Source organism: Reichenbachiella sp. MALMAid0571 (assembly GCF_040151475.1).
GTDB lineage: Bacteria > Bacteroidota > Bacteroidia > Cytophagales > Cyclobacteriaceae > CAXBNB01.
The window spans coordinates 115,344-173,014 of sequence record NZ_JBDKWG010000147.1 but is presented as its reverse complement, the minus strand read 5'-3'; the positions used below and the strand labels follow the sequence as shown (position 1 = coordinate 173,014).

At 37.5% G+C, this 57,671-nt stretch carries 48 protein-coding genes and 1 riboswitch (2 of these 49 cut by a window edge); of the genes, 32 read left to right on the top strand and 16 right to left on the bottom strand.

All coding sequences use genetic code 11. From position 1 onward, the window contains the following. Both AAOP42_RS20005 and AAOP42_RS20000 read right to left on the bottom strand, forming a co-directional pair. Positions 1 to 904, bottom strand: the 5' portion of a protein-coding gene (locus AAOP42_RS20005; protein ID WP_349530359.1) for an AI-2E family transporter. It extends 194 nt beyond the left edge of the window; the window shows 904 of its 1,098 coding nt (coding positions 1-904); its start codon is at positions 902 to 904; the stop codon falls past the left edge of the window. Between the two features lie 66 nt (positions 905 to 970). Further along, complete coding sequence (locus tag AAOP42_RS20000; protein ID WP_349530358.1) at positions 971 to 1,348, bottom strand: DUF3276 family protein; 378 nt, start codon at positions 1,346 to 1,348, stop codon at positions 971 to 973. A gap of 254 nt (positions 1,349 to 1,602) precedes the next feature. Here AAOP42_RS20000 and AAOP42_RS19995 point away from each other — a divergent pair, with 254 nt between their 5' ends. The 7 genes from AAOP42_RS19995 (at position 1,603) to AAOP42_RS19965 (ending at position 12,862) form a co-directional block, all read left to right on the top strand. Next, entirely contained in the window at positions 1,603 to 2,508 is a 906-nt protein-coding gene (locus AAOP42_RS19995) for a DUF58 domain-containing protein (RefSeq protein WP_349530357.1), read from the top strand. A 136-nt stretch (positions 2,509 to 2,644) separates the two neighbouring features. Beyond that, positions 2,645 to 5,311, top strand: coding sequence for a glycosyltransferase (locus tag AAOP42_RS19990; protein WP_349530356.1), 2,667 nt, complete (start codon positions 2,645 to 2,647; stop codon positions 5,309 to 5,311). 5 nt (positions 5,312 to 5,316) lie between these two features. Further along, positions 5,317 to 6,930: an alpha-glucosidase gene (locus AAOP42_RS19985; protein WP_349530355.1), complete on the top strand. Its 1,614-nt coding sequence runs from the start codon at positions 5,317 to 5,319 to the stop codon at positions 6,928 to 6,930. Positions 6,931 to 7,157: 227 nt separating this feature from the next. Further along, complete coding sequence (locus AAOP42_RS19980; protein WP_349530354.1) at positions 7,158 to 8,894, top strand: carbohydrate-binding domain-containing protein; 1,737 nt, start codon at positions 7,158 to 7,160, stop codon at positions 8,892 to 8,894. Positions 8,895 to 9,168: 274 nt separating this feature from the next. Further along, entirely contained in the window at positions 9,169 to 10,167 is a 999-nt protein-coding gene (locus AAOP42_RS19975; RefSeq protein ID WP_349530353.1) for an NADP-dependent oxidoreductase, read from the top strand. 813 nt (positions 10,168 to 10,980) lie between these two features. Beyond that, positions 10,981 to 12,102 (top strand): sensor histidine kinase, encoded by a 1,122-nt coding sequence (locus AAOP42_RS19970; RefSeq protein WP_349530352.1) that lies wholly within the window; start codon positions 10,981 to 10,983, stop codon positions 12,100 to 12,102. Continuing rightward, positions 12,083 to 12,862: a LytR/AlgR family response regulator transcription factor gene (locus AAOP42_RS19965; protein ID WP_349530351.1), complete on the top strand. Its 780-nt coding sequence runs from the start codon at positions 12,083 to 12,085 to the stop codon at positions 12,860 to 12,862. Before AAOP42_RS19970 ends, AAOP42_RS19965 begins: the two co-directional genes overlap by 20 nt. Before the next feature lie 30 nt (positions 12,863 to 12,892). Here AAOP42_RS19965 and AAOP42_RS19960 read toward each other — a convergent pair whose 3' ends face one another. After that, the gene (locus AAOP42_RS19960; RefSeq protein ID WP_349530350.1) at positions 12,893 to 13,285 is read right to left on the bottom strand and encodes a DUF302 domain-containing protein; all 393 of its coding nucleotides are present in this window, start codon (positions 13,283 to 13,285) and stop codon (positions 12,893 to 12,895) included. Positions 13,286 to 13,608: 323 nt separating this feature from the next. On the opposite strand from AAOP42_RS19960, the gene AAOP42_RS19955 reads away from it, so the two are divergent. The 4 genes from AAOP42_RS19955 to AAOP42_RS19940 all read left to right on the top strand — a co-directional run bounded on the left by AAOP42_RS19955 (position 13,609) and on the right by AAOP42_RS19940 (position 15,195). Next, the gene (locus AAOP42_RS19955; protein ID WP_349530349.1) at positions 13,609 to 14,022 is read left to right on the top strand and encodes a hypothetical protein; all 414 of its coding nucleotides are present in this window, start codon (positions 13,609 to 13,611) and stop codon (positions 14,020 to 14,022) included. A gap of 42 nt (positions 14,023 to 14,064) precedes the next feature. Continuing rightward, positions 14,065 to 14,697 carry a porin family protein gene (locus tag AAOP42_RS19950; RefSeq protein WP_349530348.1) on the top strand — a complete coding sequence of 211 codons (633 nt, stop codon included), beginning with the start codon at positions 14,065 to 14,067 and terminating at the stop codon, positions 14,695 to 14,697. Positions 14,698 to 14,829: 132 nt separating this feature from the next. Continuing rightward, positions 14,830 to 14,979, top strand: coding sequence for a lmo0937 family membrane protein (locus AAOP42_RS19945; protein ID WP_349530347.1), 150 nt, complete (start codon positions 14,830 to 14,832; stop codon positions 14,977 to 14,979). A gap of 75 nt (positions 14,980 to 15,054) precedes the next feature. Then, on the top strand, positions 15,055 to 15,195 hold the full coding sequence (locus tag AAOP42_RS19940) for a CsbD family protein (protein ID WP_349530346.1): 141 nt from the start codon (positions 15,055 to 15,057) through the stop codon (positions 15,193 to 15,195). 38 nt (positions 15,196 to 15,233) lie between these two features. Here the strand turns inward: AAOP42_RS19940 and AAOP42_RS19935 are convergent, their stop codons facing one another. Next, on the bottom strand, positions 15,234 to 15,953 hold the full coding sequence (locus tag AAOP42_RS19935) for a phosphoadenylyl-sulfate reductase (RefSeq protein WP_349530345.1): 720 nt from the start codon (positions 15,951 to 15,953) through the stop codon (positions 15,234 to 15,236). Positions 15,954 to 16,145: 192 nt separating this feature from the next. Continuing rightward, positions 16,146 to 16,252, bottom strand: a riboswitch (SAM riboswitch). Positions 16,253 to 16,308: 56 nt separating this feature from the next. Next, the gene (locus AAOP42_RS19930; RefSeq protein WP_349530344.1) at positions 16,309 to 17,556 is read right to left on the bottom strand and encodes a DUF8457 domain-containing protein; all 1,248 of its coding nucleotides are present in this window, start codon (positions 17,554 to 17,556) and stop codon (positions 16,309 to 16,311) included. Positions 17,557 to 17,587: 31 nt separating this feature from the next. On the opposite strand from AAOP42_RS19930, the gene AAOP42_RS19925 reads away from it, so the two are divergent. The 7 genes from AAOP42_RS19925 to chrA all read left to right on the top strand — a co-directional run bounded on the left by AAOP42_RS19925 (position 17,588) and on the right by chrA (position 24,192). Next, entirely contained in the window at positions 17,588 to 17,911 is a 324-nt protein-coding gene (locus AAOP42_RS19925) for a 2Fe-2S iron-sulfur cluster-binding protein (RefSeq protein WP_349530343.1), read from the top strand. 2 nt (positions 17,912 to 17,913) lie between these two features. Continuing rightward, positions 17,914 to 18,510 (top strand): thymidine kinase, encoded by a 597-nt coding sequence (locus tag AAOP42_RS19920; RefSeq protein WP_349530342.1) that lies wholly within the window; start codon positions 17,914 to 17,916, stop codon positions 18,508 to 18,510. After that, positions 18,511 to 20,730: a type IX secretion system anionic LPS delivery protein PorZ gene (gene porZ, locus AAOP42_RS19915; RefSeq protein ID WP_349530341.1), complete on the top strand. Its 2,220-nt coding sequence runs from the start codon at positions 18,511 to 18,513 to the stop codon at positions 20,728 to 20,730. It abuts the gene before it with no gap. Next, positions 20,730 to 21,422 carry a DNA repair protein RecO gene (gene recO, locus AAOP42_RS19910; RefSeq protein ID WP_349530340.1) on the top strand — a complete coding sequence of 231 codons (693 nt, stop codon included), beginning with the start codon at positions 20,730 to 20,732 and terminating at the stop codon, positions 21,420 to 21,422. The genes porZ and recO overlap by 1 nt, the downstream gene beginning before the upstream one ends. A gap of 57 nt (positions 21,423 to 21,479) precedes the next feature. Beyond that, complete coding sequence (locus AAOP42_RS19905; RefSeq protein ID WP_349530339.1) at positions 21,480 to 21,935, top strand: DUF4399 domain-containing protein; 456 nt, start codon at positions 21,480 to 21,482, stop codon at positions 21,933 to 21,935. A 107-nt stretch (positions 21,936 to 22,042) separates the two neighbouring features. Next, positions 22,043 to 23,017: an isopenicillin N synthase family dioxygenase gene (locus tag AAOP42_RS19900; RefSeq protein WP_349530338.1), complete on the top strand. Its 975-nt coding sequence runs from the start codon at positions 22,043 to 22,045 to the stop codon at positions 23,015 to 23,017. Beyond that, positions 23,017 to 24,192 carry a chromate efflux transporter gene (gene chrA / locus AAOP42_RS19895; protein ID WP_349530337.1) on the top strand — a complete coding sequence of 392 codons (1,176 nt, stop codon included), beginning with the start codon at positions 23,017 to 23,019 and terminating at the stop codon, positions 24,190 to 24,192. Before AAOP42_RS19900 ends, chrA begins: the two co-directional genes overlap by 1 nt. Positions 24,193 to 24,210: 18 nt before the next feature. Here the strand turns inward: chrA and purD are convergent, their stop codons facing one another. Both purD and recQ read right to left on the bottom strand, forming a co-directional pair. Next, entirely contained in the window at positions 24,211 to 25,500 is a 1,290-nt protein-coding gene (gene purD, locus AAOP42_RS19890) for a phosphoribosylamine--glycine ligase (RefSeq protein ID WP_349530336.1), read from the bottom strand. Between the two features lie 114 nt (positions 25,501 to 25,614). Beyond that, positions 25,615 to 27,807: a DNA helicase RecQ gene (gene recQ / locus AAOP42_RS19885; protein WP_349530335.1), complete on the bottom strand. Its 2,193-nt coding sequence runs from the start codon at positions 27,805 to 27,807 to the stop codon at positions 25,615 to 25,617. A gap of 242 nt (positions 27,808 to 28,049) precedes the next feature. Between recQ and AAOP42_RS19880 the strand changes: the two genes are divergently transcribed. Beyond that, on the top strand, positions 28,050 to 29,129 hold the full coding sequence (locus tag AAOP42_RS19880) for a mannose-1-phosphate guanylyltransferase (protein ID WP_349530334.1): 1,080 nt from the start codon (positions 28,050 to 28,052) through the stop codon (positions 29,127 to 29,129). Positions 29,130 to 29,139: 10 nt separating this feature from the next. Here the strand turns inward: AAOP42_RS19880 and AAOP42_RS19875 are convergent, their stop codons facing one another. Further along, positions 29,140 to 29,994, bottom strand: a complete 855-nt coding sequence (locus tag AAOP42_RS19875) for a phosphatase PAP2 family protein (protein ID WP_349530333.1) — start codon at positions 29,992 to 29,994, stop codon at positions 29,140 to 29,142. After that, on the bottom strand, positions 29,978 to 31,147 hold the full coding sequence (locus AAOP42_RS19870) for an AIR synthase related protein (protein ID WP_349530332.1): 1,170 nt from the start codon (positions 31,145 to 31,147) through the stop codon (positions 29,978 to 29,980). Before AAOP42_RS19870 ends, AAOP42_RS19875 begins: the two co-directional genes overlap by 17 nt. Before the next feature lie 352 nt (positions 31,148 to 31,499). On the opposite strand from AAOP42_RS19870, the gene AAOP42_RS19865 reads away from it, so the two are divergent. Further along, entirely contained in the window at positions 31,500 to 31,943 is a 444-nt protein-coding gene (locus tag AAOP42_RS19865; protein ID WP_349530331.1) for a hypothetical protein, read from the top strand. Here AAOP42_RS19865 and AAOP42_RS19860 read toward each other — a convergent pair. Then, positions 31,940 to 33,130 carry a THUMP-like domain-containing protein gene (locus AAOP42_RS19860; protein ID WP_349530330.1) on the bottom strand — a complete coding sequence of 397 codons (1,191 nt, stop codon included), beginning with the start codon at positions 33,128 to 33,130 and terminating at the stop codon, positions 31,940 to 31,942. The two genes, AAOP42_RS19865 and AAOP42_RS19860, sit on opposite strands and share 4 nt — an antisense overlap. Continuing rightward, entirely contained in the window at positions 33,127 to 34,119 is a 993-nt protein-coding gene (locus tag AAOP42_RS19855; RefSeq protein ID WP_349530329.1) for an aspartate-semialdehyde dehydrogenase, read from the bottom strand. The genes AAOP42_RS19860 and AAOP42_RS19855 overlap by 4 nt, the downstream gene beginning before the upstream one ends. A gap of 127 nt (positions 34,120 to 34,246) precedes the next feature. Between AAOP42_RS19855 and AAOP42_RS19850 the strand changes: the two genes are divergently transcribed. Beyond that, positions 34,247 to 41,257, top strand: coding sequence for a lamin tail domain-containing protein (locus AAOP42_RS19850; RefSeq protein ID WP_349530328.1), 7,011 nt, complete (start codon positions 34,247 to 34,249; stop codon positions 41,255 to 41,257). Positions 41,258 to 41,471: 214 nt separating this feature from the next. Here AAOP42_RS19850 and AAOP42_RS19845 read toward each other — a convergent pair whose 3' ends face one another. From AAOP42_RS19845 to mazG, 4 genes are all read right to left on the bottom strand, one after another. Then, on the bottom strand, positions 41,472 to 43,712 hold the full coding sequence (locus tag AAOP42_RS19845) for a phage tail-like protein (protein WP_349530327.1): 2,241 nt from the start codon (positions 43,710 to 43,712) through the stop codon (positions 41,472 to 41,474). A gap of 549 nt (positions 43,713 to 44,261) precedes the next feature. Then, positions 44,262 to 44,942, bottom strand: coding sequence for a tRNA (5-methylaminomethyl-2-thiouridine)(34)-methyltransferase MnmC2 (gene mnmC2, locus AAOP42_RS19840; RefSeq protein WP_349530326.1), 681 nt, complete (start codon positions 44,940 to 44,942; stop codon positions 44,262 to 44,264). Further along, positions 44,935 to 45,429 (bottom strand): 2-C-methyl-D-erythritol 2,4-cyclodiphosphate synthase, encoded by a 495-nt coding sequence (ispF, locus tag AAOP42_RS19835; RefSeq protein ID WP_349530325.1) that lies wholly within the window; start codon positions 45,427 to 45,429, stop codon positions 44,935 to 44,937. Before ispF ends, mnmC2 begins: the two co-directional genes overlap by 8 nt. Positions 45,430 to 45,439: 10 nt before the next feature. After that, positions 45,440 to 46,246 carry a nucleoside triphosphate pyrophosphohydrolase gene (gene mazG, locus AAOP42_RS19830; protein WP_349530324.1) on the bottom strand — a complete coding sequence of 269 codons (807 nt, stop codon included), beginning with the start codon at positions 46,244 to 46,246 and terminating at the stop codon, positions 45,440 to 45,442. Positions 46,247 to 46,333: 87 nt separating this feature from the next. Between mazG and AAOP42_RS19825 the strand changes: the two genes are divergently transcribed. From AAOP42_RS19825 to AAOP42_RS19795, 8 genes are all read left to right on the top strand, one after another. Then, positions 46,334 to 46,564 (top strand): hypothetical protein, encoded by a 231-nt coding sequence (locus AAOP42_RS19825; protein ID WP_349530323.1) that lies wholly within the window; start codon positions 46,334 to 46,336, stop codon positions 46,562 to 46,564. Positions 46,565 to 46,684: 120 nt separating this feature from the next. After that, the gene (glmM, locus tag AAOP42_RS19820) at positions 46,685 to 48,076 is read left to right on the top strand and encodes a phosphoglucosamine mutase (protein WP_349530322.1); all 1,392 of its coding nucleotides are present in this window, start codon (positions 46,685 to 46,687) and stop codon (positions 48,074 to 48,076) included. Between the two features lie 328 nt (positions 48,077 to 48,404). Next, positions 48,405 to 50,537, top strand: coding sequence for a ferredoxin-like domain-containing protein (locus tag AAOP42_RS19815; RefSeq protein ID WP_349530321.1), 2,133 nt, complete (start codon positions 48,405 to 48,407; stop codon positions 50,535 to 50,537). Between the two features lie 67 nt (positions 50,538 to 50,604). Then, on the top strand, positions 50,605 to 51,207 hold the full coding sequence (locus AAOP42_RS19810) for a precorrin-2 dehydrogenase/sirohydrochlorin ferrochelatase family protein (RefSeq protein ID WP_349530320.1): 603 nt from the start codon (positions 50,605 to 50,607) through the stop codon (positions 51,205 to 51,207). Positions 51,208 to 51,251: 44 nt separating this feature from the next. Next, positions 51,252 to 51,491, top strand: a complete 240-nt coding sequence (locus AAOP42_RS19805) for a hypothetical protein (RefSeq protein WP_349530319.1) — start codon at positions 51,252 to 51,254, stop codon at positions 51,489 to 51,491. Continuing rightward, on the top strand, positions 51,476 to 51,769 hold the full coding sequence (locus AAOP42_RS23820) for a type II toxin-antitoxin system RelE/ParE family toxin (protein WP_502947679.1): 294 nt from the start codon (positions 51,476 to 51,478) through the stop codon (positions 51,767 to 51,769). The genes AAOP42_RS19805 and AAOP42_RS23820 overlap by 16 nt, the downstream gene beginning before the upstream one ends. Positions 51,770 to 51,793: 24 nt before the next feature. Then, positions 51,794 to 52,813: an agmatine deiminase family protein gene (locus AAOP42_RS19800; RefSeq protein ID WP_349530318.1), complete on the top strand. Its 1,020-nt coding sequence runs from the start codon at positions 51,794 to 51,796 to the stop codon at positions 52,811 to 52,813. After that, on the top strand, positions 52,810 to 53,700 hold the full coding sequence (locus AAOP42_RS19795; RefSeq protein ID WP_349530317.1) for a carbon-nitrogen hydrolase: 891 nt from the start codon (positions 52,810 to 52,812) through the stop codon (positions 53,698 to 53,700). The genes AAOP42_RS19800 and AAOP42_RS19795 overlap by 4 nt, the downstream gene beginning before the upstream one ends. Positions 53,701 to 53,722: 22 nt before the next feature. Here AAOP42_RS19795 and AAOP42_RS19790 read toward each other — a convergent pair whose 3' ends face one another. Next, positions 53,723 to 55,438: a M61 family metallopeptidase gene (locus AAOP42_RS19790; RefSeq protein WP_349530316.1), complete on the bottom strand. Its 1,716-nt coding sequence runs from the start codon at positions 55,436 to 55,438 to the stop codon at positions 53,723 to 53,725. Between the two features lie 207 nt (positions 55,439 to 55,645). On the opposite strand from AAOP42_RS19790, the gene rpmH reads away from it, so the two are divergent. The 3 genes from rpmH to AAOP42_RS19775 all read left to right on the top strand — a co-directional run. After that, complete coding sequence (gene rpmH, locus AAOP42_RS19785; RefSeq protein WP_349530315.1) at positions 55,646 to 55,804, top strand: 50S ribosomal protein L34; 159 nt, start codon at positions 55,646 to 55,648, stop codon at positions 55,802 to 55,804. Between the two features lie 136 nt (positions 55,805 to 55,940). After that, positions 55,941 to 56,345 carry a ribonuclease P protein component gene (gene rnpA, locus AAOP42_RS19780; RefSeq protein WP_349530314.1) on the top strand — a complete coding sequence of 135 codons (405 nt, stop codon included), beginning with the start codon at positions 55,941 to 55,943 and terminating at the stop codon, positions 56,343 to 56,345. Beyond that, a protein-coding gene (locus tag AAOP42_RS19775; protein ID WP_349530313.1) for a S41 family peptidase crosses the window boundary here: on the top strand, positions 56,342 to 57,671 show its 5' portion. Its footprint extends 314 nt past the window's final position; 1,330 of the gene's 1,644 nt are visible here — the first part of the coding sequence; the start codon lies at positions 56,342 to 56,344; its stop codon lies off the right edge, out of view. The genes rnpA and AAOP42_RS19775 overlap by 4 nt, the downstream gene beginning before the upstream one ends.

Below are 57,671 nucleotides of genomic sequence, written 5' to 3'. Positions count from 1 at the left end.
GAAAGATTACATTGTCCATAGCTTGAACTACAGCAAATACTGATATTATTTTTACAATCAATAATACTGCGGTGTTGTCGAATGAAAATTCACCAGACGTAGAGATTCCTACTACTATACCGAATATGGCACCCAAAAGTGGCCCCAAATAGGGTATGAGGTTGGCAACTGCAGCAAAAACAGCAATGGTGATGGCATAATTCACTCCTAAAATGGTAAGACCAAGTGCAGCAACTGAAAAAATGGCAAGCATTTGTAGTGTAAGTCCTATCAGGTAATTGGATAAAAGTTTTTCTATTTTAAAAACAGCAGAAATAAAAACTTCGAAATAAGCATTGGGTACCAGAGCAATCATTTGCCTGCTGAGCAGCCCATTTTCATACAACAAGAAAAATGAAATAAACGAGATGGCCAATATGCTTATAAAGAATGTTCCTGTGAAGCTGAGTAGATTGTCGAGAAGATCTTTGAAGTTAATGTTGCTAACAAATTCAATAATGGATGCTTTGATCTCTTCGTTGAAACTATCACCACCTTCTTTCAGAATGTTATTGCTAATCAGAAAATTTTCTATGGAGACAAAAGGAACCGATAGGTTTTCATATACCTCTTCGATGTTCAAATTAGAAATTACTTCGGTTTGTTTGATAACTAAAGGAACAAACAACAGGACAAACAGAGAAATAACGGCAGCTACAAGCCCGAATGAGAAGAATATGGCTATTACTCTGGGGACTTTTACTTTGAAAATGTATGTTCTGCTGATGAAATTGGTAAGCGGGCGAAGAATGGTAGCCAGTACGAGTGAAATGGAGGTATAAATGAATATATCTGAAAAAAGCCATGCTACAAGGATGAACACGGCTGTTATCAACACAATATAGAATAATGTCTTATTGATCATAAACTAAAATAAAAAAAGCCCTTGCGTTTCTTCAAGGACTCAAATTCTTACTTAATAAATCAGACCTTAGTCCCACTTCAACTCAGTATCGTCACCCGAAGAATCTGAAGTAGCATCTGTATCGGCAGTGTCTTTTTCCTCATACTCTTTTTCTCTATCAAACTCTGTGAAATCGACATCCGGTAACAACTCGTTTTTCACATGATCCACAGTGTGGTTCAAAGCTTCAACGAATTTGTTGAAATCTTCTTTGTACAAAAAGATTTTATGCTTTTCGTAGAAAAAACCTTCCTCACCATCTTTGTACCTTCTCTTACTTTCTGTAATAGTAAGGTAGTAGTCGTTTGAACGTGTAGCCTTAATGTCAAAAAAATAGGTTCTCTTTCCTGCCCTTACTCTTTCAGAGTATATTTCCTGTCTGTCATTATCCTTGTGCTCTTCCACTTTAGTCTCTTTTTTATGCGTTTGAAGTTAGGTATTGCGTTTACAATTTTAATAAAACATTTAAATATAGTATAATTTGGAATACAAAAGCAATTTGACCTTGTATTATCACTTTTTTCTTTGCTGTTGGCCTTGAAGCTTGGAGTTATATTTTTTCAAATAGAAAAACCAAAAGATCAATTCAATTGACAATCATTTATAAATTGCATTACTTATGTAAGTAGTTGAGGTAAACGGACAAAAAAACTTTCAAAATGGATTTTGATATAGACAAGCTAAAGGAGTTTTCAAACATCGAATTGTTGGCAAGGCAGCTTGTGGAAGGATTTATTACCGGGCTACACAAGTCACCTTATCATGGCTTTTCAGTCGAGTTTGCCGAACATCGTTTGTATAACTATGGTGAGAGCACGCGCCATATCGACTGGAAGGTATTTGCAAAAACCGACAGACTCTACACCAAGAGGTATGAAGAAGAAACAAACCTGCGTTGCTTTTTGGTTTTGGACAATTCCTCTTCCATGTATTATCCCCAGCCAGGATATGGTAAAATAAGGTTTTCTGTTTTGGCAGCAGCTGCATTGGCATTTTTGCTCCAGAAACAAAGAGATGCAGTAGGGTTATACACCTTTTCTGATGAGATAGAGGTGCAAACAGAAGTAAAATCAACTGCAACCCATGTACACAAATTGCTGGTAGAATTGCAGAAAATTTTTGAAGGTGAAAAAAGATCTAAAAAAACGAATGTGCCTTCAGTTCTTCATCAGATTGCAAAGAAAATACACAAGAGATCGCTTGTTATTATTTTCAGTGACATGTTTCAAAAAACTGAAAACCAAAATGAGATGTTTTCAGCCCTGCAGCACCTCAAACACAACAGGCATGAAGTATTGCTTTTTCATGTAAATGATAAAAACACGGAGCTTGATTTCGATTTTGAAGACAGGCCATACAAGTTCCATGATCTGGAAACTGGTGCTATTTTGAAGCTCACTCCTACTGAAATAAAGAAATCGTATCAAACCAAAATGCAGGCATATTATAAGGAGTTGAAACTTAAATGCTCACAATTGAAAATTGATTTTGTAGATGCAGATATCCATGATGATTTTGACAAAATCCTGAGTGCCTACCTTATCAAAAGGACTAAGATGAGGTGATTAGAACAGTCATTACAATCAACCCAATGTTAATTCACTCTTCTCATACCTGCGTAAGGGTCATTAAAACATAATATTAGCATTATTTTCATTTAACAATTTCCTCGCATTATTGCGATTAACAAACCTTGTTACAATGGATTATGCTTTTGACAAACCATTTCATTCGGAATTGGTCAAAGAACTCAATGCTTTTACTGCCAATCAGGCAACCCGATTTCCTCAAAAGGATATCCTCAAAATGGACATGCATTGCCACGATTACAACAGTGACGTTCCCGATGAACTTATAGGTAGAATATTAAAAGCTCCTGAAACATGGTTGCCTACCGAAAGGCTATTGAATACATTGAAAAAACGAGGCTGTGATGCATTCACCATCACCAATCACAACAATGCCCGATCCTGCTACGAGCAGCAGGACAAAGGATTGGACATACTTACTGCTTCTGAGTTCAGTTGTATGGTACCAGATTTCAAAGTAGGAATCCACGTACTTACTTATGGGTTTACTCCCGAGCAGGAAGTGAAGCTGAACAAGCTCCGATCCAATATTTACGATTTCCAGGAATATACCTGTGAGCACGATATTCCTACCATTTGGGCGCATCCGTTATACCATTATACCTCAGGGGTACCTCCTTATAGATTTTTTAAGAAAATGGCTTTACTCTTTGAGCGGTTCGAAGTGATCAACGGACAAAGAGACACCTGGCAAAATATGCTCACCAAATCCTGGATCGAAAGTCTGGATGAAGAGACTATAGACGACCTGATGGAAGAGACAGGGTTGGATTCCGGTAGGTATTGTCGAAATATCTACAAAAAATCAATGTCAGCAGGATCGGACAGCCACATGGGGATATTTTCCGGATTGACTGGCTCGTACTTATATGTACCCAATCTGGAAAACAAAAAAGGCAGCACTCCAGTTTCTCAGCTTGCATTGGAAGCAATTAGGAAGGGAAATATTGCACCTTACGGATCGCACAGCAGTTATGAAAAAATGACCATTGCGTTTTTGGATTATGTGTGCCAGATCGCCTTGTACCACAAGGATCCGGGAATGCTCAGAATCATGCTACATCGGGGAAAAACCAAAGACAAGCTTCAGGCAGTGCTTTTGTCCAATGCCTTTGCTGAACTGAGAAGGCACAAGACCACAATGAAGTTTGTGGATCTTTTTCACAATTGCTTTGCGGGTATTAAACCTCACTTTTCTAAAAGATGGCTTGTATCAAATGATTATAAGCCGGTGTTTGATGAAGCCATGAAAATAGCGGATACCACCAACGAAGATCCTGACAATTTGGTGGAATCTTATGAGAACTCTATTTTTTCTATCAGTAATCAATTGAATACTATCCTGTCCGAGAGATTGGCCAGGAAGATTGAAAAACTGACAACAGATTCTAACTGGAAAAATCTGACCCCAGAAACGTTGATGGATCAAATAGAAGTTCCCAGTGAAGTAAGGCGATTATGGGACAAATCATTGAGCCAGGGTTCAACCGAGGGTGTGCCACTTCCTGATTTAAGTAAATTTTTGGATGGGCTGTCTTTCCCATTTTTGGCCGCTAATTTCATATTGGCTGCTAACTTCACCAGTACCAAGGTGTTGTACAATACCAGGCCATTGCTGGAAGAATTTTCTCAAAAGATAAAAAAGTTTGAACACCCCACAAGAATGCTGTGGTTATCTGATACCTATGAGGACAGCAATGGCGTGGCAATGGTGTTACAATCGATTCACAAGGAAGTCAAAATAAGGAATTTACCAATAGATATTTTGGTGTGTAGCAACACCATCGAGCAAGACGAGCATTTGATTGTGAGAAAACCATTGTCAGAGTTCAATTTGCCATTTTATCAAAATCAACCCATGAGGATTCCCAACCTACTGGACATCCACAGAATATTTTTAGAAGGAGAATACGACAGGATAATGTGCTCTACTGAGGGGCCTATGGGATTGGTAGCCCTCTATTTAAAGCAAGCATACAATGTACCTTGTTTTCATTATTTGCATACGGATTGGATTACCTTTTCTAAGGAAGTACTTGATTTTGGACAGGATAACATAAGCAGGATGAGACGGTTTTTGAGAGCTTATTATAAAAAATTCGATAAGCTTTTTGTTTTGAATAAAGACCAACAAAAATGGTTGAAGAGCAAGCAAATGGGCTTTAAGTCATCTAAGGTATTTCGTACCGCACATTGGGTGGAGGATAAGTTTATTCCTGTAAAAACGGATAGTCAGGAGGTTTTTAATATCAAAAAAAATGTCCCGGTTCTGCTCTATGCTGGTAGGGTAAGCAAGGAAAAAGGAGTAATGGAGCTACCTGATATATTCACGAAAGTGAAATCTCAACTGCCGGATGTACAATTGGTAGTGGCTGGTAAGGGCCCTGCTGAAGAAGAATTGAGAAAAAAGATGCCGGAAGCTGTGTTTATGGGATGGGTGGATCATAACAAATTGCCGGAGTTGTATTCAGCTGCTGATTTGTTGATTTTACCTTCCAAATTTGACACATTCAGTGTGGTGGTACTGGAGGCATTGAGCTGTGGGTTGCCAGTAGTGGCTTATAATATCATGGGACCAAAAGACATCATAAAACATGAGGAAACGGGCTATTTGGTGAAAAACAAATCTGAAATTCCGGGAAAAGTAGTTGGTTATTTGAAAGACAAGGAGCTTCAGAAATCATTTAAAAAATCGGCGTTGAAAAGAGCCAATAGTTATAAATCTGATGCGATCCTCAAAGAGTTGCTCTATGAAGTGGGGCTTAAATCGGAGGTTTGAAATATATGGGAGAACACGAAAAGGAAAATTGGGCTTGGTGGAAGCATGGAGTGATTTACCACATATATGCCAAGAGTTTTTACGACAGCAATGGTGACGGTATCGGAGACATACAAGGGATCATCGAAAAATTGGATTATATAGCTTCTTTGGGAGTTGATGCAATATGGTTATCGCCTATATATAAGTCACCCATGCATGACAGTGGCTATGACGTTAGTGATTATAGGAATATAGATTCCGTTTTTGGTTCTATTGCAGACTTTAAGCAACTTATTTTCGAATGTCACGCACGTGATATCAGGGTAATCATGGATATGATTATGAATCATACCTCGATTGAACACCCGTGGTTTAAGGAATCCAGAAGTTCAAAAAGTAATCCTAAAAGAAACTGGTATATCTGGAAAGAAGGAAGAAAAGGAGGACTGCCAAATAACTGGAAGTCGGCTTTTGGAGGAAGTGGATGGGAATTGGATGAAAAAACGGGAGAGTATTATCTTCATTCGTTTTTGAAAGAACAGCCCGATTTAAATTGGAGAAGCAAGGGATTGAGAAAAGCTTTTTTCAAAGAGATTAAATATTGGCTCGATATGGGCGTGGATGGATTCAGGTTGGATGCCATCAATGTGATAGGAAAAGATAAGTACTTTCGAGACAATCCGGGATTTTTAGGGTTATTTAATCTTGGCAACAGACTACTCAATAGGAACTCTCCCCGTTCGCATAAGATAGTGAGAAAACTGCGCGAATTGATAGATACCTATGAAGATAAAATGATTGTGGGAGAGATTTTTGCTCCTCCTCCCGGAAACCCCAAAGTGGCTGCCAGTTATCTTGGAAATGGCAAAAACCAGCTACACATGGCGTTCGACTTCTCTTTAATTTTTAAAAGGTGGAATGCTGCCAGCTACTACGATGCGATAGAAAACTGGTACAATCAAATTCCAAAAAAAGGGTGGCCAAGTTTTGTACTATCTAACCACGACCTTTTTCGGAGTAAAAACAGACTGGGAGTGGGAGGTAATAATGAAGAGAAAGCCAAGATAATGGCGATCATCTTACTGACTTTGAAAGGAACTCCCTTTGTGTATTATGGAGAGGAGCTTGGCATGGAAAATATTAAATTGACAAAAGACCAGATCGTAGATCCTTTGGGAAAAAAATATTGGCCTTTGTTTGCGGGCCGGGATATGGCACGTTCTCCGATGCAGTGGACCGATGAACGTTATGCTGGTTTTTCTACTAAGGAACCATGGCTTCCTGTTCATAAAAACTTCAAAGAAGTCAACCTGAAAAACCTTGAGAATGATAAGAAATCGATCTTAAACCTGTTTAAAAATCTAATAGCCTTACGAAAAGAATATCCGTCGCTTAGTATGGGAGATTGGAAACCAATAATCAAAGGTGAAAATGGACTAATATCCTATTACAGGATTTTCAAAAACAGAAAAATTCAAATCATTCTGAATTTTACAGGCAAGAAAAAAATCTATAAAAATGGTACTGAAGTTTTTTGGAAAGTACTCCTGTCAACTAAAAGGAGTGAGTATATAGAATTAGATTCTAAAAATTTCGAGATTCTACCTTTCGAAGGAATCATACTCAAACTTCTATAATTTATTGTTTTCAAAATCTACTGTTTCCACTCGACAAGATACGTTCATTGCAAAAATCTGGTAGTTCGTTTAATACTTAATTGCAAGTTAAGGGTTTAGAGGTCGATAAGCATTCTATGCCAAAATGTTTAAGGGTTTCAAAAAAACTCACTCACTAAAATTTTATAAGTGTTATGAATGCAAAAAATCTAATTCAAGGGATTGGAATTTTGATTATATTCCTGCTAATGTCGTGTCAAAAAGATGATGACAAACTTAGTGTTGTAATCGAAGATGATGATCAGACAGAGACAACCTCAGATCCTGTATATACAGAATATTTTAATCAAAGTATATCAGAGGCCATGGAATCGAATAAAGATAACCACGAAGTTTCAGGAGATGAAAAATGGGAAGAAGAAGGTGCTATTACCATTCAGTTGAATGAAACCTCAATTACCACAACAGAAGGGTCAGTTGAGATAAATGGCACAACTGCCACTATTACAAAGGCAGGTATATACATCATTCAGGGAACCCTTTCAGATGGACAAATTATGGTCAATACCGAAGACGAAGAAACAGTTAAAATTGTACTAAACAATGTGTCTGTCACTAATACGTCCAATGCGCCATTTGGCGTTATGAGTGCTGAAAAGGTAGTTGTTTTTCTTCCTGAAAACACTCAAAACACTTTCTCAGATGCCACAACCTATGTTTATGAAGGAGATGAAGACGAACCCAATGCTACCTTTTTTAGTAAGGCTGATCTTTCAATCTACGGAACGGGTAACATAACAGTAAATGCTAACTACAATGATGGCATTTCAAGTAAAGACGGTTTGATCATTTCGAGTGGTAATTTTACCATCAACAGTGTTGATGATGGTATCCGGGGCAAAGATTACCTTATTATCAAGGGGGGTACTTTTAATGTACAATCAGATGGGGACGCTTTCAAATCAGATAATGATGATGACGAGGATCGTGGTTATATTTTAATAGAAAACGGTACATTTAATGTAGCTACAACTGCTGGGGATGGTTTTTCAGCAGAAACAGACTTGCTGATAGCGGATGGGGCTTTTGATTTGGTTACTGGTGGGGGGAGTGATTCTTTTGATGAAGAAGTATCGTCTAAAGCTTTGAAAGCAGGAATCAATAATGTGATAGAAGGAGGAACTTTTACAATTAATTCCGCAGATGACGCTTTACACTGTGATGGTAACCTGGTGATTGGAGGAGGTACATTTTCTATAGCGAGTGGAGATGATGGTATCCATGCTGATGAAGAGTTGACAATCAACGGCGGAGAAATTACAATTACTGAATCCTATGAGGGGTTAGAAAGTAATGTACTCACAATCAATGATGGTACAATACACTTGGTGTCCAGTGATGATGGAATCAATGGTGCTGGAGGAAATGATGGTTCGGGAATACGGCCAGGTCAGGGAAATTCATCTTCTTCAAGTAAGAGTAGTTTATATATTCAGGGTGGATATATAGTGGTAGAAGCCTCGGGTGATGGAGTAGATGTGAATGGATCTATTGAAATGACTGCAGGAATATTACTCGTTAATGGTCCGGCACAAGGAGCAAATGGCCCGTTGGATTACGATAACTCCTTTAAGATTTCCGGAGGGTTGCTCATTGCTGCCGGAACTTCTAATATGGCTCAAGCACCGAGTTCTACTTCAACTCAGAATAGCATCCTACTATATCTGGATAGTCAAAGTGCCAATACATTATTTGTTGTTCAAAATAGCGAAGGGGAAGCCTTGGTTACCTATAGTCCATCTGTAAGATATGAGTCTATTGTTTATTCTTCGTCCAAGCTGGTGAAGAGTAGCTCATACAAAGTATATATAGGTGGTTCTGCTACAGGGAGTGAAACCGATGGATTATACGAAGATGCCACATATAATAGTGGAACCTTGGTGAGTTCTTTTACATTATCTAGCACCATTACGCAGATCAACTGAAAAACCTGAGTTTGATAAAAAAAATAAAAAATTATTGGCTGAACCTAGAATAGCACTCGGGGTAAAGTTAGAAAGGCTTTTTTATAGTTAAATTTTATTGAAGTTGGATTTGAACGTAGAATATGTGCCGGAAAAAATGGTTTAGGCTTGTAGTACCGATTTTGTATGTAAGTATGGTGTTTATATTCATTGTAAAACTTTTTGAGCAGATGTGTTTATCGCATGTTTTTGATAAGGCGATTAAAGTTCATAAATTACTATCAAAGCTTGAACTATGAACAAACAACAAATTTTAACTAAAAGGCCTGTTGGACTTCCCGATGCTACTACATGGGATTTGCAAGAAAAGCCCATCCCTCAAATCAGTGATGGAGAAGTGCTCATTAAAATCCATTACATATCTCTGGATCCGGCCATGCGAGGATGGATGAACGATGTGAAATCTTATATAGAACCTGTACAGGTAGGCGATGTAATGCGTGCAGGTACAGTCGGGGAAGTGATAGAATCTAAGAATGACAAACTGCCAAAAGGAACTTTTTGTTCCGGATGGGGAGGGGTTCAGCAATACGTGGTGACTAATGGCAAGGGCTGGTATTCTGTTGATCCCAAATTGGCTCCATTACCAATGTATATAGGTACACTTGGTATGCCGGGAATGACCGCTTACTTTGGATTGCTGGAAGTAGGCCAGCCAAAAGCAGGAGAGACGGTAGTGGTTTCCGGAGCTGCGGGAGCAGTTGGGAGCATCGTAGGTCAGATTGCAAAAATAAAAGGCTGCAAGGTAATAGGCATAGCTGGTGGAAAAGACAAATGCGACTACCTGATCAATGAGTTGGGATTTGATGCAGCTATTGACTACAAAGAAGGAAACCTCAATACGGAATTAAAACAAAAATGCCCTAATGGTGTGGATGTTTATTTCGACAATGTGGGAGGCGTCATTCTGGATGCAGTGTTGACTAAAATCAATATGAAAGCCCGTATTGTAATTTGTGGAGCTATTTCCCAATATAACAATACCACCGCTATAAAAGGGCCATCCAATTATTTGTCGTTGCTAGTGAATCGCGCAAAAATGGAGGGAATGGTTGTACTTGATTATGCAAGTAAGTATGGAGAAGCAGCCGTAGAAATGGCCGGATGGTTGCAAACAGGTAAGCTCAAATCCAAAGAGCATGTAGTAGATGGCATAGAAAATTTTTACGATGCATTTCTGAAGTTGTTTTCAGGGGATAAATTAGGAAAGCTTGTGCTCAAAGTTTTAGATTAAGAGATATGCTATACAGTAATCGGTCGGATTATTAAGTTCACTTTCCAAATTCTACAGTTCACCGGAATTGGCTTTACGGTGAAGGTGTTTGAATCTACATTTACAATGTAATAAAGATTACAACCCCAGAAAAAGAAAGTGATTTGTATAGTTGAATAGTTTTAAAATCTGGTTGCTCCTGCAGCCAGATTTTTTTATTTTATGGCTATTGAGGTTTGAGTGTTTCGGTTGATATTTGATTTAAGTCAGTATTCTAAAGTTCACCTCCCGGATTCTACAGTTCACCGGAATCGACTTTACGGTGAGAGTATTTAAACCTACTTTTGCAACGTAATAAAGATTACAACCCAGAAAAAGAAATAGTGATTTGTATAGTTGAATAGTTTAAGATCTGGCTTCTCCGGTAGCCAGATTTTTTTATTTTATGGCTATTGAGGTTTGAGTGTTTCGGTTGATATTTGATTTAAGTCAGTATTCTAAAGTTCACCTCTCGTATTCTGCAGTTCACCGGAATCGACTTTACGGTGAGGGTGTTTGAGTCTATTTTTACAACGTAATAAAGATTACAACCCCAGAAAAAGAAATAGTGATTTGTATAGTTGAATAGTTTTAAAATCTGGCTTCTCCGGTAGCCAGATTTTTTTATTTCAACCCATAAATACCCATAAGAAGAATAAAATACAGGATTAATTTTCATTACAAGAGTATGGGACATGGTTGATATGAAAATCGTTTCGAACAATATTTGCCTTACTGCTTCCCAACCATTTTTAGATATATCTATCTTAGGTATCAACTTAATTATCCTTTAATTTGCCCAAATTACTTACATATCAATTGGCTAAAGGCGGTTACCATAATACCACAAGAGGACGAATAAGTCATTACCTCTATAGTTTTAATTGGTGGAGATGGTTGAGTATCGTTTTTTTAGGCGTGTTGACACGTTTTTTAGTTGATGCTTTTTTCGCTTTAATTTATGAAGACCACCATCTTGAGTGGAACAGCCTGGAATACCTAAAAGCCATTTCTGTGGCTTTTGTGATATTGGAAACCGTGAGATGGCTCAACAGAAGACTTGATGAAAAGTGGCCTTGGCAGTTAAATCCTGCCGTTAGATTTTTAATTCAACTGACTACCAATATCTTCTTCGTTTTGGTTATGGTGGTTGGTTCCAGGTTTCTGGTGGCTGCTTTATTCCACGAAAATTATCAATTGGTATTTCTTGAAGAGATGGTGGTATCTCTTACTATCATTATTATCACATTCATAGTGGTAGTTATCGAACTGGGGATATTCTTTCTCAATAGGTGGCGGAAATCTCTGATGGAAATAGAACGGTTTAAAAAGCAAAGCCTTCAAATTCGGTATGAAATGCTCAAGACTCAGGTAAACCCTCATTTTCTTTTCAATAGTCTAAATACCTTGTCTTCTCTGGTGTATTCGGATCAGAACACAGCGCATAATTTTATCCGAAAATTAGCAAAAGTATATCGCAATGTGTTGGAGTATAGGGGAAAGGGTCTGGTGTCTATCAATGAGGAACTTCATGCATTGAATTCATACATAGACCTTATTAAATTGAGGTTTGGTGATAAACTAGATTTGAAAATAGAAATAGATGAAAAATGGGGAGATTATATGGTGCCTCCCATTATTTTTCAAATGCTTATAGAAAATGCCATAAAACATAATGTTGCGTCTATGAAAAATCCATTGTCAATTTGGGTAAACGTGGAGGACGATTATATTGTGTTTAAGAACACATTGAAATTAAAATCTTCAAAAGGTTATTCTTCTAAGATTGGTTTGGACAATATTTGTAGTCATTACCAGTTGGTAACTGATAAGAGAGTTATCATAAACGAGACTCAGGAGTTTTTTATTGTGAAAATACCACTATTGGATCCACGCTATGACAGCATTAATTATTGAGGATGAAATTCATGCTCAAAAGGAGTTAAAACGACTATTAGAATCATCATCCCATGGAGTTGAGGTACTTGACTGTATTGATACCGTAGAAGATAGCATAGAGTGGTTGCAAAACAATCCCAAACCAGATTTGATATTTTTGGATGTTCAGCTTTCGGATGGCCTCAGTTTTGAAATATTCAAACAAGTAGAAGTAGAAAGTCCCATCATTTTCACCACAGCATTTGAGAACTATGCCCTGAAGGCTTTTAAAGTAAATAGTATAGATTATCTATTGAAGCCTATAGAAATTGACAAACTAGAGGCTAGTTTGGATAAATATTCGAAGTTGAGGAGCACCTTTTCCGGTTCAACAAACGTGGTGCTTAATTCAGAGCAGGTAGATCGGCTGTTTGAGATCACTACAGATGGTAAAAAGGAATATAAAAAACGATTTATGGTCAAAACCGGAGATCGTATTCGTCATATTTCCGTACAGGATACTGCATTCTTTTTGTCCGAGCATGATTACACCTATCTGGTAGCAAAAGAAAATAAAAAATTTATTATTGATTACTCTCTGGACGAACTTGCCAAAATTTTGGATCCCAATGAATTTTTTAGGATTTCCAGAAAATGTATCACTAATATTCATTCGGTGAAAATGGTAAATAAATACTTCAACAGCCGTCTTGAAGTAATACTACAGCCACCTACCGAAGATCAGATTCTGATCAGTCGTGTACGAGTCCCGGAGTTTATGAAGTGGCTGGAGAAGTAAACTAGTATTGGCAATAGGTATCAAGATATTTTAATTGAGGTTTGCTATCACCCTTATCAGTTTTTGTTGAACTTCTAAAGCTAATCCTCCCAAAGTTTCGTTTTGAACAGCTCCCATAGAAGCAATGGGATCAACTGCGGAAACTTCCACATCTCCATTTTCATGTTCTTCCACAATGATGTTGCAAGGAAGGAAAACACCTATTTTATCTTCACTTTGGAGTGCTTTATGAGCAAAATGAGGATTGCATGCACCCAGAATCTTGTACTTCTTAAAATCAACATCAATTTTCTTTTTCAATGTTTCTTTCACATCAATTTCCGTTAAGACTCCAAAACCTTCCTTTTTCAATTCGATCGTCACAAGCTCAATGGCTTTATCGAAATCCTTTCCTTTAAGTATTGTATTGAAATAATAGCTCATAATTTTTATGGTTAAATGTAGTGTCGTTTGGTTCAATTGGTATTGCATAAAAATAACAAATATTTACCGTATAACTATGTGAAAACATGGGGTATTGGTTTTATAATACTCCGCTCTACTCAGTATATTTCAATTCTTTAAATATCTGATTTATCAGGGAAGGTGTTTCTCTTTAATCGTCTAGTATAGAGAGTATTTTCTCAATTTGAGAAATACGAATTTCCAATATCGGCTTATATGCACTATAAACACACTTTTATTTTGCTGGCATGTTTATTCCTATTAGGTAAGTACAAATTAAGTTAAACCAAAAATATATAAACATGAAAGCGCATAATAGAAGTCTCAATATGATCACTAAAACCATCGGAGTAGTAGCTCTTATTTTCTTGTTTGCATGCTCAGGCAATCAATCCAATGATCTTAAACAGCAAAAAGAAGAAATAGTAAAGGAGCTTGAAAAACTGGAAACCAATATTGATGATGCCATCGATGATATTGAAGACAAATTAAACCTCAACGAAGGACCAATTGAAAGGAATCTTGAAAAAGTACAGGAAGACCTGAAACAGAAAAAGAAAGATGTGCAAGTTTCCTTGACCAAAGCTAAAAATGCTACTAAAGACAATTGGGAAAGCATTAAGAGTGATGTAAATGAAACCATGGATGACATTGAAGCTGAGTTTAACGATGTGAAACAAGAAATTGCAGAGGCATTGGATGGTTCTGATAAATAATTATCAGATAATCCAATATTGAACACATATAAACAGAAAATCATGAAAAAGTTACCAATATTAATAATCGCAATAGCCTGTATAGTATTTGATGCAAAGTCTCAAAGTATGGATCACCGTGAAAATCCACAGTTTGGGTTGAAAATAGGCTCTAATTATTCTAATGTATATGACTCACAAGGTGAAGAGTTTGAAGCAGATGGTAGATTTGGGTTGGCTACCGGAGTATTTATCACAATCCCTATTGGTAAATTTATAGGGCTTCAGCCGGAAGTTTTATATTCCCGAAAGGGATTTAAGGGAACAGGTACCATACAAGGCTTGTCTTATGATGTCACTCGTACCACGAATTACATTGATATTCCTTTGATGTTTTCGGTGAAACCATCTCCTGCCATTAGTCTGGTAGCTGGCCCACAATATTCCTTCCTTTTAAAACAAAAAGATGAATTTACCAATGTAGGAGGTAGTGTGGTGCAGGAGCAGGAATTTGAAAATGATAACATCCGCAAAAACACCATGGGTTTTATCGGAGGTGTAGATTTTAACCTAAATGATTTTGTAATTGGAACCAGAGTCGGGTGGGATATGATAAATAACCATGGAGATGGTACTTCAAGTACCCCACGTTACAAAAACGTATGGTATCAGCTGACTTTTGGGTTTAGGTTGTAATCAATTTTGTAAGCTTTTAGGAAACAGCAATAGAGACCTGTCAGGTTTACTTTCAGATATAAACCTGACAAGTCTGCAGGTTTCAGGTACTGATAAGTACAATAAATTTTTAACTCTTAAAACAAAAAAATCATGGGAAATATACTTTATATACTCGCAGTAGTATTGGTCATTTTCTGGCTGGTTGGCTTTTTGGGTTACAGTGCAGGAGGTCTTATTCACATTCTTCTTGTCATTGCCCTTCTTGCCATTATACTTAGAATAATCAGGGGAGTTGCTTAAGTTTTCAGAGGTAAGACGTTGCTCGGAGTTGGAGTAAATAGAAAATTATTGAAAATCAAAAAAACGAAACAAAACATGGAATTATTAGATCAAGGAAACTGGAATATATTGAAAGGAAAATTGAAAGAAAAGTATGGTGAGTTTACTGAAAATGAACTTGCTGTGGCAGAAGCGAAAAAGATTTCAGAATTGAAAGTGCTTGAAAACTCAAATTAGAGGTTATCCAATGAAGCACTTTCAATTCTTAGATTTACTTACAGGTGCAATCCACATTCTGTTTTCGGGCTGTTGTTCCACCTGCCGCTACGACCTTTTCCAGGTACGGTACAGTGCTCACAGCCTATAGAAAAATATCCCTTGGCTACTAGCGGATGAAAAGGAAGGTTGTGATCTTTTATATAAGCTTCTCTTTCTTCCTGAGTTACATCCAGTAAGGGATAAAACTTGATGATGCCATTTCTGTCTTCAAAAATATCCAGTGTAGAACGGTGATCGCTTTGCCATTCCATCAGTCCTGACACCCAGATTTTGTAGTTTTCTTTGATTTCGTTGAGAGGTTCAACTTTATTTATTGAGCAGCAGAAGTCCGGATCTTTTTTCCAGGTCTCTTCCTTTGTGGTAAAATCGTGTTTCCAATCTTCTGCTTTTATACTTTCTACATTCAGGCCATAGAGCTCTGTGAGCTTTTCTTTGTATTCCAATGTTTCTCTAAAATGATACCCCGTGTCAATAAAATAGATTTTTTGACTGGGGTTAGCCAAAGAAAAGACCTTGAGTAAAAAGGCAGAGGTAGCAGCAAAAGACGAAGTAAGCATGACATCTGCCTGATCAAAATCTTCATAAAGAGCAGTTACTCTTTCTTCGATGGTCAGCGAATGATATCTTTCATTCAATTGCCTGATCTGTTTTGCTCTGGTTTCAGCATTTTCCAAATCTATTGTCAGCTTTTGTGTTTCTGTTTTTTCAGCTTCCATATTCCTTCTCAATTACATTAAATATTGAACTTCTTACGAAGAATTTTCTTTTAGGGTCTATTTTTTTTTAATAATTGATAGATAATGTTGTTTTAGGTTTGTTCATCAATAGAATAAGGTCACCAAGAAATAAAAAAGCCCCTGTCGATAAGTCGAAAGAGGCATTTATATCGGTTTGACAAAATGTCCTTGGACTTATCTGTTCCCATTTTTGGGACAGGATTTAGCACCGTTTTTCCATAAAAGGAAAGGTTGCTAAGGCTTCAAAGGGCCATTCCCTCCACCTTTCTTGATAAGTTATCATATTAAAGAACGAGTCGCAAAGCTAGGATAAATTAGCTCTCATACCAAAAACTCACCTAAACCGCTTAAAGATCACTTTTAAAAGCTCTTTAACCTCATCAGAGTTCATGTCCCATTCGTATTTTTTAGAATAGTTCTGTACCAAAAGTTCCACTGATTCGTCAAATGAATTGCTTTTTTCTACTTCCTCCAGTGCTTTAGAATACTCACTGGAATCACCATTGAAAAGATCATTCAAAAACATGTAGCGTTGATTTACGCTAATGCTCTTCTGTATCTCAGAAATTTTCTCTGTTTCATGAACTTCCGCAATTGAAGATTTTGGTTTGTTGTTTTCAAATTTTTCGTTGATGGTATGCTTTTCCTCAGTAAATTTTTCGTTTACGGTGGTTGGTTTTTCAGCTATGATGGGGGCTGGAGCGGTTTTCACTTCTACTATTGGAGAAAACTCCTCATCCATGTTCTCTTCTTCTTCGACCTCTTCATGGTCGTCTTTTTCTATCAAAATTCCTCCATCATGATCGCTGGTGTCTTGATTTATTTCATCAAGCTCCTCCTCTTCTATTATTATTTCTCCAACCTCTTCGGTATCTTCTTCCTCTTCTACCTTAATCAAAATCTCTTCTTCAGCTATTGGTTCATCAATGATTTCTACAACTGGTTCTTCTTCTTTCACTTTTTCAAATACATCCAGAGGAAGTATGGAAGAAAACAAATCGGCTTCTCCGGAAATATCATCATTGTCTGGCGTTTGTTGGCTGACAACAAATTGTACCAGGGTTTTTATTTCATCATTAGTTATTACCTGATTGCCATCATTATCAAGCTTCTCTACTATTTTATTGTAGATATTTTTTCTTAGCTTAATATATTTAGACAGCCCTTTGAAACCCTGAATTCTGGTTACATTCGGCAGGTTAGAAAATTCTGTGATAAAAAACTCTGTCGGATTGTACATCAAAGTAATCGTATCCAAAACAGCTTTCTCCAATAGAGGCCTGAATGGTTCTTTCTTTATCAAAATATTTTTTGAAAGCGTATTGATAAGGCTTTTCAATCCATCTTTAACTTCGGGTTTTGAATAGTCGAAAAAAGGGCTTTGAAATTTTTTTGTTTCTTCCTGCCACTGAAGAAACAAGACCTTTAATATATAAAAATTGACTTGCTTTACAGGAGTAATGTCCAATATTTGCTGGCCGGTAATTGCGTTGCTTGTAGGGAAATGTTTCTCGAGGATTATTGAAGAAAATGATTTGCTATAACTTTCTGCTGCCTTTTGATTTAATTTGTTGCCAGTCATAATATTTGCTTGTTTTGTAAAGTTATAAAATATGCCGAAAATCGTCATAGAAAACCTCAATAAGAAGGAAATTTTAAGTGAAAACGATGAAAAATTGCTTCTTGATATCATTCATGAAAATAATGTAGATTGGATGTATGCCTGTGGAGGTAAAGGAAGGTGCACTACCTGCAAAGCAATATTTTTGGATGGTATAGAAAATGTATCTCCAATAACCACCTGCGAGGATAAATACATTGATTCCGGAAGACTCAAAGAAAATGAGCGGCTGGCTTGTCAATGCCATGTTTTGGGAGATGTAATCATCAAAGTAGATTCGTCCAACAAATTCATGCACATAAGCTATTCTGATTAACTATGTTTATAGAACCGCATATTGTCAAGTTTAAAGCAAAGAATGAACCGACAGGTTGGATAGAGGTAATATGTGGATCAATGTTTTCAGGAAAAACAGAGGAACTCATTCGGAGAATGAACAGGGCTTTAATAGCCAGACAAAAGGTTGAAATATTTAAACCGGCAGTAGATACACGCTACCACCAGACTGAAGTGGTGTCTCACAACGAAAACTCTATCAGGTCAACACCCGTGCAATTTGCCAATGATATATTGCTATTAGCAGGAAATAGCGATGTGGTAGGCATAGATGAAGCTCAATTTTTTGATCAGGAGATAGTAAGTGTAACAAGAAAACTTGCAAATAAAGGCAAAAGGGTAATTGTTGCCGGGTTGGATATGGATTTTAAGGGGGAGCCGTTTGGGGCTATGCCGGCATTGATGAGTATTGCAGAGTTTGTGACCAAAGTGCATGCCATTTGTATGAAATGTGGTGGTGTGGCTTCTTATTCCCACAGGCTTCTAAATTCGGATGAAAAAGTGATGTTGGGTGAGAGAGAAACTTATGAAGCCCGATGCAGAAATTGTTTTTATCAAGATTATCAAAAGGAAAAGTAGTTGAAAAACATTGCAATAACATTAATCATATTTTTAAGTGCGAAGATCACATTAGCACAAGAAAACATTCCAATCGGAACCTGGCGTGTGCATTTCAACTATGAGCGCACCCACCTTGTGGAATTAGTGGAGGACAAGGTCTATTGTGCCAATCAGTTTGGCCTTTTTTATTACGACCTTTCGGATAACAGTTTGAATAAGCTTTCCAAAATGGAAGGGCTGAGTGATATTAGTGTTTCTGCTATAGCCTATGACGATGAGTCAAAAACTTTTGCTATTGGGTATGAAAATGGCAATATTGATTTGCTACAGGACAATCAGATTTTGAATGTTAAAACGATAAAAAACAGAGACATAAGCGATAGTAAAAGTATCAATCACATTACGTTTAGAAATGGATTGGTTTACTTATCAACCAACTTTGGAATTATTGTACTCAATTCTGAATCAGGAGAAGTGGCAGAGGCTTATCAAAACCTTGATCAAGGCGAATCTACAAAGGTAAATAGCGTAGCTTTTCATGATGACAAAATTTATGCGGCTACTAATATTGGGATGCTGGAAGGACAAATTGCCTCCAATATTAATCTACAGGATTTTAACAATTGGGAGCGGTTTGAGGGTTCTTTAGTATCCGATGTGAAAATGTATTCTGTAACTATTCTTAACGATCAGGTAATGGCTACTGATGGAACCAAAATATTCTTTTTCGATGGAGATTCCTGGATTGATTCCGAGATCAATAATATAAATTCTGATATTATAAAATTACGAAGGAATGAATCCAATGTGATTGTGATAGCGGAAGGCGGTATCTATTCTTTAGATGACTCAGGAGATGCTGTTCCTATAGAGATAGAAAATGGAGATGTTCCAAAGGATGCTATTTTAACTTCTGAAGGCACACTCTGGTATGCTGATCATAGTCATGGCCTTTCCAGTTTGGAAAATGGTACAGTGACCAGATTTGTTCCAAATGGGATATTTGAGGGGATTGTCGGAAGAATTCAATTGGTAGGAGAGAAAGTGGTTGTTCTGCCACGGTTTATGTCGTCATTTTACCAGTCTCTAAACAACAATCTGGGTTATGCTGAATTTGAGAATGGTAGCTGGAAAGTTTTTACTAAATCTGATCTGTCGGGGTTGGAGGATATTTCAGCAGTTTCATCAGATTCGAAATTGGTAGCTTCGTTTGGTGATGGAATATTAAATCTGGAAAATCAATTGAAATATGATGAGACCAATAGTCCGTTGGTAATAAATAACTCATCGAACAATGATATTTTGGTTGCCGGGCTGGCGGTAGATAATCAAGGGAATAGATGGGTAGCAAATGCCAGCAATACTCCACTGCTTAAGTTAGATATTGAGGGCAATTGGGAGTCATTTTCTTTTGGTGTCAGTGCCTCAGAATATCCTGTTGATGTGAAAATAAGTAATCTTGGAAATGTCTGGATGCAGTTGAGCAACACTTTCACTGGAGGTATTTTGGCATACGACCCGGAATCAAAACAATCGAGATACATTACCTCTTCCAATGGCAATTTGCCATCCTCTAAGGTTACCGATATTGCATTTGCTAAAGATGATGAGATTTGGATTGGGACAGAGGGTGGATTGGCTGTTTTTCCTTTTTCTTTTGGCGTAATATCAGACAATTCTATAGAAATCAACCGGCCTATTTTTGGCACTAATTTCCTACTTGAAAATGAAAGTATTTCGGCCATAGAGATAGATGGAGGCAATAGAAAATGGATAGGAACGAATGATGGTTTATGGCTATTTGAGGAAAATGCGGATAAGCTTGTTTTTAATTTTAACACAGAAAATAGTCCCCTGCTTTCAAATAATATATTGGATTTGAAAATACATCCAACCACTGGTGAACTATTTATTTCGACTGACAAGGGGCTAATTTCCTATAGGAGTGATGCCTCGGAGGGAAAGCCCTTTCATCAGGATGTGAAAATATTTCCAAATCCAGTACTTCCGGGGTTTAATGGTCAGGTAGGGATTAGTGGGCTTGCGAGTAATGTTGTAGTTAAAATCACCAATGTTTCTGGTAGGCTGGTCAAAGAACTTCATGCTGCAGGAGGCTCTACGTCGTGGAATGTAGCTGACTACAATGGTGTGAGGGCAGAATCCGGAGTGTATTTGGTTTTCAGTTCTTCTTCTGATGGGAAAGAAACTTTTGTAGGGAAAATTGCTGTGATAAACTGATGCTACACAAGACACGTGGCATAGTAATAAACTACATCAAATACCGGGATACTTCTATTATCGTAAAAATATACACCGAAGAATTCGGGCTTCAACCTTATATCATCAATAGCATACGGAGCAAGGCATCAAAGAAAAGCCTGGCTCTTCTTCAGCCTCTTTCACTGCTGGAGTTAGTTGTTTACCGAAAAAAAAGCCAAAATGGAGGAATCAACAGGTTATCTGAATATCGATCCGCTTTTCCATTTAAGACCATTCCATTTGACATTAAAAAATCGGCTATAATCATTTTTGTTTCTGAATGGTTTTCTAAAATATTGAGTGAAGAAGAACAAGATCATGACGGACAGTTTTCGTTTTTCTTTGAATCTATCAAAGAACTGGATCGGTTGACGAGTAATTACCAGAGTTTTCATCTACAACTGATGATCAAAGCATCTTCTTATCTTGGGTTTAGCATCAGGTCTGCTCATAATTTACTCGATGAAGAAAACACTACGCATAAAGAATTAAGTTTTGCAGCCGGGCAGGGGATATTATTGAGGGATCTACCTTATAGTCATGAATTTAAAATGGATAACAAAACCAGACGATACCTTTTAGATTTACTGATCAATTATTATCGGTTGCATATTGAAAGTTTTGGAGAGATAAAGTCTGCTACAGTTCTAAAAGATGTATTTCATACTTAATATTGTATATGTTAAATTAACACATTGAAACTGAAATATTATAAAACTAAAATTCTTATGAAAAATGTATTGTTAACACTATTGGCAGGAGTTGTTGTACTGGCTTCATGCAGTAGCAAAAAGGAAAGTAAAGAACCTGTAATGGAGCAGGAAAAAACCATGGTTGCTGAAGTAGAAGAGGAACCGTCTGTGTTTTTCAAAAGCCCGGCTGACGGAGCTACTGTGGCAAGTCCGGTTTTTATAGAAATGGGAGTGAAAGGAATGAAAATAGAGCCAGCGGGGCAAGTAAATGAAGGCTTTGGTCATCATCATATTTTGATCAACCAGGCCAGTTGGCCTGAAGGGCAGGTGATTCCTGCAAGCGATTCAACCATTCATTTTGGAAAAGGACAAACAGATACTTCTTTGGAATTGGAGCCTGGTGAATATACTATCTCATTGCAATTTGCCAATGGAGTTCACGCTTCTTATGGTGAAGACATGGCGGCATCTATTAAAATCACGGTTGAGTGATTTTTTAACCATACAGAATAAATAAAAATAAAGGCTTTGAAGATATCAGGGTCTTTATTTTTTTGTCCGATTTGAGTAAATTTCCCCTCAACTAAACGATTCTAAAAATGAGTGACAAGTTATACGATGAAATTCCCTCACTGGATTTGGCTGATTTTACTGGTAATGATCCTGAAAAAAAAGAAAGATTTGTTGAAGAACTGGGTAGGGCTTACAACAATATAGGATTTGTGGCCATAAAAAATCACGGGCTTAGTGATGAACTTGTCGCACAATTATACGAAGTAAACAAAAGATTTTTCTCCCTTCCTGATGAAGTCAAGAGCAAATACGAAGATCCTGAGAATTTTGGTCAAAGAGGTTACATAGGCAAAGGCAAAGAGCATGCTAAAGGAAGGACAACTGCGGATCTAAAAGAATTTTATCATGTTGGGCAAGAGGTGACTGATGGAGATTTGATTAAAAATGAATACCCTGATAATATATGGCCCGATAAAGAAATTCCGGAGTACAAGGAAATTGCTTTGAATGTTTATCAAACAATTGAGAAAGCCGGTATGCAGATGTTGAAAGCAATCGCATTGTACCTGAGTCTTGAGGAAAACTATTTTGACGATAAAGTGCACAATGGAAACAGTATTTTAAGGCCAATACATTATTTTCCAATAGAGAACCCGGATGATGTACCTGACGATGCGGTGAGGGCAGCAGAGCATGGAGATATTAATCTTATTACTTTATTGATGGGTGCCAGTGCAGATGGATTGCAGGTGTTGAGAAAGGACGGCAAGTGGATTCCCATAACGGCTCTGCCAGATCAACTTGTTGTAAATGTTGGAGATATGTTGGAGAGACACACTAATAATAAGCTAAAATCTACTATCCACAGGGTGGTGAATCCTCCTAAAGAACTGCTTAAGACTTCCCGATATTCGATTCCTTTTTTCATGCACCCCAGAGCCGATATGGATCTTGCCTGTCTTGAAGGCTGCATAGATCAGGAGCACCCTAAGGCTTACGATGATATTACTGCGGGAGAATTTTTAAGTCAAAGATTGGCTGAAATTGGGTTGAAAAAGTAATGTTCAAGAAAGTAAGGTATTATATCTTTTTAAGGGATGTACTTGTCTTAACGCTCACGGCATTTGGTGGGCCTCAGGCTCATTTTGCTATGCTACTTGACCTGATGGTCAAAAAAAGAGGCTACCTTGATGAACAGGAGTTGATAGAGTTGAATGCACTGTGCCAGATACTTCCGGGCCCTACCTCCACACAAACACTCACGGCTATCGGATTTAAGATTGGAGGTCCTACTTTGGCTTACCTCACTCTTCTGGTATGGCTTATTCCTGCTTTTATTATCATGACTACCGCAGGCATTGCCATATCCGTCATTGATAAGGATCAAATTTCTCTGAACTTCACAAAATATGTTCATCCAATTGCCGTGGGTATTGTAGGTTATTCAGCTTACACTATTATAAAAAAGGTTGTTAAAGGATATACAGCAGTAATATTAATGACAGCATCAGCCATTATTTCCTTTTACTTTCAAACTCCATACGTATTTCCTGTTTTGCTGCTAATTGGTGGCGGAATCACCGCTTTTAACTTTAAAAAACAGCCAATAGAAGAAAAAGGAGAGTTGCATATTAAATGGGCGAACTTCTTTTTATGGGGAGGAGTTTTCCTTTTTGCAGCAGCACTTGGCGGTGTTACCAATGCTTTGAGCATACGTATTTTTGAAAATTTTTACAGGAATGGCAGTTTGATTTTTGGAGGAGGGCAGGTGTTGATTCCACTCTTATATACCGAATTTGTAGAGTTTAAGGGGTATTTAACATCTGAAGAATTCCTTTCAGGGTTTGCTCTGATGCAAGCCATACCCGGTCCTGTTTTTTCATTGAGTTCATTTATTGGAGCGATCTCTCTAAAAGATTATGGTATATATGCTCAAATTGGAGGTGCAGTCATGGCTGCCTTGGGAGTTTTTCTTCCCGGTACATTTCTTATATTTTTTGTTATCCGATTCTGGACGGATTTAAAAAAATACAGAATAATTAGGGCATCTATAGATGGGATCAGTGCAGTGAGCTCCGGGATGATTCTCGCTGCTACTTTTTTACTCTTCCTCCCGTTGCAGCACCAACCAATTAACTATTTTATAATGCCTGCAACATTTTTTATTTTGGTATTCACCAAAATACCAACTCCTATATTGATTGTTGTCGGGCTGATTGCCGGATTAGTAATATGACTTTGAGCTTAAATTTTCTTAGGATTTACTCATAAAAGCGATCAAATCTTGTCCGATATCTTTTCTGAAATTCATGCCTTCCCAATCAATTTCACTTAGTGCATTGTAAGATTTTTCCAGAGCACCTTCGATACTGGATGACATTCCGGTAACCGCTATTACCCTCCCTCCATTTGTGATTACAAGTCCATCACTTTCTTTAGTGCCCGCATGGAAAACGGTTGCATTGTTGGCGTTGTCCAATCCTGAAATAACTTTTCCCTTTTCATACGATCCGGGATACCCTCCTGCAGCAGCTACTACTGTAGTGGTGGTATGATTAGAAGTCTTAAGCTCAAATTCGTTCAGTGAATTGTTTGCTGTTGCTTTGAACAGCTCTAATAAATCAGAATCCAGTCTTGGCAGTACAGCCTGAGTTTCCGGATCTCCCATTCTTACATTGTATTCGATAACAAAAGGCTCTCCACCTATATTCATGAGACCAATAAATATAAAGCCTACATAATCCATACCTTCCTCTTGCAACCCTTTCACAGTAGGCTTGATTACCCTTTCTTCTACTTTGGACATGAAGTCCTTATCAGCAAATAGTACAGGGGACACGGCTCCCATTCCGCCTGTATTTGGCCCGGTATCACCTTCTCCTATTCTTTTGTAGTCTTTAGCTTCAGGCAGAATTTTATAGTTTATGCCATCTGTAAGCACAAATACAGATAGCTCTATGCCATCTAAAAATTCTTCAATGAGTACTTTTTGACTGGCAGCTCCAAACTGACCATCAAGCATGGTTTTCAAGGCACTTTTAGCTTCTTCCAGGTTAGGGCTGATGATCACCCCTTTACCTGCTGCCAAGCCATCAGCTTTTAATACGTAAGGTGATGAAAGCGTTTCCAGAAACGAAAGGCCCTCACTCAGATTTTCCTTATTTACAGTCAACGCTTTGGCAGTAGGTACTCCATATTTTTCCATAAATTTTTTGGAAAAATCTTTACTCCCTTCCAGGCTTGCTCCTTTTTTATCCGGCCCTATCAATATTAGTTTGTCGAGCAAGCCTTCTTCTTTGAAATAATCCCGAATACCACGTACTAAAGGTTCTTCCGGCCCTACTACTACCATTCCAATATCAAATTTTAAAATCAAATCTTTTACGGCAGGAAAATCATTGATATCAACGGGGATGTTTTGTGCCAATTGACTGGTGCCGGCATTTCCGGGAGCGGCATATATTTTCCCAACATTTTTACTTTGAGAAATTTTCCAAACAAATGTATGCTCCCTTCCTCCGGAACCTAAAACTAGAATATTCATAAAAAACCACTATAATTGATTGCGGCAAAAATAGGGAGAATTGTCAATTGGTAACAACCTATTGTACAATTGATTTACTACAAATTACCGAGACATAGGAAATGAAATTCCGAATTAATTGGCATATTCAGACATAAACTTAATCCTCATCAGTCTCACTTCGTCTTCTGAATAATCATCGTATTCCAATTCATCCATAGCCACATCAATGTCGTCAGTATCTGCAGTTAGGAAATAATCGTATAAATCATCCTGACGGTCTTCGTCCATGATTTGATCTATGTAATAATCAAGATTGAGTTTGGTACCGGAGTAGCAGATATTTTCTATTTCAGTGATGATTTCGTCATAAGAGACTCCTTTTGCATCTGCAATTTCTTCAAGCCCTACTTTTTTATCTATTTGTTGTATGATAAAAATTTTGATTTTGGACTTATTAATTGCGGATTTGATAACCACCTCGGTGGCAGTTTCAATATCATTTTCTTCTACATAGTTTTCTATTAATTCTAAAAATGGCTTTCCAAATTTTACAACTTTACCCATGCCTACACCATTGACCTGAGCCAAGTCCTCTTTTGTTGTCGGGTAAGTTGTAGCCATTTCCTCTAAAGATGGATCCTGAAAAATGACATAAGGAGGTAAATTTTTCTGTTTTGCCACTTTTTTTCGAAGGCCTTTTAGCAAATCAAATAATCCCTCATCATAAGCCTTGGTTACATTGTTGGAAGAAAAATCATCATCATCTCCTCCATCCACTGTATAATCTTTGTCTTTAGAAAGTTCTATTGGATAAGGATTTTTCATGTACTCCAACCCTTTATCTGACAATTTTAACACTCCGAGAGTTTCAATGTCTTTTTTTAGTAATTCGTTCAACAAAGTTTGTCTGACCAATGACCTCCAAAATACTTCTGTTTCTTCGCTTCCTTTTTTAAATACATCCAGTTTGTTGTGGTCATAGCTTTTAACATATTGACTTTCTATTCCTCGGATTACATTTACCAAATGGCCAATGCCAAATCGTTCTCCTGTTTTTTGAGCGGTTTCAAGTACCAGTTCAATGTATTTTTGTCCGTCAAATTTGGCCTTGGGATGATCACAATTATCACACATTCCCTGATCCGTGCAATCGGAAGCTGTATATTCTTCTCCAAAATAGTGTAAAAGCTGTACTCTTCGGCATACGGATGATTCTGCATAGGCAGACATTTCTTCAAGCAAAAGCTTTGCGTTTTCTCGCTCTGTTACCGGCTTGTCTTTGTTGAATTTTTCGAGCTTAATAATATCATCCAGACTATAGAACATCACGCACTTACCTTCCAGGCCATCTCTTCCAGCTCTACCAGTTTCCTGATAGTATCCTTCCAATGATTTCGGTGTGTCGTAATGAATCACAAAGCGGACATCAGGTTTGTCAATACCCATACCGAAAGCTATTGTAGCTACTATCACGTCCACATCTTCATTTAAAAAATCGTCTTGATTTTTCATTCTTACGGACGAATCCAGTCCGGCATGGTAGGGTGCGGCATTTACATCATTGACACGCAAAAATTCGGCTATTTCTTCTACCTTCTTTCTGCTAAGGCAATAAATAATGCCAGATTTCCCTTTGTGTTCTTTTATGAATTTTATCAACTGCTTTTTAACCTGAACTTTTGGACGTACTTCATAGTACAGATTTCCTCTATTGAAAGAAGACTTAAACACGTCTGCATCTTCCATATTCAGGTTTTTCTGAATATCCAACTGCACTTTAGGAGTGGCAGTTGCCGTCAATGCTATGATTGGAATATCTCCTAACTGACCAATAATAGATTTAATTCTACGATATTCAGGTCGAAAATCATGACCCCATTCTGAAATACAGTGAGCTTCATCAATCGCTGCAAATGATATTGTGGCTTCCTTTAAAAATGCTACATTTTCTTCCTTGGTGAGAGATTCGGGAGCTACGTATAGTAGTTTAACTTCTCCCGAAAGGGTATCTTCTTTTACTCTTTTGACCTCTGCTCGTGAAAGCGTAGAATTTAAAAATTGTGCATTTATACCGAATGCATTCATTTGATCTACCTGATTTTTCATCAATGCAATCAATGGTGAAATCACTATTGCTGTACCTTCACTTACAATCGCAGGCAACTGGTAGCACAATGATTTTCCTGCACCGGTAGGCATCAATACAAAGGTATTTTTGCCAGCCAATATATTTTTAATAATTTTTTCCTGAGTTCCTCTAAAGCCACTAAAGCCAAAGACCTCTTTTAATTTATCTTTTATCTCTTCCTCCTGACTTACAACCATTCTCATAACTAGTTTATATTCGGGTATTGAATATAACAAAAAATACAAAATAAAATTGACTTAATGCTTAAATAAACACCTGTTACCTTACACTTTATAAAAAAAGTGATATTTATCTATTCGAATTGCCCTATTTATCATCAATTCATTTTATTTAAAATCAACAGATAATTAAGCCACCTCTAACTAAAGTCATCACATCAATCCTTATATATTTGTGGAAATTTAAAATTATATATTCAATGTCCAAATCTATATATGTAGTAATCATGGCAGGCGGTATAGGGAGTCGATTTTGGCCCTATAGCCGCAATGCACGACCAAAACAATTTATAGACGTTTTAGGTACGGGAAGGTCTCTTCTCCAAATGACTTATGATCGATTTTTAAATATTACCAGCAAAGATAACATAATGGTTGTAACCAACGATAATTATGGTGCGTTGGTTAAGGAACAATTACCAGATATATCTGATAATCAGATATTACTGGAGCCTTTTAGAAGAAATACTGCTCCTTGCATAGCTTATGCGGCTTATAAAATCAACAAGAAAGATTCAAATGCCTTAATGATAGTAACTCCGGCAGATCATGCCATATTTAAGGAAAATGTGTTTAATACGGTGATTTCAACTGCATTAGATGCAGCTGAGTCAGATGAAAAGCTGATTACTATCGGTATTGAACCAAACAGACCTGAAACGGGCTATGGATATATCCAATATCTCGATGACGAGGGAGTAAACGAAGTGAAAAAGGTTAAGACCTTTACTGAAAAGCCGGATTTGGATTTGGCAAGAAAATTCATTGAAAGTGGGGATTTTGTTTGGAATGCCGGGATATTCGTTTGGTCGCTAAAGGCTATAATTTCTGCTTTTGAAAGTTGCCTCCCTGATATAGCACAAGTGTTTGAGGAAGGGACTCCTTCTTTTTATGAAGAAAGTGAGGAGGAATTTATCAAAAATGCCTATGCTCAGTGTAGCAATATTTCAATTGATTATGGCATTATGGAAAAAGCTTCTAATGTCTTTGTGGTAATGGGAGATTTTCAGTGGTCTGATTTGGGGTCATGGAATTCTCTTCATGAACTGCGTGAAAAAGATGAAAACCATAATGTAGTTGATGCCAATGTACTGTTAAGTGATTGTTCTAATAATTACATCAAATCTGATCATGAAAAACTTGTAGTACTGCAAGGTCTGGATGGTTATTTGGTAGCAGATTTTGATGATGTCCTCCTGGTTTGCGAAAAAGACAATGAAGCAAATTTCAGAAACTATATCAATGAAGTGAAGGCAAAAAAAGGGGATAAATTTTTATAGTCAGTTTGGACTAGTTCAATGAAACAAGAACTGTTAAAGCAGGATTGGTAAATTGAATAGAAGGCTGGAATGAAATTTCACGTCCATTTTTCTTCTCATTCTTCAAAATGGTCTTTGATGTAAAATAGCCAAGTACAGCACCTGCGAAAACATCAGTTGCCCAATGTTTGTTGTCATGAATTCGAGAGAATCCTGCGACAGTAGCGAGTGAATAGGATGTAATAGCTATCCATTTCTTATCCTTATATACTTGTGACAGTGTGGTGGCTAATGCGAAGGCTGTAGCAGTGTGCCCGGAAGGAAAAGCCTTGTGTTTTCCTCCTATTGCCGGGCCATACCATGAATTTTTGCTATTCCCTGAATTTGGACGGCTTCTGTGTCCAATGTTTTTGATGGTTTGTGCCAAAAGACCAGAGAGTAAACTTGATTTGAGTGCCAATAATGAAATGTCCTGCATTTTTTGATTTTTAATAATCAACCCTGAAACAAGAGTTACTCCTAAAGCAATGGTAGTGGAGCTTGTATTTCCGAATTTTTCAGCAACCGATGAAATATCCTGACTGGCCTTTGTTCTATCAGAAACTGACCATTGCTGAATATCATCATCTAATGCGTAAATTCCCAATCCTGTACCTGCAACAACCCCTGCTTTAAACCAGTCTTTTCCCGTCCAGTGAAAAGGTGCACTATATAGCTTTCCTGCATCAGAAAAGTAGCTGCCCAAGTAGCTTCTTTTCTTTTTGATTTCTAAAGAATCACTAAAGCTATAACCATAAGAAAAGGTGACTTTTGATAAGAGCAAAAGTGCTAATATCGATATTAACAGGTAATTCTTTTTATTGAAGTGATTATTTAAGGTATTCAAAATTTCCTTTTGTGGAATTGATAGTAACCTTGGTTTGCTCTGAACTTTCAACTCTGCCAATTATTTTGGCATCAATACCAAAGCTATCCGAAATTGAAATGATTTCATTGGCATGAGTTTCATCCACATAAAGCTCCAGTCTGTGCCCCATGTTGAATACTTTGTACATTTCCTTCCAGTCCGTACCGCTTTCCTCATGGATGATTTTAAATAGAGGAGGGATGTCAAATAGATTGTCTTTAATAATATGTAAGTTTTCTACAAAATGAAGCACTTTTGTTTGCGCCCCACCACTGCAATGTACCGCACCATGTATGTTTTCCCGTAGCTCTGCAAGAATAGAACTCATTACAGGAGCATAGGTTCTGGTAGGAGAGAGTACTAATTTTCCGGCATCCAGAGGGCTGTCTTCAACCGAATCTGTAAGATGATAATTTCCTGTAAATACTAGATCTTCTGGGACATGCGGATCAAAGCACTCCGGGAATTTAGTTGTATAGTCTTTATGAAACACATCGTGTCTTGCTGAGGTAAGGCCATTGCTGCCCATACCACCATTATACTCCGATTCGTAAGTCGCCTGGCCGTAGGATGCAAATCCAACTATCACATCTCCCGGTTTGATATTATCATTGGAAATTACATTTTTTCTTGGCATACGGGCGATAACAGTACTATCGACTACCACTGTTCTTACCAAATCCCCTAGATCGGCAGTTTCTCCTCCTGTAGATTTTATATCAACATCATTTTCTCTGAGCATCTCCAAAACTTCCTCAGTACCTTCGATAAGGGCTTTTATCACCTCTCCGGGAATCAAATTCTTATTTCTTCCAATGGTAGATGAAAGTAAGATATTGTCAATAGCACCAACACAAATCAGATCATCCATATTCATAATCACCGCATCCTGCGCAATACCTTTCCATACTGAGAGGTCCCCGGTTTCTTTCCAATACATATAAGCTAAAGCGGATTTGGTACCTGCTCCATCGGCATGCATAATGTTGCAAAATGCCTTGTCACCACCCAGCATATCAGGCACGATTTTGCAAAAGGCATTTGGAAAAAGTCCTTTATCCAGATTTTTGATGGCATTGTGCACATCTTCTTTAGAGGCAGAAACTCCCCTCAGCATATATCTTTCTTTCATTTCAAATCTTTAGAGAATGGCAAAGCTAATAATTTGCCGTCAACTCTTAAGAAAGCAACGCAACATCTTTCCTCTTCCTCTCTGTGTATAATCTTTTCTCATGTTGCTCTTTGAGATTCTTTGCTTTTTGAAGTGTTTTGATCAGTATTAATACTTTGCTTAAAACCGTGACTTTACTTATAATATAAGCAATTGACATTCAATAAATTGCAAATTATTTCGTTTGAAACATTATACTTATTATAAAATAAATCATATTTTAAGTTTACCTTTTTAAATAAAATCGTATTGATAAATTGCGTAGGTAAGGTTTTTATTAAATAATTTTATGCTTAACACTAGATCACATACTATGAGCAACCAGGTTGATCTTCTATATGAAGAATACAAAAAATCCAGAAAAGTAAATCTTAATAGGGAACAGTTCTCTTATCTAACTAAGTTATACCCAGCATTATTGGTCTGCATGAGTGATGGTGTTTTGGATGAAGAGGAATGGGACGGAATCGTGATGGCAACCAAAGGGTTGTCAGAAGAATTTGTCAACGGCCCTGAAGATGACAAGGAATTGATCGCTATTGCGTTTAGAACAGAGTTTCGTTATTTATTAGATAACATTGATAAATGGCAAAAGAAATTTTTGAATGCACTAAATGACAGCATTAAAGACAATCAGTCGGACAAAGAATTTGTCTTGGAGTGCATGTATTTGTTTGCCAATGCTGCCGATGGTATTTCAGATGAAGAACAGTCTAAAATTGATAATTTGGCTCAAAGGTTAAATCTTGAATTCTAAGTCCGGATTTTCTTACATATTATCAGGCTGGCTTTTCCAGTAACCAATGTGGTGGCAAATATGTAAATTTCGCCACCTTCTTTTATGCCTGTTTTTTTCCTGATTTGATTTACACTCATGGGAAAGTTGCGGGTGGTTATATTGGCTTTCCCATCTGGTAAATAAGGCAATACATACTGTTTTTTTAGTGTTTCTATTCCAATGATTTCAAATGTTCTTCCCGGAAAATCAGCCACCTGTTTCTCAGAAGTATAAAGGTGGCTGTTGATATGAAGTTTCTCTAATTGATACTGATTGGCGACCAACTTAAATGCTCCGGATTTTAATACAGCACTATTTGGTTCATACAAATATTTTTTTGGCAAAGAAAATGAAACATCCGACAAACTTTCATTTTTCAATAAGTAGGAAAATTCCTGCAACAGGTCGTTACTCTGGAGGTTTACAGCATGCATTGCAATGTCTCCTGAATAGCCCTTCATCATTTTGATTAGCAATTCTTTACACTCGTTGTTCACAGAGACCACATGGATGGCTGATATGTTGGAGAGGTTTCTTGTTATTTCTGTTATATCGAGTAGCGGTGCGAATTTAACCAATAGTCCTTTTGACTTACTCAAGATCTTTTCTTGAATATCGAGAATATTAGGAGTGCAGTCGTCTATTCGAAACACCTTTTTATTGTACTCATCTCTTCGGGCAGGGTCGATATAAAACCAATCTATAGGTTCGGACTCTTTTTTTAGAAACTCCTCTGATAAGCAGTTTTCAACCCGGATAGAAGTGGATAATGCTGAGAAGTTATGCCTTGCCAATTTACTAAGTGCTTCATTTTGCTCTACATAGATTGTATTTTGAAAACTCTTTGAAAGATAAAAAGTATCTATTCCAGTACCTCCAGTGAGGTCAATAAGGGTATTTCCTTTTATCAGATTGGATTTGTATTTGGCAGTAAGTTCAGAAGAGCATTGCTCAAGAGATACTCCATGTGGAAATAAAACTCCCTGAACAGAATACCATTCAGGGAGTTTTTTTCTTGCCTTTTTCCTGGACTGTATTTGAGCTACAGCCAGTTGGACAGGTATGTTTTTATATTTTGACTGACCCAGAATTAACTTGGTTGGTTCTTCATTTTCATGCTGAAGGACAAACTCTATTACTTCCGGTTTGGAAAGTTCCTCAATCAATATACTAAATTGTGCTCTGCTATATATTCCGCAATTTGAACGGCATTTGTAGCTGCTCCTTTTCTCAAATTGTCAGCTACTATCCACATGTTCAAAGAATTTGGATTTGACTCATCTACTCTCAAACGCCCAACAAACACTTCGTCTTTGTTGTGTGCGGTCAATGGCATAGGATAGACATTGTTTGCAGGATCGTCCTGAATCACAATACCGCTGGTAGAAGCCAATATTTCTTTTACTTCTTTCAGGTCACAAGGTTTATGGAACTCTACATTGACAGATTCCGAATGACCTCCCATTACAGGTAGTCTTACACAAGTAGCTGTCACGTGAATGGAATCATCATTCAATATTTTTTTCGTTTCATTGATCATTTTCATTTCCTCTTTTGTGTACCCGTTTTCGAGGAATACATCAATATGGGGCAACACATTCATATCAATTTGATGAGGATATACTTTACTGTGCTCAGTGCCATTTCTTTCACCTTGCAACTGATCAACGGCTGCTTTTCCCGTTCCTGTTACGGATTGATAGGTAGAAACAACCACTCTTTTAATACCATATTTTTTGTGCAATGGACCTAGTGCCAATACCATTTGAATGGTAGAGCAGTTAGGATTGGCAATGATTCTGTCGTCAATTTTGATTGCACTTGCGTTGATTTCAGGAACTACCAGCTTGTGGTCAGGGCTCATTCTCCATGCAGAAGAATTGTCGATAACGATAGTGCCTACTGCTGCAAACTTTGGTGCCCATTCTAGTGATGTACCTCCACCGGCTGAGAAAATAGCAATATCCGGTTTTGCTGCTACCGCATCGTCCATTCCTATCACTGTGAATTCCTTTCCCTTGTAAGAAATTTTCTTGCCCACGGACCTCTCAGATGCTACAAGCATCAATTCATCATATACAAAATTTCTTTCATCAAGTACTTTTAGGATTTCTGATCCTACCAGTCCGGTAGATCCTACAATTGCTAGTTTCACTGTTTTATAATTTAATGATAAAAATGTTTTTCACTTTTGAAAGCACAAAATTACTATATTTAAAATGACAAAGGACAAATAACCATTGTGCAAAATGCAACAAATTTATTTAGTTAAAACCCTGATTGTGAAATTCCTAATACCAAAAGTTGTATTGGTTGTATTTTTAACATTAAGTCCTTTTGTTGTTAAGGCACAGTTCAATGAAGATTTCTCAGATGGTGATTTCACGAATAATCCTGTTTGGAGTGGAGATGTGGGAGAGTTTGAGATTGAATCAACGCAGTTAAATTCCAACGGACCTGATGAAACCTCAGTATTATTTTTGTCCACTCCCAGTTCCATTTTTGATCAGGCAATCTGGGAATTTTTAATAGACCTTCGTTTCGCCCCGTCTGGTTCAAACAAAGTCAGGGTTTATTTGGCTTCTAATCAAGAGAATTTAGAGACGGATCTTGATGGCTATTACATCGAAATAGGACAATCTAATGAGGATTATATTAAATTCTTCAGGCATGATGCTAATGGAACTGAAACACTATTGTTTACCGGAAGTACATCATTTAGTGGTAATGTTAAAGCCAGAATTCAGGTAAAAAGAGATTGTATTGGAAATTGGGAAATTAATGCTGATTCGGCGGGTGGCACAGAATTTTTAAGTGAAGGGGCATCTTTTCTGGATGATACATATACAACTACTTCATATTTTGGATTTGTTTGTTTTCATACAAAAACCAATGCAGCTAAATTTTATTTCGATGACATATCAATCTATGGTGATCTGGCAGTGAGCTTAATTGCTGTAGAAAGTGCTTCATCAATCAAGGTGACATTTAACAAAAATGTGGAGGAGATTTCTGCTGAAACTATTTCCAACTATTCGATTAATAATGGGATAACTATCAATTCTGTTACACGTGATGTGGACAACCAGAATGAAGTGTTATTGATTGTTTCGGCTTTATCCTCATCTGATTATGAGTTGACCATTTCTGCTGTGGCCGATGAATGCAATACCCCACTGGCTACCCCAATAGTACAAAACTTCCAATATCTCCAACTCGAATTGGAATCCGTTGCAACTATTTCTGAAACCGAACTTCAGCTTACTTTCAATGATGACCTGGAAGAAGCCAGTGCTGAAACGGTGGCGAATTATAACATTGACAATTCTATAGGACAATCCAATTCGGTAACCTTGGATCAAGATGATACTAAAGTAGCCATATTAAGATTTGATTCTCCTTTTCAACCACTGACAAATTACACTCTCACTTATGGCAATTTAGAAAACGGTATTGGCAATAGTGAAGTAACAGCCGGATCAACAATTCAGTTTGAATATATTATACCATTAGCTATTGAATCGCTTGAAGTCTTATCAAAGAGTGAAATAGAGTTGACTTTCAATCTGGAACTAGATGAAGTTTCCTCGCAAGTGTTGAATAATTATTTTCTGGATAATGAAATTGGCAATCCCTCTTTGGCAATTCTAAATAACGTTAATAGTAAAAAAGTAAACTTGATTTTCGATTCAGATTTTCAACAAGCTGATTATACGCTTACGGTCAACAACGTTCAGGATGGTGGCAATCATTCCATCGAACCTAATACAACTGCTTCATTTTCTTATTTGCCATTGTCTATTATTGAAATAACAGTAATAGATGAAACAACCATCGGTGTGATTTTTAATCAAAATATAGATCAGGTTTCTGTTGAAACACTTGATAATTATGTGGTCGATTTCAATATTGGAACACCTGAAACTGCTGTATTGGATGGTACAGATGCCAACAAAATCCATTTGACATTTGCAACTTCATTTGTAAACAATGATTATGTATTAACAGTCGGAGGAGTTGAAAATGCTTCAAAAAATGCCATTGCTGAAAGTATAAGTAAGGATTTTGAAATTATTTCACCAACTGAATCCAGACAAATAGTAATCAATGAAATATTTGCAGACCCTACACCCGAAATAGGCTTGCCAAACGCCGAATTTGTTGAATTGTACAACACTACCGAAAAGGCAATCAATATTGGAGGGTTTGAACTTACAGGTGGAGAAATACCGGATTTTGTATTGAATGCTAAAAGTTATGTGATATTGACTGCCATTAGTGATGTTACAGCTTTTGAAACTTTTGGAGATGTTATCGGGGTGACTTCATGGAATACGCTAATCAATGGAGGAGAGCCTGTACTGTTAATGGATAATCTTAATAATTTGGTGGATAGTATCACTTTTTCATCAGATTGGTATGAAAGTGAAAAATCGGATGGAGGCTGGACTTTGGAGCAAATTAATCCGGAATTGGTCTGCAACTATCAAGGCAATTGGTCATCCTCAACCAATACTAGTGGAGGAACTCCCGGAGCACAAAACTCAAATTATGATAATTCCTCGGATGTTTTTGGCCCCAATTTGATTGCTGTAGAGGCATTGAATGAAAGCACTCTAAAGCTGACATTTAATGAACCGATTGATCAGGCATCATTTATTTCTGCAAATTATGCAATCAGTGAGGGTTCAACAATGCTCGAAGTAGCATCAATAAATCCTTCCTATTTATTGGTTATGTTGGTTTTGGAGCAAAATTTGATTTCAGGAAAGGGTTATGAGATCAGCGTATCAGGTGTTAAGGATTGTACTGGCAATGCAATTGTTGAAAATACTTTGACATTGAACTATGATATTGAACCTCCAAATCTGGAGCGCATTGTAATCAATTCCCTGAACAAAATAGAACTGTTTTTTGATGAACCTTTGGAAGAGAAAATAGCAGAAACCGAAAGTAACTATACATTAGGAACTGAATCGGAAAATCCTACTTCAGCGATTCTTGGAGAAAACCCTTCCCGTATCCAATTGACATTTGAAAATGAGTTCAAGCCATTGGAGGCAGTAGAGTTGACAATCGAAAACCTGAAAGACATCAAAGAAAATGCGCTGGTAAGTGCGATTGTTTCCAATTTCACTTATGATCAGGCAATTGATACTGTAATGGTCAAATCAATTAACCAATTGGATATTAGATATAGTGAAAATATTGATCCATCTACAACATTGAATAAACTCAATTATTCAGTAGATAATGAGGTCGGAAATCCATCTCTTGTCTATGTCGATCAAACTGATGAAAACTTATTCCATCTTCTGTTTGAAAACAATTTAGACGATAACAAAGTATTAATTTTAAGTACTACAGACATCAAAAATACTTCTGGAGAATTCGTTTCCACTCCAGAATACTCATTTGTATATGATACCCGGCCTCCTAAAGTCAAGTCATTGACAGTAACTAACTCTAATACGCTGGAAGTATGGTTTGATGAAAAGGTTGAAAAAGTATCAGCACAATCTGTTGAGAACTATTATTATGATGAATATTTTTCTACTTCCAGAGTTTTGAATGAAAATGATTCCACTGTCATTCTGGAATTTGCCAGTGACTTTGAACCGGAAGTGACTTTTGAATTAATTGTTGACAATGTAAAAGATATTTCTGGCAATGAAATTGCCACAAGAATTAGGACACCATTTACTTACGACATTTTTCCGCCTCAATTGGATAGTATCATCGTCTTTTCGGAAAGTGAATTAACCCTTGTTTTTAGCGAATCTCTGGAAAAAATCAGTGCAACATCAGTGGATAATTTCCTGATAGGTGAAATAGGAAATCCGGAAACAGTGACCATTGACCTTGAAAATCAAAATATAGTACGATTGACCTTTAACGGAATATTTCCAGAAGTTTCAGATATTCCTATCACTATTTCTAACCTGACTGATCAAAGGGAAAACACTTTGATTGATCCTGTTCAGACCACATTCGACTATCAAAGTTTTTATATAAGTAAAATTTCAACTTTGTCAGTAAACCAACTGGAAATTGTATTTAACAAAACACCAAATGAAATCGATTTAAATGTTCTTTCCAACACTACATTGAACCATGAACAAAACCCTGCTTCAATAGAAATTGACCCTATAAACCATCAAAAAGTAAGTTTTACTTTTCCTAATTCTATAGAAGACAATAGCAATAACTTTCTGGAAGTAAAGAATATCCATGATGAAAACGAAAATCTCATGGTTAAATCTGAATATGGCTTCTTCTTTGATTCGAGGTTTTCATCTATGAAAATACTGAATGCCAATACGCTTGAAATTGCATTTGAAGTAGGAATAGACAAATCTTCTCTTATAGAGACAAATACATTTGAAGTGACTCCTGATTTTAGTTTTCCGATACTGGTCATTCCAGATCAGGAAGACAATAAGGTAGTAAGGTTGGTTTTTGAAAAGGAATTTATAAACGGGGTGAATTATACCTTAGATTGGGGAATGCTCACCAATGAATTTGGAAACATGATTCCTGCTTTTGTTGCTGAGTTTTCCAAAGATGAGGTTGCTCCGGTAGCAACAGAAGTAACAGTAATTTCAAAACAATCTTTGAATGTTTCGTTTTCAGAGCCGTTAAATAATGCCACTACAGACATCTTATCAAACTATCTTGTTGAAGGCATTGGGAAGCCAATAACTGTAAAGTATTTATCGGAATCTAATACCGTCTCCCTAACTTTTGATGGCATGTTTCAGGGTGGTGTGTCATACAATCTAAGCCTCAGCAATATCAAAGACCTTAGTGGGAATGTGATTGAGGAAACAATATTGAGTTTTACTTATATCGCACCTTACATCCCTAAATCAGGAGAACTACTAATTACGGAAATCATGGCTGACCCCAGCCCTTCAGTAGGCCTTCCTGATGTAGAATATTTGGAGATTTACAATAATTCCAACCAAAAGATTGTTCTTGACCAAATTCAGCTTTCAGATAGAACCAGCCAGACTTTACTCAGTGGTTACTCACTTTTGGCAGGACAGTACCTTATTCTTACTTCTACGAGCAATGCACTATTTTTTGAGAACCAAAATGTCTTGGGAATAGCTAATTTTCCTTCACTTGGAAATTCAGAAGATAGTCTCGTACTGTCAGTGGCAGAAAGTGAAATAATCTTAGATCAGGTTGTCTATTCAAGCGATTGGTACAGGGATGAAACAAAAAAGGATGGTGGATATTCGATAGAAAGACTTTCCTTGGGAGAAAAATGTTTGCCTGGTTTAAATTGGATTGCTTCGGACGATACCAGTGGCGGTACTCCTGGGAGGGAAAATTCCCTTTTCAATACCGAACCTGATCAGTCTGTACCTGAAGTGGTTAAGATCGAATTTGTCTCGGATGTTTCCATGGAAATAAGCTTTAATGAACCAATGGATTTTGAGAGTATGATCATTGGAAATTTTACTTTTTCGGGAGGTTTAACAATCGATCAAATTCAAGCTTTTGGGCAGGATAAAAGTAAATTAACGCTGATTTTGGAACAAGCATTGATTGAAGGTCAACTGGATACACTTAGAATAAATAATGTAACTGATTGCGCAGGAAATGCAATTGAATCCTATAGTTTCCCTTTTGGAAAAGGTGCCAAACCAAAGTTTAATGAATTGCTGATTACAGAAATAATGGCTGATCCAGATCCCGAAGTGGGCTTGCCGCAAACGGAATATCTGGAGATTTACAATGCGTCTGATAAAAATATAGAACTGTCTGGTTTAATTCTCAGGGATGAAAATTCGGAAACCAGCTTGCCAACTAAGATAATGTTGTCTCATTCCTATTTGGTTTTGGTTCCTTCAGGTAGTGCGGATTTGTTTAGCGGTATAAATATATTGTCAGTAGGGAACTGGCTATCGCTAAGCAACGGAGGAGAACAAATATCTATCTATGAAGCAGAAAACCTTGTGTTTTCGTTGACCTATCAACAAAGCTGGTACAAAGACAGTAACAAGAAAGACGGAGGTTGGTCATTGGAAATGATTGATACCAATAACCCTTGTGGGGAAGAGAATAACTGGACGGCATCCATAGACCTGTCGGGTGGAACCCCTGGAAAAGAAAATTCTGTTTCCACTCCAAATCCTGATAATCTGGGACCTCAGTTGATAGAAGCAATTGCTAAACCCGACAAAAAAGTAGAATTGATTTTTGATGAAAAATTAAACCCAAATCAATTTATAAACGGTTTTTTTACCATCGATCCACAATTGACCATCGATGAGATAGTTCTTCATAAAGTAGGAAATAAAAACGTTTCACTGACATTCAGTGATGAAATATCTCCAAAGGTGGTTTATGCCATAGAAGCTGAAAATTTCAATGATTGTGTTGGGAATATGATCCGGTCCGAGTCTAATAGTGTAGAATTTGTATTGCCCGAACAAGGGGTGGCGGGCGACATTGTTTTAAATGAAATTCTATTCAACCCCAGAAGTGGCGGTGTGGATTTTGTAGAAGTGTATAACAAATCGGATAAAGCCATCAATTTGAAAAACTGGCAATTGGCGAATTATAATTCTGCCGGGGAAATTGATGCAGACAAGATCTCAGTTACAGATTATGTCTTTTTGCCTCACACTTTTCTTGTTTTTACCAGTAATGCCACAACCCTCAAAGCTGATTATCCAAGTGGCGATGAAAGTACTTTTTTGGAAATGTCTCCATTTCCAGCGTATGCTGATTCACAAGGATCAGTGATTTTGCTGGATTCGCTGGATAATGTCATTGACTTGTTTGATTATGACAGTGACTTTCATTTTGCTTTGCTTGATAAGGTGGATGGAGTGTCTTTGGAAAGGATCAGTTTTGATGGAGCTACCAATGATCCCAACAACTGGAAATCTGCTGCGAGTACAGTTGGTTTTGCCACACCGGGATTGATGAACTCACAATTCAAAACGGAATCTCAAATAAGCGGTACACTAAGCATAGAGCCAAAAGTATTTATGCCTGACAATACCGGAGTAAATGATTTCACAACCATCAGTTACGACCTCCAAAATGCAGGGACATTTGCCAATGTAAATGTGTATGATCCTGTTGGCAGGCTGGTGAAAACCCTTGCTCAGGGCGATTTACTTTCCACTTCGGGTTTCTTTACCTGGGATGGAACTGACAACAGAGGCTCAAGAGCAAGAGCCGGTTATTATGCCATTTACTTTGAATTTTTTGACGCCAATGGCAATAAAGAAATAATGAAAGAAACAGTGGTGCTTGGTACTAGGTTTTAGAACCCTGAGTTCGATTCTAAAATTATTCAAAAACTCGTCATTCAGAGGCTTTTGGGCTGGGCTTTGCGTTGAAAGCCGTGAGAATCTCTTATTCATAGGGACTCTCACGTCGCTTCCTATCGCACTTTCCAATAAAAGCTCCTCTGAGTGACGGTTACGAGTTTTTTTGGTAATATTAATCGAACTCAGGTTAGAAGTAAGTCAAAATCCATCATTAAGGCGTTTGCCCCCCATCTGTGATGGTCCAGGAATTTGCTACCAGTGCCGCTCTTGCGGTAGTGGATGCTCCAGCATTATAGGTTGCATTTCCTCCATGAAATGTAACGCCGGTATTGCTGTTTTTACTTTCTATATCCACCAATAAATTGCTGTATGATGTTGCTCCAATATTAGTGTTTTCAAAACAACCTGTCCCATTATGCATTTTCTCTAAATCTAAGGTAGGAAATGATGTTAAGGAAGTACAATTCCTCCAAGTGTAACGAAAATCACCTCCAGAACTGGTATCCAATTGAGGAAAAGAAGTCAAGGCACTGCAACCTAACCATGTACTATAAAAAAGTGCTCCTGAGCTAACATCTAATAAAGGAAATGATGTTAAGGAATTACAACCATTCCAAGCACTTGAAAATTTAATTCCAGCACTAGTGTCCAATAAAGGAAATGTGCTTAATGAAGTACATAATGACCAAGCGTAAGAAAAATCAGTTCCGCTTCCTGTATCTAACAATGGAAACGATGTTAATGAGGTGCATTCCGACCAAGCGTAAGAAAAATTGGTAGCAACGCTGGTGTTTAGTAAAGGAAATGATGTTAGGGAATTACAATTCCTCCAAGCTCGACTAAAAGTAGTACCAGAACTGGTATCTATTAACGGAAAGGAAGTTAAAGAACTACAATTTTCCCAAGTACGTAAAAACCACATTCCAGAGCTAGTATTTAGTAAAGGGAAGGATGTTAAGGAGCTACAATTTTTCCAAGCATCCGAAAAGAAGATACCAGCACCGGTATCTATTAACGGAAAAGATGTTAGACTAGAGCAATATTTCCAAGCATCATAAAAATTAGTACCAGCACTGGTATCTATTAATGGAAAGGATGTTAGGCTAGAACAATTACCCCAAGCGTAAGAAAAATCGATACCAACACTTGTATCTATTAAAGGAAAAGAAATTAGGTTATTACAAGAACTCCAAGCACTAGAAAAATTAGTGCCAGAGCTTGTGTCAATTAAAGGAAAAGAAATTAGGTTATTACAAGAACTCCAAGCACTAGAAAAATTAGTGCCAGAGCTTGTGTCAATTAAAGGAAAAGAGGTTAAACTTGAACAGCGAGACCATGCAACACTAAAATTAGTGCCAGAGCCTGTATCTATTAAAGGAAAAGAGGTTAAACTTGAACAGTAATTCCATGCAGAGCTAAAATCAGTGCCAGCACTTGTATCAATTAAAGGGAAAGCGGTTAAACTTTTACAGTAATTCCATGCAGAGCTAAAATTAGTAATAGAACTGGTGTCAAGAGTATCTGTAGCTGTGAGGTCAAGGTTAGAGCACCCATAAAAATATCCGCCATTGTTTCCCAATAATAGGCTGCCCCATTGGCTTATATTTGTTATTTTTAATTTGTCACCAGTATTGTTGAATCTCCATCCGTTTATAGTACCAGCTATCGATACGGTATAGGTTCCTGATGTGGCATAAGTGTGCGTAGTTTCTGTTTGATTCCATGCTGTAATGACATCACTATTGCCATCCCCCCAATCCACACTGAAGTTATAAGTGCCACTGCTTTCCAGTGGCAGTTTAATTTGTGTGTTGCCTGATGTGCCAGCGTTATCTGTTTTCCAGGTAGAAATGAAAGGGGGGATAGAAACGTTGATTTCATTGCTCCATTCACTTAATAGCCCATTATTAGTGGCTTTTAGTCGATAATAATAAGTTTCTCCTTCGCTAAATTCTGACCCGAGATCGTCATCCGAAAAAGTAGTCGTGTTTGCTGCTACTGTTATTATTTCTGTCCATGTGCCGCCTGCCCCAATTCTCTTTTCTATTATAAACCCTGTTTCATCATCAGAGTTATCAGTCCAGGATAAATCTATGCGAGATATGCTTACAAAGGTGGCTACTAATCCTGAGGGGGCATTAGGGGGTATTTGAGCTGTCCCAAATACCAGCCACTCTGTACCATTAAAGTATTCGTAAAACTTTGTCGTAAGATTATAGATCAACAAACCTTCAGCCGGATTAGTGATTTGGTTTTTTTGTTCTGCTGTAAGCCTGGGAAAGATCACTCCTTTATCCTGAGAGTTGACATCTAGCACAGCAGAAGGATCCGGAGTAGATGCTCCGGTATTATTGATAATCACCCCTTCGTATTTTACTCCGATTTTAGAAGATTGACCAAGTGCATTTACGTATACACAAGCTGCGATAACAATTAACAATAAATGTTTCATAAGTTAGGTGTTTGTTATTAATGCCTTTTTAAGGCAAACGCATCTAAAAAAGCTCCTTATCGCACCAGTTGCCATAGCCGTCAGGCTAAGCAAATGCCACCTTGTCATCCCGACTTTGGAGGCCATGTTTCCCAACAGGTAGAAACCTTCTTTGTTTATTGCAGGTCAATAAGAAAGATTTCTCCTTCGTCGAAATGACAAAAGGACTTAAAATAACGGATATGATACCAGTTGTGGTATCTTTTAAAGTAACAGTAACCCTAATATACCCCTGAATTCAGGGGGTAAAAAGAATTTGCAAATGCGTTTGCCTTGTTTGTTAACTATTAAATATTAATATAAATAACGTTTAATTTTAATTAAAAAAATATAGATCGCAAAGAGATTATGAATATTTATCAGTAGTGTATTGAAAATAAATATCCCGTTCTACAGCTATTGCTGTCATGTCTGCGAAGGCAGGCATCTCATCAAGTTAAACATGCTAATCTTATGGGTGCCAAAAATGTTTTTTGATTTCTTTGGTTACAATGAAGAGCAAGGAAAGGGTCATTTACAAGCCCTGGTCATTTCTGCTTTGCCGGGTGGCCCTGGTATTTTTTCAACCTCAAAACCGCAGGCTTTTAGGTCACGTTTGAATTGACCTTGTGCACAATAAGTTACAAGTACTCCGCCTTTTTTCATTAAACCATATATTTTTTCAAACAACGTAATGTCCCACATTTCTGGTTGTCGGGAAGGAGCAAATGCATCAAAGTAAACCAGGTCGAAAAGTTCAGTTTCACCGGAATACTCTTGTAAAGCCTGATTGATTTTTTTAATACTAAAGTATTTATTTATTTCAACCAATTTTTCCCATTCACAGGCATGTATGGATTGAAATAACTCTTGACCTTTCGTGTCGTCAATGAGTTTGTGGTAATTGAGTTGCTCCAATATCAACGGGTCAATTGGATTTGTTTCCAAAGAGAAATAACTGACTAATTGTTTGTGGGTATTGGCATAAATACTGGTGAGCAGTGCATTGAGGCCGGTTCCAAAACCTACTTCAAGTATATTGATGTGATTGTTCGGAGTTGTAGCCTCTTTTTCAACGTAGTATTTTAATCCTTTGTCTATAAATACATAATTTGATTCTGTTAGTGCCCCGTGGGTAGAATGATAGGTTTCATTCATTTCAGGAATCAGTAAAGAATGTGAGCCGTCTTTGGTTTTAATTATTTCAAGCATTTTCTGATTTGTAAATCAACGCTACTGCATGTGCAGCAATTCCTTCTTCTTTCCCTACAAAACCTAATTTTTCTGTTGTAGTAGCTTTTATGGACACATCCTCCTCGTCTATGCCCATTACTGTGGCCAGACAAGCTTTCATTTCCGGGACATAAGGATTGATTTTTGGTTCTTGCAGGCAAATGGTGCAATCAATGTTTCCAATAAGGTAACCTTTGGTTTTGATCAGAGCTACTACATCTTTAAGTAAGATTTTGCTGTCGATTCCTTTGTATTTTGGGTCCTTATCAGAAAAATGATAGCCAATATCCCGCATGTTTGCCGCACCAAGTAGTGCATCACAGATTACATGGATCAACACATCCGCATCCGAATGTCCGAATGCCCCTGAGTGGTGATCAACTTGTATGCCCCCTATCCAAAATGGTATATCAAGTGCCAGTTGATGCACGTCATATCCATATCCTATTCTTATATTTGGCTTCATGTCAATGGACTTATAGTTTTTTTGCAGCTTCCCAATATTTGTCCATTTCGGTCAAAGACATATCAGATATTGTTTTACCGTCTTTTTTTGATTCAGATTCCAAATACTGAAACCGCTTGATAAATTTCTTATTTGTTCTTTCCAATGCCTCTTCCGGATCTATGTTGATGAATCTGGCATAATTGACCAATGAAAACAATAGGTCACCAAATTCTTCTTTTGCTGCTTCTGTACTGGTTTTTCCTTTTTCAAGTTCTTCCCCAAACTCAGTCATTTCTTCCTGTACTTTTTCCCATACCTGTTCTTTCTTTTCCCAATCAAAACCAATTCCTCGGGCTTTCTCTTGGATTCTCATTGCTTTTACTAGCGCCGGTAAAGATCCCGGAACTCCTCCCAACACGGATTTATTTCCTTTTTCTTTGAGTTTTAGTTTCTCCCAGTTTGCCTTTACTTCCTGCTCATTTTCCACTTTGGTGTCCCCATATATATGAGGATGACGGTAAATCAATTTCTCACATATGCCGTTAAGCGCATCCCCTATGTCAAAAGCTCCTTTTTCAGACCCAATTCTGGCATAAAACACCATGTGCAACATCAGGTCACCAATTTCTTTTTTTACTTCCTCCAAATCATTTTCCAAAATGGCATCAGACAGTTCGTAGGTTTCTTCAATTGTAAGGTACCTCAGGGTTTCTAAGGTTTGTTTTTTATCCCAAGGACAGCTTTCCCTCAGTTCGTCCATAATGGTAAGCAATCGGTCAAATGCTTTAAGTTTTTCGGCTCTTTTGGGGTCTGAAATTGACTTAGTATCGGTCATTGGGAATTGTTTATATATTAAAAGTGTTAATTGAAAACACTTGTATTTATTCAATAATGTCTAATTTTGCACTAAGATATTTTAAATATGACAACTGTATTACTAGGAATCGGATTTATTGCGCTATTTTTTATAATGATGTCTGTACGGCTTATTTTTTTAAAAAAAGGTGAGTTCAAAGGCACTTGCGCATCGCAAAACCCATACCTGAACAAAACAGGTGAGGCATGTGGGTACTGTGGCAAAACAGTAGGAGCAGGAGAAGCTTGTGGCAATCCTGAATCAGAAGTGACCAAAGTAATGAACAAGTTTAAATAAGCATATTAAAGTATATTTTGCTCCTCCAACTAATTTAATCCTTTTCAAAAAAAGAATTTTTCTTCAGGGTATGGTGTGCTTTACCTACATTTGCGCCCCCATTTAAACAGGTTATAAAAAGTGGCTCTAATTAAATCAATCTCTGGTATCAGGGGAACAATAGGTGGACTTGAGGGTGAAGCCTTGACTCCTAACGACGTTGTAAAATTCACCTCGGCATTTGGCCAATTGGTGAAAGACAACTCAGGTATAGAAAAAATAGTGATCGGGCGTGATGCACGTCCGTCAGGAAAATATATAACACAATTGGTTTCTTCCACACTTCAGGCCATGGGCATTGACGTAGTGGATTTGGGACTTTCGACTACCCCTACTGTGGAAATGGCTGTACCCGTAGAAAATGCAGGGGGAGGAATAATCATCACTGCAAGCCATAATCCTGTTGGGTGGAATGCGTTGAAATTACTCAATGCAACAGGTGAGTTTATCTCCGAAGAAGAAGGGCAAAGAGTCTTGGAGATTGCTGAAAGTGGGCAAGTGGTCTATGCACAGAGTAAGGATTTGGGCAATTATACTACTAACGATTCGTATATAGAATATCATATCGATAAAATCCTTGAACTGCCTTTGGTTAATTTAGAAGCCATTACCGGAAGGAATTTTAAAATCGCTGTTGATGCTGTGAACTCTACGGGCGGAATTGCAATACCATTGCTACTTGAAAAACTGGGTGTTAAAAATTTCGAGATATTTTACGGTGAACCCAACGGACAATTTCCTCACAATCCCGAACCCCTTCCGGAAAATATTACAACAATTTGTTCGGAAGTAGAAGCCGGGCGTTTTGATTTGGGAATAGTGGTAGATCCGGATGTGGACAGGTTAGCGTTTGTATCTGAAATGGGAGAGCCTTATGGTGAAGAATATTCTTTGGTAATGATTGCTGATTATGTACTTAAGAATGTGAAAGGAAATACAGTTTCCAACTTGTCATCCACAAGGGCATTGAAAGACATCACGTTAAAAAATGGAGGTAGTTACGAAGCATCCGCAGTAGGTGAAGTAAATGTAGTGACCAAAATGAAGGAAACCAATGCGGTAATTGGTGGTGAAGGAAATGGAGGTATTATTTATCCGGAGCTGCATTATGGCAGAGACGCTTTGGTTGGGATTGCTTTGTTCTTGAGTCATTTGGCTAAGTTTGGAAAAAGTGCTTCGCTGCTCAGAGGAATGTACCCTAATTATCATATTTCAAAAAATAAAGTTGAACTAACCCCAGAAATGGATATAGATGGTGTGTTGAAAGCTGTCAAGGAAAAATATAAGAAACAACCGATTAATGAGGTAGATGGCTTAAAAATAGAATTTGATCAGGAGTGGGTTCATTTACGAAGGTCAAATACTGAGCCTATTATTAGGATTTATTCAGAATCAGAAAGTTTGTCAACTGCTGAACATTTGGCCAATAAACTAATGATGGATATTAAAGAGATCGTGACTGAAAGTGTTTGACCCTATTGGGTTTAAATCGGGATAAGGGACATTCGATCCTTTTTGGTGGGAATACTTTTTTGCAAAAGAAGAAGGTTTTAAATATTACCTTAAATTTTTCTACATTATCTTTGAACCTTGAAATTATATTTTGCGTTCTTAGCAGACATTAATGATTCAGAGATTAGACGATATTACCCAAACTGATAAATTGACATATTGCTGCTGTTGTATATATATGCAAGAGAAGGGTTACAATTTATTATTTTGATTTTAAATATAAAATATAACAAAAGCCTTTCTTAAATTAATGAGAAAGGCTTTTTTGTTGCATAACACAAAGATAAAGATGAGAAGTTTTAGAAGTGAACTAGAAGACCTCAACAACCCTGTCGTTGAGAAAGACATTATTGACCTGGCGAATAGAATTGAGCTATTTAAGGAGGGGAAAATTGACCCGGACAAGTTTAGAAGCTTAAGGCTGGCAAGGGGTGTTTATGGTCAGAGGCAACCAGGGGTACAGATGGTAAGAATCAAGATTCCGTTTGGCAGAATGACTACCAGTCAGATGAAACGAATCGCTGATATCTCCACTGAATACGGAAGTGCAAATTTGCATGCTACCACCAGACAAGATATACAAATTCACTATGTAAGTCTGGAAAAAACTCCTGAGTTGTGGGCGAAATTGGAACAAGACAGTATAACAACTCGTGAAGCTTGTGGCAATACAGTAAGAAATGTAACAGCTTCTCCTAAGTCAGGCATAGATCCACAAGAACCATTTGATGTATCTCCTTATGCAGAAGAAACTTTCCGTTACTTCCTGAGAAATCCTGTGTGTCAGGAAATGGGCAGAAAATTCAAAATTTCATTTTCATCTAGTGATGCCGATACAGGCATCTCATTTATTCATGACATAGGATTCATTCCTAAAGTGAAAGTAGTTGACGGAGAAGAAAAACGAGGCTTTAGGGTGATGCTTGGAGGTGGACTGGGTGCTCAGCCTTTAACTGCAGTGCTGGGTTATGAGTTTTTGGAAGAAGACCAGATCATACCATTTACCGAGGCAGTTCTTCGTGTTTTTGATAGATATGGTGAAAGAAAAAGAAGGGTAAAAGCGCGTTTCAAGTTTTTGATGAACGATATAGGTGTAGAGGAAGTATTGAAACTGGTACAAGAAGAATGGAAGTCAATCAAAGTAAAATCATATAAGATAGACAGAAACATTGTGCCTGATGCAGTGTTGCCGTCACCTGTAGATGCTGTAGAGATACCGGAAGCTCTTGCTGCCAAATACAATTCGTGGGAAAAGACCAATGTATTTGCGCAAAAACAGGATGGATATTTTGGAGTAGCCATCAAATTGCCAAATGGAGATATGAGTGCAGCCAAAGCACATCTTTTTGCTGATGTGGTGAAGAAATTTGCAGCGGATGATATTCGTGTTACAGTAAATCAAGGGTACGTATTAAGGTTTGTTACTAAGGAAGCCTTGAGCGGGCTGTTCCTTGCGTTACATAAATTGAACCTTGCCGATCCGGGTTTTGGAAGTACGGCAGATGTCATGGCATGTCCTGGAACGGACTCTTGTAACTTAGGTGTTTCTGACAGTACCCATATTGCACTGGAATTGGAGAAAGTGATTATCAACGAATATCCTGATTTTATCAGTAATAATGATATCCAAATCAAAATAAGTGGATGTCCTAACTCTTGTGGTCAACATGGTATTGGAAGTATTGGTTTTCATGGTAGTTCTTTGAAAAACAAGGAAACTAAAAAAGTATTCCCTGCACTTCAGGTATTGCTGGGTGGAGGAACAAGGCCAAATGGAGAAGGGTATCTTGCCGAAAAAGTAATTAAAATTCCAAGTAAAAAAGGACCGCAGGTTTTAAGGTGTCTTTTGGAAGATTATAATGAAAATAGCAATGACGGTGAATACTACGCTGATTACTACAGAAGACAAACAAAAGATTACTTCTATCAAATGTTAAAGCCTTTTGCAGATCAATCTACATTGCAGCCTTCAGATTATATCGACTGGGGTAAAGCAGATCAGTTTGCTGTGGAGACTGAAGTAGGCGAATGCGCCGGTGTAATCATTGACTTGGTATCTACTTTGTTGTTTGATGCAGAAGAAAAACTTGTTTGGTCTAAGGAAGCCTTGGAAGCCAATCAATATGCTGATGCCATATACCATTCATACAATACATTCATCAATGCAGCTAAAGCTCTGTTGACGGACAAAAGCATAGAAGTGAATACCCAAATTGGTATCCTTAATAATATGGATGAGCAGTTTGCTGATGCCAAAATATGGAGTAGTGAAGGTTCGTTTAAAGACCAAGTATTAGAAATCAATAAAAATGAGGCTTCAGCTGAGTTTGCTGAAAAGTATTTGGCAGCAGCCGAATATTTTTTAGGACAGGTTCAAAAAACAACCGTTTCCGAATTGGTTGACTCTGCTGTTCAGGCTTAACACCTTTAAAAAAGACTATGGAAAGCCTAAATAGAGATATTTAGGCTTTTTTTAATTTCATGCTGATATGAGTAATTCTCCTACTACTAAGAATACCCTTTTTCCGGTTTTTTTAAAACTGGAAACATTGCAACTTCTGATAGTTGGGGGAAGGAATATTGGCTTGGAAAAACTAGAAGCGGTGTTAGGCAATAGTCCTGAAACTCGGATTAAAATTGTTGCTATGGAATTTATTGAGGAAGTGAGGGAGATTGCCTCTAATTACCCCAATATTTCTTTACAGGAGAAGAAATTTGAAGCCACCGATCTGGACGGAATGGAATTGGTGATACTGGCTACCAATGACAATGGACTCAATGCCGAAATAAAAAAAATGACCAAAGAACGAAGGTTGCTCTGCAACGTAGCAGACAAACCCGACCTTTGTGATTTTTACCTTGGTTCGATCGTGCAAAAAGGCGATTTGAAAATTGCAATCTCGACCAATGGTAAATCTCCTACAGTAGCCAAAAGGATAAAGGAATTTCTCAATGAAGAAATTCCTGAGTCGATACAGGAAGTGTTGGACAATATGGGCGCAATCCGTGACAAACTCAAAGGTGATTTTGAATACAAAGTAAAGTCCTTGAATGAAGTGACTAAGGAGTGGTTGGGAATCAAAAAGCAGTAGATAATTGAAAAATCCATATCTTTATACTTTAAACTTAGGATAATATGAAAACCAAAGAAGAATTTCATAAACTTATTGATGGTATAGAGGATGAGAGTTTACTAAAAGGGTCGCTGGAACTGATCAAAAGTCTTAGCAAAAACCAGACTGGTGAACTATGGAACGAATTGACAGAATCCGAAAAAAAGGAACTTTTGTTGGCTTTTGATGAAAGCCTTAAGCCAGACGAGACCTTGAGTCACGCTTTAGTAAAAGAAAGGCATGTCAAGTGGTTAGATCAATAATCTGGACTAAAAGAGCAAACCGGAAGTTTAATGAAATTATTGAGTTTCTGGAGGTAGAATGGAATCCAACTGTTGTAAAGAATTTTGTAGTCAGAACATATAGCATTATAGAGTTACTTGCAGAATGGCCATATTTAGGCACGCTGGAAAATTCGGAACATCGCATTCGTGGTTTCCGATTAACCAAACACAATAAATTGTTCTATCGGGTTACTAAAAAGGGAATTGTTGTTTTAAATTTCTTTGATAACCGACAACAATCCTTTAAACGGATATGACAAATAAGATCACTACAATATAATATGTTTTTTCTTCCCCCTGAATGGCACCCACAAAGTGCGGTGCAACTCACTTGGCCACATAAAGGTACTGATTGGTCTTATATGCTCGATGAAGTGAATGAGTGTTTTATAGAAATTGCTAGGGAAATATCCAGTAGGCAAAAACTATTGGTGGTTTGTAAAAACCAAGCAGAGGTACAGGAATTGCTGACTGACTGCAACATGGAAAATATTGTTTTTTCAGAGCAAGATTCTAATGATACCTGGGCAAGAGATCACGGTGGCATCACAGTATTGGACAATGGAGGGCCTGTAATTTTAGATTTTGGATTCAATGGTTGGGGAAGTAAATTCCGATCCGATAAGGACAATATAATCACAAAAGTACTTTGCGATGCTGAAATTTTTAACCCTGAGGTTGGCTACAAAGACCACAATGATTTTATCCTTGAGGGAGGAAGTATTGAATCTGACGGGAAAGGAACAATCCTTACCACTTCAGAGTGTCTTTTGTCAGAAAGTCGCAACCCTCAGTTTTCCAAAACACAAATTGAAGATTACCTAAAAACTTGGTTGGGTGCACAAAGAGTTCTTTGGCTCAATCACGGCTATTTGTCAGGTGACGATACCGACAGTCATATAGATACACTCGCCAGATTTTGCAATGAAAACACGATTGCCTACGTGAAATGTTCTGATTCAGAAGATGAGCATTTTGAGGCATTGTCAAAAATGGAATCGGAGCTCAAAGATTTCAAAACTAAAGAAGGTGTTCCGTATAAGCTGGTTGCTTTGCCAATGGCTGACCCGCTCTTTTTTGAAAATGAAAGATTGCCAGCAACTTATGCCAATTTCTTGATTATTAATAGCGCAGTATTGTTGCCGTTTTACGGAAGTAAAAAAGATAAGGAAGCACAACGGATTTTGCAATCCGTTTTCCCTGATAGAGAAGTAATAGGAATAAATTGTACATCTTTGACCAAGCAACACGGTTCGTTGCATTGTGTCACTATGCAATACCCGGAGGGGGTGATATCATGAATTCAAAAGTCATTAAAATTGGAATTGTTCAGCAGGCTAATACTGTTGACATAGAAGCAAATATTTGCAAACTGGAAAAGAACATCAAAGATTGTGCAGCCAATGGAGTACAACTTGTGGTACTGCAGGAGTTGCACAACTCCACTTATTTTTGCCAGACGGAAGACGTAGATGTCTTTGATTTGGCCGAATCAATTCCCGGTTCTTCCACTAGGAGATTTGGAGCCTTAGCCAAAGCATTGAGTATTGTACTGGTTACTTCTTTGTTTGAAAAGCGTGCACCCGGTATTTATCATAATACGGCTGTAGTATTTGAAAAGGATGGTAGTATTGCCGGAAAATACCGAAAGATGCACATTCCTGATGATCCTGCTTACTACGAAAAATTTTATTTCACGCCGGGAGATTTGGGTTTTAAACCGATTGAAACTTCTTTGGGAAAATTGGGAGTGTTGGTTTGCTGGGATCAGTGGTATCCTGAAGCTGCCCGTTTGATGGCATTGCAAGGTGCAGATTTGCTTATATATCCTACAGCGATAGGTTGGGAATCAACGGATTCAGCAGATGAAAAAAAGCGTCAACTGGACGCATGGATGATCTCACAAAGGGGTCATGCAGTAGCCAATGGCATTCCGGTTGTATCAGTAAACAGAACTGGTCACGAATCTGATCCGTCCGGGCAGACCAATGGCATTCAGTTTTGGGGAAATAGCTTTGTAGCGGGCCCGCAAGGCGAAATACTTCAGCAGTCTTCTTCTGACCAGGAAGAAAATCAGGTGCTTGAAGTGAGCATATCTCATTCGGAAGATGTACGTCGCATATGGCCGTTTTTCCGGGATCGACGCATTGATGCTTATAAGAAAATATTAAAGCGTTTTGTGGATTAATTTGTAGGTGGATTGCAACAATTTATTCATTACCAATCCAAAGTTTAAAGTTTTCTTTACATTGATCTGTAGCATGAGAGTCACGAGTGATTTCATAAATTTGATAGTACCTCTCATCGTTGGCTAAAAGTGTGACGAGCTTTTCTTTGTGATTCCTTTTAATAAGTAGAGTACAGTTTTCACTGAATAGAGTCAATCCTTCTTCTACCACCTTTTTTTCGTTTATTGTCAATATTTCATCACCAACGGATAGATGTTTCTCCGCAATTGAGTTGGGAGCTATTTCTGTAATAATAGTACCTAAGCTATTGGTTTCTGTTCTAAATCCTAAGAGGGAAGCTGAAGATTCAGGGTGATTTTTGGTTGTCAACTCACAACCGATATAGGCTAGTAATTCTTTCAATTCATTTTCCACTGGTACTATCCCCTCATAATACTTCTCGATAAAGGCATTGGCTTGAGCTCCAGCGTATTTATTGATCAAATCATAGACATCTTGTTTGGAGTATCCTTTTTCTATTTTCCCGAAATTGTTCCACAATTCAGTCATTATATCGTCCAGACTGTGTTGGTTTGAAGAGTGTTTTCTGATGGTAAGGTCAAGCATAAGTGCCACGGTTGCTCCTTTTACGTATATCGATACTTTTCTGGAAGGCAATAATTTCTTGTAGCCATCAATCCACAGGTCAAAGGAAGAATCTGTTAACGATAAATTATGCCTTCCGTAGTTTTCAAAATGTCTTTTGAAAATAGTATTTAATTCGTTCAAATACTGGATTTCATCGAATACACCACTGCGTGCTAAAAACAGATCTCCATAATAGGTCGTAAAGCCTTCTGTTACAAACCCTGTTTCGTAATAGTTTTCCTTCGAATAATCGTAGGGCATCATTTCGGCAGGGCGAATTCTTGTGACATTCCAGGCGTGGAATAGTTCATGTGATGCTACGCCAAGCAAATCCATGCAATACTTCTCTTTACTTTCCGCAGTGTTTGGTCCAAGTACCAGCACTGTAGAGTTTTGGTGCTCTACTCCATGATAATGGCGATAAGGAAGAGAATGTACTATGAAATCAAATTTACCTGAAGGAAACCCATTCATTTGTTTGATTTGGAGATCAGTAAATTTTTTGAAATCATTGATAATCTGAGCGTCTTCCAGAGGGCATTCTCCTAAGATATAAATATTGAATTCTGTGCTGGCAGAATGGTAAATCAATCTTTTAAGAGATTCACTGGATATGAATGGCGAATCAACCAGCTCAGCATAGTTTTTCGCCAGATAAGTATTGTTTTCTTTTTTCTGAAGGCTACATGATGAGAGGTAATTGACAGGCACATCAATTGAAACTTCGAGTTGCTGATCTAGCATGCCCTGATAATATAACAGGCAATTGATAAAATTTATATATACCTGTTCTTCATTGACCACAGATCCACCGGCATCCATTCTGTTGGCATAGTAGGTATATTTTATTTTGATGCCCTTATGTTTAGAGGTGTTTGCTATCCATTTGTTTTTTTCTTTTTTTCTAAAATCAACAACATCTTCATTTTTACTAAAGATCTTAAATTCCTTGATGTTAGAGACGTAGTTTGACAACTCATACCTTCCCGGACGCCAGTCTGGCAATATCAACTCCAGTTCCTCAGAGTTGATGTCATTAATGTACATCGTAATATGAATGAAGTGGGTCAATGGATTTGGAAAAGAAAGTTCGTATTTTATGGTGTTCATACAGGTTCGGTTCAAATGAATGAGCGGTTATCAAACTGCAATATAATGTTGTTTGTAAAAAGAAGGTAAACAATAGCATCCATCCTTTGTAAATCCATAAAAGCTATTTAGTTTTGCACTCCGTTTTTAAAATGGAGCAAAAGATACGCCTCAATTCCTTTTTCGGGGATTTTATAAGACGGTTAATTAAGAGCTAAAATCAGGATAATGAAAAGAACATTTCAACCTTCGCAAAGAAAAAGAAGAAATAAGCACGGATTTAAGTCTAGAATGGCTGATCCCAATGGCAAAGCAGTGTTAGCTAGAAGAAGAGCTAAAGGAAGAAAAAAATTGACTGTTTCTGACGAAAAGAGACACAAAAAATAAAACATTAAGGTAGGGCTTATTTGATTAACTTTATAATCAAATGAGCCAACCCCATTTTTCCTCCGGTATTCATTGTTGGTATTTAGTACTGAAAACTCAAATACCAGCCTATTCCTAATTCATATATGTCCTTCGTATGGGAATAGAACCTGAAAATATCCAAAGTCTTAACTTTCCTAAAAAAAGCAGGCTGAACAGTAAAAAGCTGATCGATACTGTTTTTCTCAAAGGGAAATCAATTTTCATCTATCCATTCAGTATTAAATATCTGTCTTCAACCGATGTAGAAGGGCATCAGGTGCTTGTCTCTGTTTCTAAAAAGAAATTTAAAAGGGCAGTTGATCGAAACCTGGTGAAGAGAAGGGTAAAAGAAGCATATCGACTGAATAGGTTGCAATTTTTGTCTTTCAAGAAAGAAAACCAATCCCTTCTTATTGCCTATATTTACATTGCTAAAGAAATTCACGATTATCGATTCATTGAGTCTAAACTAATTGAGTCGTTGAAGCGTTTAAATTCCAAACCAATAAATTTACAATGAGGAAATTCATGCTTGGAGTGATTGCAAGCATTTGTGCCATCACTTTATTTTCCTTTTCACAACTCAGTGATAACTATTTTCAGATTACCAGAAATCTGGATATTTTCAGCACTTTATTCAAAGAGTTGAATGCCAATTATGTGGATGACCTGGATTCTGAAGAGTTGGTTGTAGAAGGTATAGATGCCATGTTGGAGTCACTTGATCCTTATACAGATTTTATTCCTGAATCAGAACTGGAAAGCTACAGAACTTCTACTACCGGAGAATATGGTGGTATTGGAGCCATAGTAGGGAAGAAAAAAGGCGTAAGTACGGTGGTTATGCCTTATATGGATTTTCCTGCTTATAAAGCCGGGTTGAGGATTGGGGATGAAATACTGAAAATTGATGGAGAAGACCTCTCGGATTTGTCCACTTCCGAAGTGAGTGAAATGCTCAAAGGAAAACCCAATACAACCCTGACTCTATTAGTTCAAAGATATGGTACTGAGAAGCCTTTTGAGGTGACAGTGGAAAGGGCTAAAATCACAATAAACAATGTGACCTACGCTGGTATGTATGATAGTGAGATTGGAGTCATCCGGTTGTCTGAGTTTACTACACATGCCGGCAGTGAAGTAGCAGACGCATTGAATAAGCTCAAGGAAGAAGGTGCAACTAAAATAATCTTAGACTTAAGAGGAAATCCGGGGGGGCTTTTAAATGAAGCTGTCAACGTTTCAAATGTATTTATCCCAAAAGGAAAGGAAATTGTAAGTACCAAAGGAAAGTCGTCTAATGTAGGGCAGGCATATAAAGCACTGCAAACTGCAACAGATGCGGAGATTCCAATAGCAGTTTTGATAAGCAATGGAACAGCTTCTGCCGCAGAAATAGTTTCAGGATCTATCCAAGATTATGACCGGGGCGTTTTGATAGGAAAAAAAACCTATGGAAAGGGGCTGGTACAAGGTACCCGGCAGTTGCCTTATGATGCCCAGTTGAAGTTGACTACTGCCAAGTATTATATTCCTTCAGGCAGATGCATTCAGGCAATTGATTATACACATAGAAATCCAGACGGTAGCGTGGGAAAGATTCCGGATTCATTGAAAGTCGCATTTAAAACTCAAAATGGCCGTACGGTATATGATGGAGGGGGAATAGATCCTGACATTCCAGTAGAAATTGAATACTATTCTAATTTGCTGTTGAATTTTGTGAATCAAAACATATTGTTTGATTATGCCACAAAATACCACTACGAGCATGCAGAAATTCCCAATGCAAGAAAATTTGAATTGTCAGACGAGGAGTATATGGATTTTACTGAGTGGGCAAAAG

Coding starts and splice junctions, on each gene's coding strand:
- purD (WP_349530336.1), bottom strand. CDS start 25,500: ATGAATATTCTAGTTTTAGGTTCCGGAGGAAGGGAGCATACATTTGTT.
- AAOP42_RS19980 (WP_349530354.1), top strand. CDS start 7,158: ATGTCGTGTCAAAAAGATGATGACAAACTTAGTGTTGTAATCGAAGAT.
- AAOP42_RS19790 (WP_349530316.1), bottom strand. CDS start 55,438: ATGAACACCATAAAATACGAACTTTCTTTTCCAAATCCATTGACCCAC.
- AAOP42_RS19865 (WP_349530331.1), top strand. CDS start 31,500: ATGAGCAACCAGGTTGATCTTCTATATGAAGAATACAAAAAATCCAGA.
- recO (WP_349530340.1), top strand. CDS start 20,730: ATGCTACACAAGACACGTGGCATAGTAATAAACTACATCAAATACCGG.
- AAOP42_RS19920 (WP_349530342.1), top strand. CDS start 17,914: ATGTTTATAGAACCGCATATTGTCAAGTTTAAAGCAAAGAATGAACCG.
- AAOP42_RS19825 (WP_349530323.1), top strand. CDS start 46,334: ATGACAACTGTATTACTAGGAATCGGATTTATTGCGCTATTTTTTATA.
- AAOP42_RS19935 (WP_349530345.1), bottom strand. CDS start 15,953: ATGGAAGCTGAAAAAACAGAAACACAAAAGCTGACAATAGATTTGGAA.
- mazG (WP_349530324.1), bottom strand. CDS start 46,246: ATGACCGATACTAAGTCAATTTCAGACCCCAAAAGAGCCGAAAAACTT.
- AAOP42_RS19940 (WP_349530346.1), top strand. CDS start 15,055: ATGGAATTATTAGATCAAGGAAACTGGAATATATTGAAAGGAAAATTG.
- AAOP42_RS19905 (WP_349530339.1), top strand. CDS start 21,480: ATGAAAAATGTATTGTTAACACTATTGGCAGGAGTTGTTGTACTGGCT.
- AAOP42_RS19815 (WP_349530321.1), top strand. CDS start 48,405: ATGAGAAGTTTTAGAAGTGAACTAGAAGACCTCAACAACCCTGTCGTT.
- AAOP42_RS19930 (WP_349530344.1), bottom strand. CDS start 17,556: ATGACTGGCAACAAATTAAATCAAAAGGCAGCAGAAAGTTATAGCAAA.
- AAOP42_RS19995 (WP_349530357.1), top strand. CDS start 1,603: ATGGATTTTGATATAGACAAGCTAAAGGAGTTTTCAAACATCGAATTG.
- AAOP42_RS19985 (WP_349530355.1), top strand. CDS start 5,317: ATGGGAGAACACGAAAAGGAAAATTGGGCTTGGTGGAAGCATGGAGTG.
- AAOP42_RS19990 (WP_349530356.1), top strand. CDS start 2,645: ATGGATTATGCTTTTGACAAACCATTTCATTCGGAATTGGTCAAAGAA.
- AAOP42_RS19800 (WP_349530318.1), top strand. CDS start 51,794: ATGTTTTTTCTTCCCCCTGAATGGCACCCACAAAGTGCGGTGCAACTC.
- rnpA (WP_349530314.1), top strand. CDS start 55,941: ATGGGAATAGAACCTGAAAATATCCAAAGTCTTAACTTTCCTAAAAAA.
- mnmC2 (WP_349530326.1), bottom strand. CDS start 44,942: ATGCTTGAAATAATTAAAACCAAAGACGGCTCACATTCTTTACTGATT.
- AAOP42_RS19925 (WP_349530343.1), top strand. CDS start 17,588: ATGCCGAAAATCGTCATAGAAAACCTCAATAAGAAGGAAATTTTAAGT.
- AAOP42_RS19900 (WP_349530338.1), top strand. CDS start 22,043: ATGAGTGACAAGTTATACGATGAAATTCCCTCACTGGATTTGGCTGAT.
- recQ (WP_349530335.1), bottom strand. CDS start 27,807: ATGGTTGTAAGTCAGGAGGAAGAGATAAAAGATAAATTAAAAGAGGTC.
- AAOP42_RS19950 (WP_349530348.1), top strand. CDS start 14,065: ATGAAAAAGTTACCAATATTAATAATCGCAATAGCCTGTATAGTATTT.
- AAOP42_RS19880 (WP_349530334.1), top strand. CDS start 28,050: ATGTCCAAATCTATATATGTAGTAATCATGGCAGGCGGTATAGGGAGT.
- AAOP42_RS19795 (WP_349530317.1), top strand. CDS start 52,810: ATGAATTCAAAAGTCATTAAAATTGGAATTGTTCAGCAGGCTAATACT.
- AAOP42_RS19870 (WP_349530332.1), bottom strand. CDS start 31,147: ATGAAAGAAAGATATATGCTGAGGGGAGTTTCTGCCTCTAAAGAAGAT.
- AAOP42_RS19955 (WP_349530349.1), top strand. CDS start 13,609: ATGAAAGCGCATAATAGAAGTCTCAATATGATCACTAAAACCATCGGA.
- AAOP42_RS19945 (WP_349530347.1), top strand. CDS start 14,830: ATGGGAAATATACTTTATATACTCGCAGTAGTATTGGTCATTTTCTGG.
- rpmH (WP_349530315.1), top strand. CDS start 55,646: ATGAAAAGAACATTTCAACCTTCGCAAAGAAAAAGAAGAAATAAGCAC.
- AAOP42_RS19975 (WP_349530353.1), top strand. CDS start 9,169: ATGAACAAACAACAAATTTTAACTAAAAGGCCTGTTGGACTTCCCGAT.
- AAOP42_RS19960 (WP_349530350.1), bottom strand. CDS start 13,285: ATGAGCTATTATTTCAATACAATACTTAAAGGAAAGGATTTCGATAAA.
- AAOP42_RS19810 (WP_349530320.1), top strand. CDS start 50,605: ATGAGTAATTCTCCTACTACTAAGAATACCCTTTTTCCGGTTTTTTTA.
- ispF (WP_349530325.1), bottom strand. CDS start 45,429: ATGAAGCCAAATATAAGAATAGGATATGGATATGACGTGCATCAACTG.
- AAOP42_RS19805 (WP_349530319.1), top strand. CDS start 51,252: ATGAAAACCAAAGAAGAATTTCATAAACTTATTGATGGTATAGAGGAT.
- AAOP42_RS19845 (WP_349530327.1), bottom strand. CDS start 43,712: ATGAAACATTTATTGTTAATTGTTATCGCAGCTTGTGTATACGTAAAT.
- chrA (WP_349530337.1), top strand. CDS start 23,017: ATGTTCAAGAAAGTAAGGTATTATATCTTTTTAAGGGATGTACTTGTC.
- AAOP42_RS19965 (WP_349530351.1), top strand. CDS start 12,083: ATGACAGCATTAATTATTGAGGATGAAATTCATGCTCAAAAGGAGTTA.